Source organism: Pseudomonas sp. TAA207, assembly GCF_001529285.1.
Lineage (GTDB): Bacteria > Pseudomonadota > Gammaproteobacteria > Pseudomonadales > Pseudomonadaceae > Aquipseudomonas > Aquipseudomonas weihenstephanensis.
In genome coordinates this window covers 286,385-342,382 of record NZ_LLWJ01000071.1, presented here as the reverse complement: position 1 = coordinate 342,382, position 55,998 = coordinate 286,385, and the positions used below count along the sequence as shown (strand labels likewise).

Below are 55,998 nucleotides of genomic sequence, written 5' to 3'. Positions count from 1 at the left end.
AGATACTTTCTATGACAATTGTTCCCTCTGTTCACTGATTAATTCCCTACTCTAATAAAGCGCAAACATCAGCGCTTTTCTTGTATTAAGGGATTAATCATGAGTATTGGTTTGTATAGAAGTCGTATTAGAAAAATTGTTTTTAATTATATGTTGGGTGCCCTGGTTGTTCTGTTTGGCGCTGCTGGACCGGCTTTTGGGGCCGCGCTGTGCGGTGGTGGTCCGGTTTTTTTGGGGGGGATGACATGTGACATGCTGCCTATAGGGGGTGGGTCGGCTTTATGTCTATTTGTCGGGTATGACAAAAACTCCAATGGTCGAGTCGAAGGCGGGAGTTCGGATACTTGCATTTTTATTGATGCGGGTAATAAGCAGCATCCTAACTACAGTTGTCAAAAAGCCTGTAATTACACCCATGACTGCTCTAAGCCTCAGTGTTTTTCTTCAGACAATGTAGGACAAGTAGTTAAAAAGATTTGGACGGAGAGTAGCGCTCTAAACTAAATTGCCCCGAAAGACTGCCTTGAACTCGTTCAAGGCAGTCTTTGTGTATCAATAAACGTCCCGACGATAACGCCCTTGTTCAATCAGGTGCTCCAGTGCCTCGGCACCCAGTATGTCGATCAACGCCTGATCCACACCCGCTGCCATGCCTTGCAAGCTGCCGCAGATATAAATAGCTGCGCCCTGCGCCAACCAGCGCCGCACTTCATCCGCCGATTCGCGCAGGCGGTCTTGCACATACACTTTGTGCGCTTGATCACGCGAAAAGGCCAAGTCCAGACGCGCCAGATCCCCGTTGGCCAGCCACCCTTGCAACTCTTCGCGGCAATAGAAATCATAGGCAGCGTTACGCTCGCCGAAGAACAGCCAGTTGTCCTGTATCCCTTCGCTAATCCGTGCCTTTAACAGACTGCGCAACCCGGCCAGTCCGGTGCCATTGCCCAGCAAAATCAGGGGGCACGATTGCGCGGGCAAGTGGAAGCCACTGTTGCGCCGCAGTCGCAAATTGATGCTTGAACCCACGGGTGCATGTTCGGTCAGCCAGCCCGAGCCAATGCCCAGGCTGCCATCGGCATGCCGCTCTTGGCGCACGATCAATTGCAGCACTGCGTCTTCAGGAATCGACGCAATGGAGTATTCGCGCATGTTCAAGGGGATGAGCGCATCGACCAATGCCTGGGCGTGCATGCCCACCAAATGCCCACGGTTCTCGGGCAGTTGGCGACTGGCGAGTGCTTGTGCCAGGGTTTCACGCAGCCCGTCGAGTTGCACCATGCTGTGTGGCTCAAGGCCCAAGCCGTCGAGAAAGTGCTCTACCGCCCAGGCGCATTGGCGCGGCAGGACTTCGACCAAATCACCCGCCTGCCACGTGTGGCTGTTGTCGGGTGTGCTAAGCCCCAGCAGGTACGCGCTGGAACCGAGGCTGCCGGGGTTGAGCCGATCTCGCTGTTCCAGCGTCCAGTTGCTGTAACGCGGGGCCTGCCATGGCGTGCTGGGCGCGCCACCGGTGAGCTGGCTCAGTTGCTGCTGCCATTGTTGCAGTGCCGAGGTATCGCCGTTGTCGACGTGCACCGGGTTGAACAAAGACTGTGCGCCACGCTCGCTTAGCCACTGTTCTATACGGGTGGCAAAACCGCAGAAGTCGGGGTATTGGCGATCTCCCAAGGCCAGCACACCATAAGTGAGGCCATTCAAGGCCAAAGGTTGGCCCACAACCTTGCGTTCAAACCCGCGGGCGCTGTCCGGCGCTTCCCCGTCGCCAAAAGTGCTGACAACAAACAGCGCGTTGCTGGCGTTTTGCACGTCATCTACAGTCAGCGCGGACAGCGGCTGCACCCGTACAGGCAAGCCGGATGCCTGCAATTGCCCGGCGGTTTGCCAGGCCAGTTGCTCGGCAAAGCCGCTCTGGCTGGCGAAGCCGATCAACCATGAAGGCGCATCGCTGCGCAGCTCTGCAAAACCCTGACGCGCCTGTTTGACGTGACGCTTTTTGCGACGACGGTCCAGGTACAGTAACCAGCCGGTAATAAAGAACAGCGGCATGGTCAGGCTGGCGACGGTGACCAGAATGCGGCCGGTCAGGCCCCAGTAACTGCCCACGTGCAGGGCGTAAATGCTGGTCAGCAACTGCGCTTTGTAGCTTTTGTCATCGTAGCGCTCATGTTTTTTGATCACGCCGGTCGCGGGGTCGAGCACGATCTGGTTGAAGGCCCGCTCATGGGGTGAGTCTGTGCGCAGGTAGAAAACCGTCGCGGGCTGGCCTGCCGCTGGCGGCATGCGCACGTTGTACAGGCTCAGCTCGGGGCCTGCGGCTTTTTGGATGCTGGCCCAGATCGCAGCGTAATCGGCGATGGGCGCGGGGCCCGCCGGGCCGGGTTGGCCGCGACCGCCTTTGCGTTGCTCACCGTGGGGCGCATCTGAAAACAGCCGTTGCAGGCCTTTGTTGTACCACTCGTAGGACCATGACAGGCCGGTGAGTGCCGCCAGCAGGTAAAAGATCAGGCACCAGGTGCCCGCCACTGCGTGCAAATCCCAGTTGAAACTGCGGCCTTTTTTCGCCCAGTCCAGTGTGAGCCACGCACGCCAGTTCAGCGCCTGACGCGGCCAGCGCAGGTACAAGCCCGAGAGGCAGAAGAAAATCAGCATCAAGGTGCACGCGCCGGTGATCTGGCGACCGGTTTGGCCGATGGCCAGAAAACGGTGCAATTGCAGCATCAGGCCGAAGAAATCCTGGCCTGTGGCATCGCCTTGATAGGCGCCGGTGTAGGGGTCGACATAGCGCAGTTGGCCACGCCGCTCGCCCGGTGGCGGGGTGAAAAACACGCGGGCGGCACTGTCGCTGTCAACGCCCACCCACAGCATCGACACTTGCTTGCCTTCGCGGGCTTCGACTCTGCGTACCAGTTCGGCGGGCGGCAATACGCCGCTGTCGAGCTTTTGGACCTTGAGTACCGAGGGGTTGAGCAGGTTCAGCAGCTCGTCCTGAAACGACACGGTCGCACCGGTGATGCCCATCAGGGCCAGCACTAGGCCGGCGGTTATCCCGAAAAACCAGTGCAACTGAAACAGTGTTTTCTTGAACACAACGGCCGCCTTGCTTGCTCAATTGAATGCGTGTTTTACGCCACAGGCCTGACGTCATCAACGTCAAGCCCTGAGGCTTTCACACAAAAGCCCCGGCCATTGGATGGGCGGGGCTTTGTGTGGCTAACGTGTGTTTCTTAGAAGTGGAAGCTGGTGGTCAACAAGGCGGTACGGCCTGCGGCCTGGCTGGCGAAGTGCGCAGCGTAGGCTTTGTCGTAGTACGTCTTGTCGGTCAGGTTTTGCACGTTCAGTTGCAGGTCGACGTTTTTGGTCAGCTTGTAACTGGCCATTGCGTCGTAGCGGGTGTAAGAGGGGACGTACACCGTGTTTGCGGTGTCGCCGTAGACCTCGTCTACATAGAACGCGCCGCCACCGACGGTCAGCTTGGGTGTTACGTCATACGTGGTCCACAGGCTGAAGCTGTTTTTCGGCGTGTTAGGCATTTCGTTGCCTTTGTCCGACAGCGCGCCGGTATTGATGCTGCCATTACGGTTGGCTTTCTTGCCCGGATCAACCAGCTCGCTTTTCAGGTAGCTGTAGCCTGCAAACACTTGCCATTTGTCAGTGATCTTACCGCTGGCCGACAGTTCCAGACCGTCTACGCGGGACTCGCCAGCGTTTTCGTAGGTGAACGAGTCAGTCAGCACGCGGGTGTTTTTCTTCTCGGTGCGGAACACTGCTGCGGTCAACGACAGACGATCCTGGAACACATCCCACTTGGTGCCCAGTTCGTAGTTAACCGTCTCTTCGGGTTTCAGGTCACTGGTGATGGTGCTACCCGGTGCAACCAGTGCGTTACCTTCTGCACCTTCACCCACAATGCCGCCGGGGGGTGTTGCCGAGGTGGCGTAGGACAGGTAAACGCTGCCGTTATCCAGTGGCTTCCAGACCAGCCCGGTTTGCCAGTTGAAGAAGTGGCTGTCGTTCTCGGCTTTGCTGCGCCCTGTGGCTGAGTTGGTGTTGGCGGTAGTGCTGAAGGCGTCGTAACGCAGACCTGCGTTCAGCAGCCATTTTGGATCAAGCTCAATGGTGTCGAAGACGTAAGCCGCTTTGGTCACGCCAACGGTGTTAGTGCCGTAGTAGTTGCGCGAATCGGAACCACCCCACACATCGTTCGGATTTGGGTTATCAAGCGAAGTACATACCCCACCGCTGGTGCCCACCATGCCCGGTGTGCAGCCGTTCGGTTTCGGGTTGCCTTGAAGCTGGCCATTTGGGCCGTAAATGCTGTAGCTGCTGGCGCGGGTTTCTTCACGCGTGAACTCAACACCTGTGGAATAAGTGTTCTTGAAGCCCATCACCTGGAAGTTACCAAACAGGTCTGTCTGGTTGGTGGTGGTTTCAGTCGTCGATACGCGGGAGTTCGCGCGGCGCCATACCGTGCCGTATTGGTTGACGTTGTGCTGGCTGTCATCCGGCTGGGTCAAAATGTAGTCCTGACCGGTGTTGCCGTGGCGAAAGGTGTTCTTCAGGGTCATCGCATCGCTCAAGTCATGCTCGAACGAAACGGTGCTGATATCGACACGGGTCTTGCGGAAGTCACGGTCTTTGAGGCCGTAGAAGTTGTTGCTGTTGCCGCCATCGTCGGGTTTGTCATGTCCGTGAGCCGCTGTTTTCGAGCTGTTGCTGTAGCCGTATGGAATCCCCGAGTCCGGCAAGTCGTTGCTTTCCAGATGGTAGTAGCTGAGGTTCAGGCGGTTTTCAGTGCCCAGGCCGAAGGTCAGCGACGGTGCTACGCCCCAACGGTCGTAGTTGATCGAATCGCGACCGGCTACGTTTTGCTCGTGGCTCATCAGGTTCAAACGAAACGCTGCGGTGTCCAGGAACTGGCGGTTTACATCAAGGGTGTAACGGCGGGTCTGGTCGGAACCGTAAGTGAAGCCGCCATTGAGGAAGTCGCCCATTTTTGGGGTCTTGCTCACCATGTTTACGCTGCCGCCAGCCGATCCACGGCCTCCCATTGAGGAGTTCGGGCCTTTGCTGACTTCGATCGACTCAACGTCAAAGATCTCGCGGGTCTGACCACCGGCATCACGTACGCCGTCCAGGTACATGTCGCCCTGGGCATCAAACCCGCGAATGAATGGACGGTCGCCTTGCGGGTTGCCGCCTTCGCCTGCGCCGAATGTCACACCCGGAACGGTGCGCAAGGCGTCTTGCAGCGATGTGGCGGCCGTGTCTTGCAGCACTTGCGCCGGGATCACGGTGATGGAACGCGGGGTGTCCACCAGCGGGGCGGTGTATTTCTGCGAGCTGCCTTTTTCGGTCTGATACGACTGTGCTTGCTGCTCACCCGTCACCGTGGTCGCGCCCAGGGAAATACTGTTGCTCTGTGTTTTGCTTTCGGTGCTTTCAGCCGCCTGTGCCATGTGTGCAGCAGAGGTTGCGGTGATTGCTACACCGATGGCCGAAGCCAGTAAGCGCGGTGAGCTGACAGGTATTTTTATTGGTTGGCGCGACATGTGAAGATCCCTTCCCCCAGAATTTGAGCCGCGAAATATAGTGCAAACAATTCCTTGTATCAATTGAGAGCAATTACTATTAGCGCGAAATTTACATTCTTTACAGTTTTGCTTTACGGTTTTTTCACACTCGTTCGTCTCTAGGTCCGATCAGGGTTTTACACGATCAATAAGAATCAATACCATTGCCATCCCTTTGCTATCAGGTACTGCGCCATGCTGCTGCATATTCCCGGCTTGTTCTCCCGTGAAGAAGTACTGCGCATACGCGAGGCGCTGGCGCAGGCCGATTGGGCTGACGGCAAAATCACCGCCGGGTTTCAGTCGGCCAAAGCCAAACACAACCTGCAATTGCCCGAAGGCCATCCGCTGGCCAAAGAAATCGGCGCCGCCATGATTGATCGGCTGTGGCAGAACCCGCAGTTCATGTCCGCTGCGTTGCCGCACAAAGTGTTTCCGCCGTTGCTCAATTGCTACACGGCGGGCGGCAGTTTCGACTTTCATATCGACAATGCCGTGCGCCAGCCCAAGGGCAACCCGGAACGGGTGCGCACCGACCTGTCGGCGACGCTGTTCTTCAGTGACCCCGATGATTACGACGGCGGCGAACTGGTGATTCAGGACACTTACGGCGTGCGTCAGGTGAAGCTCCCGGCGGGCGATATGGTGCTGTACCCCGGCACGAGCCTGCACAAGGTCAACGCGGTCACGCGCGGGACGCGCTTTGCGTCGTTCTTCTGGACCCAGAGCCTGGTGCGCGAAGACAGTCAGCGCACCCTGCTGTATGAAATGGACGGCGCGATTCAGCAACTGACCCGTGACGTGCCCGACCACCCCTCACTGATCCAGCTCACCGGCACTTACCACAACCTGCTGCGCCGCTGGGTTGAGGTGTAAGTCATGCCTTTCCAATTGCGCCGCGAAGAAGTGCTCGATGGCGAGCAGTTGCGCGCCATGCTCACTGAAAACCCGGCTCGCGCGGCGCAGGCGATTCTGATCGCCGCCAAACAAGGCATCGTCGATGGCCAAGCCTTGTTGGGCCAGATCTTGCTCGACGGGCAAGGGATTGAGCGCGACGCGGTGCTGGCCAAACGCTGGTTTCAAATTGCCGCCAACGGCGGTCACCTGATGGCGCGCAACATGCTGGGTCGTTGCTGGGAACTGGGTTGGGGCGGGCCGGTTGATTGGGCGTTGGCCAGCCTTGAATACCGCCAGGCGGCCGAAGCCGGGCTGGACTGGGCGATGTACAACTACGCCAATTTGCTGGCCACCGGGCGCGGGGTGATCGAGAACCAGCCCGCCGCGCTGGCGCTCTACCGGCAGGCGGCAGAGCGGGGGCATGCCAAGTCGATGAACCTGGTGGGGCGGTATCTGGAGGGCGGACAGTTTTGTGCCCAGGATCTGGATGCGGCGCGGCACTGGTACAAATGCTCGGCCCAAGGTGGGGGTTTTCGCGGGCAGTTCAGTCATGCGTCGGTGCTGGCCGAGGCTGGCCAGATAGACGAAGCGCTGGTGTGGTTCGAGCGAGCGTTGGCGGGCGGTAATAGCAAGTTTCTTGCCGTGGCGCATCAGACCCTGGCCAGCGCGCCCGATCCCAGAATCCGTGCGTTGGCGCAGCCTTAGGCGTTTTGAGCGTGAACGCACCCTGTGCCATTGAGCACAGAGCGCAGGTATAAAAAAACCCATGACGTGTCATGGGTTTTTCAAGCGTTGAGGCTTACAGGTAGTACGACTTCAGCGGCGGGAAGCCATTGAATTCAACAGCGCTGTAGCTGGTGGTGTAAGCACCGGTCGACAACCAGTACAGCCGGTCACCAATGGCCAGGTTCAACGGCAGGCCGTATTTGTAGTTCTCGTACATGATGTCGGCGCTGTCGCACGTTGGCCCGGCGATCACGACTTCTTCCATTTCGCCTTTCTTCTCAGTCCAGATCGGAAACTTGATGGCTTCGTCCATGGTTTCGATCAGGCCCGAAAATTTACCGACATCGGTGTACACCCAACGCTCGACGGCGGTGCGCGATTTGCGTGCCACCAGCACCACTTCGCTGACCAGAATGCCCGCGTTGGCGATCAGCGAACGACCCGGCTCCAGAATGATTTCTGGCAGGTCGTCGCCGAAGTCTTCTTTGAGGAAGCGAATGATTTCTTCGGCGTAGGTTTCCAGGCTGTTGGTGCGGGTGATGTAGTTGGCCGGGAAGCCACCGCCCATGTTGATCAGCTTGAGCACGATGCCGTCTTCTTCTTTCAGGCGCTCGAAGATCACTTTGACCTTGGCAATGGCAGCGTCCCACACGCTGATGTCGCGCTGTTGCGACCCCACGTGGAACGAAATGCCGTAGGGCACCAGGCCCAGGTCACGGGCCAGAATCAGCAAGTCCATGGCCATGTCGGTCTGGCAGCCAAACTTGCGTGACAAAGGCCAGTCAGCCGTGGTCGAGCCTTCGGTCAGGATGCGCACATACACCTTTGAACCGGGGGCGGCTTTGGCAATGTTGCGCAAGTCGGCTTCGGAGTCGGTGGAGAACAGGCGCACGCCTTTGTCGTAGAAGTAACGAATGTCTTTAGATTTTTTGATCGTGTTGCCGTAGCTGATGCGCTCGGGGCCGACGCCTTGGGCTATGACTTTGTCCAGCTCGTAGATCGACGCGATGTCGAAGTTCGAACCCTTGTCGCGCAGCAAATCAATGATTTCGACGGCCGGGTTGGCCTTGACGGCGTAGTACACCTTGGCGAAATCAAAGCCGGCCCGCAGATCGTCATAGGCTTTGCTGATCATCGCGGTGTCGATCACCACGAACGGGGTTTCCTGGGTGTCAGCGAACGCCTTCATTTTTTGGAAGGTTTCGCGCGCGTAATAGTCTTCGACCTGAATCGACATGCTGTGGGACTCCTAGTGGCAAACGTCATCAATCAATGGGTGCAACTGAACATCCTCCGTATCCCCACTTTGGTTCGCCTACTTCCCAAGGCATGTCCGCCGAAAGCAAAAAAGGTAAATGAACCTTGCTGTCTCGTCGTCAGTACTTGAGCCGGATGGATCGTTTCCAGCATGGATGTTCGGCGCGAACTGTAGGGGGTGATTGCGCATTGAGCAACAACAAATGTCGCGTTTATGTACGCGTTCGTCGCGGGTTCAATGACAGCTATTTAACTAACCGACATTGATGACGTAGGGATGTTCCATCAACAGGCATTTGAGGCGGGATATCAGCTGTAGGCGCGAGCGTGCTCGCCCCTACAGTGATCAGGCTATGGCGCTTAAGCCAGTGCGGTTTCGGCGGGTGACACGATGCTGGTTTTAGCCCCGCGTGAACGGCCCGAACTCAGGTACGCCGCAATGGATTCCTGGGTCACTTCACCCTGGAACACACAGTCGGCGTCCATCACCGGCAACCACGAGCGGTTGAATTCGTACATGCGCGACAGCAGGATGCGCAGGTGTTCTTCGGAGGCCGCCGTCGCGGTGAACTGGCGCAGGTATTGGCCGCAGGTGCCGGTCTGGCGATGCAGGTCGCGACGACGCACATAACCCAGTGCTTTGTTGTCGGCACAGGTGACCACGACGTACCGACGGTCGAGTTCGTCCATCAGCTCCAGTGCTTCGCCCACGGGCGTCTCAGGGCTGACCGATGGCGCGTTGTCGGCCGCGTCTTCGGCCTTGACCAGCAGCAGGCGTTTAAGCGTGCTGTCCTGACCCACGAAGTTGCTGACAAATTCGTCGGCCGGGTGGGCCAGCAAGGTGTCCGGGTGGTCCATCTGCAACAGTTTGCCGCCGCGGAAGATGGCAATTTTGTCGCCCAGCTTGATCGCTTCGTCGATGTCGTGGCTGACCATGATCACGGTCTTGTTCAGCGCCCGTTGCATCTCGAAGAACTCGTTCTGGATCATCTCGCGGTTGATCGGGTCAACCGCACCGAACGGTTCGTCCATCAGCAGCAGCGGGGCATCCGCCGCCAAGGCGCGGATCACGCCGATACGCTGCTGCTGGCCGCCCGACAATTCACGCGGGTAGCGATGCAGGTATTGCTTGGGTTCGAGCTTGATCATGCTCATCAGCTCGCGTGCCCGTTCGTGGCACTTTTGCTTGTCCCAGCCCAGCAGGCGCGGGACCACGGTGATGTTCTCTTCGATGGTCATGTTGGGAAACAGACCGATCTGCTGGATCACGTAGCCGATGTTGCGGCGCAAGGTCACCGGGTCGAGGTCGGTGGTGTCTTCGCCGTTGATCAAAATCTTGCCCGAGGTGGGCTTGATCAGGCGGTTGATCATTTTCAGTGTGGTGCTCTTGCCGCAACCCGAAGGCCCGAGGAACACGCAGATTTCGCCTTCGTTGACGGTCAGGTTTACCGAGTCCACGGCTTTGACGTCTTTGCCGTTGCTTTGGAAGGTTTTGCTGAGGTTTTGAAGTTCGATCATTTGAGCAGTCCTTTTGGAGTCAGCGAGCGTTGCAGCCATTGCAAAAGCAGGTCGGCGATGATGGCCAGTACACTGACCAATACCGCGCCGACAATGAGCATCGACATGTCGCTACGGCTGATTGCAGCAAGAATAAGTACACCCAGGCCACCGGCACCGATGGTGGCAGCGATGGTCATGACACCAATGTTCATGACCACGGCGGTGCGTACACCGGCCAGAATCACGGGCACCGCGATCGGCAGTTCAACCATGCGCAGGCGCTGGCCGAAGGTCATGCCGATGCCACGGGCGGCTTCACGAATACCCGGTTCCACACCCGTCAGGGCGAGGAAGGTGTTGCGCATGATGGGCAACAGCGAATACAGGAACACGGCGGTGATGGCCGGCATCGGCCCAAGGCCCTGGCCAAACTTGGAGTAGAACGGCAGCAGCAGGCCAAACAGGGCAATGGAGGGGATGGTCAGCAGCACGGTGGCGCTGGCTTGCAGTGGTCCGGCCAGTGTCGGGAAGCGCGTCATCAGCACCCCCAATGGCACACCGACAACAATGGCCAAGGTCACGGCGATGCCGACCAAGGTGATGTGCTGCCAGGTCAGATGCAGTACGAGCGACCAATCCATGTGGGAAAAGGCGTTTAAAAATTCCATGTCTTCTCCTCAGTTCAGTGGATGTTGGCGCAGAAACGCTGCGGCGACTTTGGACGGGCTTTCGTGATCGACGTCGACCTTGGCGTTGAGCTGGCGCATGGTTTCGTCGTCAAACAGATCCGCCAGCGGCTTGAGCAGCCCTTCCAGGTCCGGGTGCGCGTCGAGGTAGGCTTTGCTCACCACCGGCGCTGCGGTGTAGTCGGGGAAGTAATGCAGGTCGTCGTCCAGCAACTTGAGGTTGAAGGCGCTCAACCGGCCGTCGGTGGTGTAGACCAGACCGGCAAACACCTGGCCGTTTTTCAGCGCGGTGTAGACCAGGCCCGCGTCCATCTGACGGATGTTGCGGCGGGTCAGGTCCATGTCGTACAGCTTGACCATGCCCAGCAAACCGTCAGAGCGGTTGGCGAACTCGGTGTCCAGCGCCACCAGTGCCTCTTTGTTTTGCGGCTCACGCAGGGCCTTGTTCAGGTCGCTGACGGTGTTGATCTGCGGGAAGGCTTCGGCCACTTTTTGCGGCAGGGCCAAGGCGTAGGTGTTGCTGAACTTGGAAGGGTGCAGCCAGATCAGGCCTTTTTTGGCGTCGAGTTCTTTAACGCGGTCGTAGGATTGCTGGCTGTCGAGTTTGTCGGTGATGTGGTTGTAGGCCACCAGCGACACGCCGGTGTATTCCCACACCATGTCCAGTTGCCCGGACTCATGCGCCGAGCGCGCCAGGCTGCTGCCCAGACCGCCCGTCACTTGGGCGTTGTAGCCTTTGCTGTTGAGGTATTGCGAGGTGATTTCAGCGAGCAGGGTTTGCTCGGTGAACACTCGCGCCCCGATGCGAATCAACGGTTTTTCTGCGGCTTGGACCATTCCTGCGAACAGCAGGATGCAGCCTAAAAACAAGCTTATTTTTTTCATGGTTTTTCCTTAGCTCAGCCAGACCTTAAGCAGGTCGCAGGCCGCGTTCCAACCAAAGGCGGCTGATGAGTATCACCAGGCCGTCGAGCAGCAGTGCCAGCAGCGCAGTGCAGGCGGCGCCGAGGATCAGTTGCGGTTGGTTGTTCAAGGCAATGCCAGGGAAAATCAGGCTGCCCAGGCTGTTGGCGCCGATCAGGAACGCCAAGGGCGCGGTGCCGACGTTGATCGCCAGCGCGACCCGGATGCCACCCATGATGATGGGCACGGCATTGGGCAGTTCGACCCGCCATAGCACTTGGCGCGGGGTCATGCCGATGCCGACGGCGGCTTCTTTGAGTGAACCCTGTACGTTTTTCAGGCCTTCATAGGTGTTGCGCACAATGGGCAGCAACGAGGCGAGAAACAGGGCGAAGATGGCGGGACCGCTACCGATCCCTAAAAAGCCCAGCGCAATGGCCAAAACGGCCAGCGGTGGCACGGTGTTACCAATGTTGAAGACTTGCATGAAGCGTTCCGCACGTCCGGCCATTGAAGGTCGGCTGAGGAAAATGCCAGCGGGTATCCCTACGAGGAGGGCGGCGAGCATTGAAGCGAGTACGAGGTACAGATGGGCTTGCAGGTAGAACAACAAATCATCTTGATAGTGTTCGATAGTGCTGATGCCGATCCAATGGACCAACAGGGCCAGGAGGGCGACAACTGCCACGCATCCTATAAGCCCTTTTCCATAGCGATTAGCCACAGGCGGACTCCTTTTTATTTCAGTCGGCGGACACATTCTCGTGTGGCAAGGCCATTCCTGGCTGCCGACAATGGGTTCGCGAAGAGCAACAGGCGGGGGCAGAGTAAACGCCGGCATCGCCTGTCATTAGCGCAGCCTCGTCAGGCTAACTTGCTGATATTTCAGCCCCTGACGCGATGTCGTATCAGGAGAGTGGACGCCTCCACCGTTTAAAAGGTTCACATTATTTACGGCATATTGCCACCCTTGTGATCACATCCAGGGTACCAACGGTGGCTGTTGATGCCTGATTTGAGCTATAATCCGCGCCCTTTTTTGAATCAATCGTCAGGCGATTTCCCATGACCAACCAGGCCGCCGAAGTCGCGAAACGCCGCACTTTCGCCATCATTTCCCACCCCGATGCGGGTAAGACCACCATCACCGAGAAACTCTTGCTGATGGGCAAGGCCATTGCTGTGGCCGGTACGGTGAAATCGCGAAAGTCCGACCGCCATGCCACCTCCGACTGGATGGAAATGGAGAAGCAACGGGGTATTTCGATTACCACGTCGGTCATGCAGTTCCCGTATCGCGACCACATGATCAACCTGCTCGATACCCCGGGCCACGAAGACTTCTCGGAAGACACCTACCGCACGTTGACCGCTGTCGACTCGGCGCTGATGGTGCTCGATGGCGGTAAAGGGGTTGAGCCGCGCACCATCGCCCTGATGGACGTATGCCGCCTGCGTGACACGCCGATTGTCAGTTTCATCAACAAACTGGACCGCGACATTCGCGACCCTATCGAGCTGTTGGATGAGATCGAAGCCGTACTGAAAATCAAAGCTGCGCCGATCACCTGGCCGATTGGCTGCTACCGCGATTTCAAAGGCGTGTACCACCTGGCAGACGACTACATCATCGTTTACACCGCCGGTCACGGCCACGAGCGCACCGAAGTCAAAATCATCGAGAAACTCGATTCTGACGAAGCCCGCGCCCACTTGGGTGATGAGTACCAGCGCTTTGTCGATCAGCTGGAACTGGTTCAAGGCGCGTGCCATGAGTTCAACCAGCAAGAATTCCTCGATGGCCAACTGACACCGGTGTTCTTCGGTACGGCGTTGGGCAACTTCGGTGTCGATCACGTACTCGACGCTGTGGTCAATTGGGCCCCTGAGCCGCTGCCGCGTGTGGCCAACGAACGCACAGTGGAGCCGACCGAAGAGAAATTCAGCGGCTTCGTGTTCAAGATCCAGGCAAACATGGACCCTAAACACCGTGACCGCATCGCCTTTATGCGTATTTGCTCGGGCAAGTACGAAAAGGGCATGAAAATGCGCCACGTACGGACCGGCAAAGACATCCGCATTGGCGATGCGCTGACGTTCTTCTCTTCTGAGCGTGAACAGCTCGAAGAAGCCTACGCGGGCGACATCATCGGCCTGCATAACCACGGCACCATTCAGATCGGCGACACCTTCACCGAAGGCGAAGTGCTGGGCTTTACCGGCATCCCGCACTTTGCGCCGGAACTGTTCCGTCGTGTGCGTCTGCGCGACCCGCTCAAATCCAAGCAACTGCGTCAGGGCTTGCAGCAACTGGCCGAAGAGGGCGCCACGCAGGTGTTCTTCCCGGAGCGCAGCAACGACATCATCTTGGGTGCCGTCGGTGTGCTGCAATTCGACGTGGTGGCCAGCCGTCTGAAAGGCGAATACAAAGTGGAATGCTCCTACGAGCCGATCACCGTGTACTCGGCGCGCTGGATCGAGTGCAGCGATAAGAAGAAGCTGGAAGAGTTCCAGATCAAAGCGGTCGAAAACCTCGCGATTGATGGTGGTGGTCACCTGACGTACCTGGCGCCGACCCGCGTCAACCTGGCGCTGATGGAAGAGCGCTGGCCTGATGTGAAGTTCCGCGCAACGCGTGAGCACCACTAAGGCCTGCGAGCCTGTTTGAAAAAAGCGAAGCCTTTGGGTTTTGCTGATCTATCAAGGGACATGTCACTGCAATCGGTAGGCGCAAGTTTGCGCCTACCGATTGCAGTCGCCTTGAGCCGATCAGCATGATCCGGGGGGCTTCGCTTTTTTTATGGACGCTCGCTTGGCGAAGGCGAGGAAGACGGACTAGCGTTACAGGACGTTTCTCACCCTAGGATGGAATTCCCCATGAAGCTTTATCAACGCGCTGTGTTGTTGCTCAAAGTGCTGGTGTTTATAACGATCAGCAGTTCGCCAGCCTGGGCGAGCAATCCACTGACCCATCCGGCTGCTGGCGTTTCAGCGAACGGTGTTGCAGGCCCTACATTGCACGCCATCTTTAAATCGGAGTCTGAACCTGGAGACCAGGGTCAGGGCGGCAGCTCCGGGGATGATGATCAGGTTGATGGTGATGACGACTCGGCCGACAGCGCCACGAATGACGGAGACGGCAAGACCGATCGTCAGGACGACGACAGTGTCGATCACGGCAAAGCCAGCGAAGGTCAGTACTGAGCCGAATAACCAACGGTTGGCGCAGACAACTCACACGAGGCACTCGGCGGCCATGCCGTCGAAACCAGGAACCCGAACGCCGCAGGCTGCGTGCTTGATCGCAACCTGCGGCAGCGCCTACGAAAGACGCTTAGCTCTGTAGGAATTGTTCGGCGTGATGGCACGCCACTTGGCGGTTATCCAGCAGCCGTAACGGCGGTTCATGGGTGCTGCAAAAGTCGGTCGCATACGGGCAGCGCTTGTGGAAGGCGCAACCCGAGGGCGGGTTCAAAGGGTTGGGCAGTTCACCCACAATTTTGATTTTCGGCTTCAGCGGGTCCGGGTGGATGGTCGGGGTCGCGGACAGCAGCGCCTGGGTGTAAGGGTGCAGGGGGCGGGTGTAGATTTCTTCTTTTGGCCCCATCTCCACCGGACGACCGAGGTACATCACCAAAACCGTGTCCGCTACGTGCCGCACCACCGCCAGGTTGTGCGAGATGAACACGTAAGCGGTATTGAACTCCTGCTGCAAGTCCATAAACAGGTTGAGCACTTGGGCCTGAATCGACACGTCGAGGGCGGAAGTCGGCTCGTCGGCCACCAGCACTTTGGGTTGCAGCATCATGGCGCGCGCCAGGGCGATACGCTGGCGCTGGCCACCCGAAAACATGTGCGGGTAGCGCTGGTAGTGCTCAGGGCGCAACCCCACTTGCTTCATCATGGCCTGCACTTTTTCCCGGCGCTCGCTGGCGCTGAGTCGGGTATTGATCAGCAGCGGCTCGGCCAGTTGATCACCGACTTTCTGGCGTGGGTTCAACGAGGCGTAAGGGCTTTGAAACACCATCTGCACGTCTTTGCGCAGTTGCTTGCGCTCGGCCTTGTTGGCGCCTGCCACCTCTTGACCGGCGATTTTCAGCGAGCCGGAGGACGGCTCTTCAATCAGCGTCAGCGCGCGGGCGAGGGTGGACTTGCCGCACCCCGACTCGCCGACCACGGCCAGGGTTTTACCGGCTTCAAGTTCAAACGACACGCCATTGAGGGCACGCACCAGGGCGTGGCCTTTGAACATGCCACGGGACACTTCGTAATGGCGGGTTAGGTCACGGGCAGTAAGAACGACAGTCATTACGCCACCTCCTGATTCAAGGGGAAGAAGCAGCGCACCTGGCTGTGAGCTTTAGTCTCCAGCGCAGGGCGTTGTTGGCGGCATGTGTCTTGTACATACGGGCAGCGCGGCGACAGCAGGCAGCCTTGCGGGCGGTCGTAACGCCCCGGCACGATGCCGGGCAACGTCGCCAGGCGCGCCGCACCCATGCTGTGTTCCGGGATGGCTGCCAGCAAGGCTTCGCTGTACGGGTGCGCGGGCACATCAAACAGCCCCGGCACCTGACCGACTTCCACCGCTTGCCCGGCGTACATCACGCACACGCGCTGGGCGGTTTCGGCCACCACGGCCAAGTCGTGAGTGATCAGCACCAGGCCCATGTTTTGCTCGCGTTGCAGGTTGAGCAGCAAGTCCATGATCTGGGCTTGAATGGTTACATCGAGCGCGGTGGTCGGTTCGTCTGCGATCAGCAGTTTTGGCTCGCCGGCAATGGCCATTGCGATGGCCACGCGTTGGCTCATGCCACCGGACAGTTGGTGCGGGTAGGCGTCCATGCGGCTGGCGGCGCCGGGTATTTCGACTTTTTCCAATAGCTCGATGGCGCGCTTGCGTGCGGCTTTGCCGGACATTTTCAGGTGTAGGCGCAGCACTTCTTCAATTTGAAAACCCACGGTGTAACTGGGGTTGAGCGCGGTCATCGGGTCTTGAAAGACCATCGCCATGTCTTTGCCGACGATTTTGCGGCGTTGACGGGCGCTGAGGCTCAGCATGTTTTGGCCGTCGAAGTTCAGCGCGTCGGCGGTGACGATGCCGGGGTGCTCGATCAGCCCCATCAGCGCCATCATGGTCACGGATTTGCCCGATCCCGACTCGCCAACGATGGCCAATACTTCGCCTTTATCCACCGACACACTCAAGCCGTCGACCACCGGCACCGCGTGGGCGTCGCCAAAACGGACGTTGAGATTCTTGATTTCTAACAGTGACATGGGAATCTCCTCAGGCGGCGTTCTTGAGTTTCGGATCCAGCGCATCGCGCAGGCCGTCGCCCATCAGGTTGATTGCCAGCACGCTGAGCAAAATGGTCAAACCGGGCAGGCTGACGACCCACCACGCACGTTCGATGTAGTCGCGGGCCGAGGCCAGCATCGTGCCCCACTCCGGCGTCGGCGGTTGTACGCCAAGGCCCAGGAAGCCCAGGGCTGCGGCGTCGAGGATCGCCGAGGAGAAACTCAACGTGGCCTGAACGATCAGCGGCGCCATGCAGTTGGGCAGCACGGTGATGAACATCAGGCGTGGCAAGCTGGCACCGGCCAGACGCGCAGCGGTCACGTAGTCGCGGTTCAGTTCGCCCATCACCGCCGCCCGGGTCAGGCGCACATAAGAGGGCAGAGAGACCACGGCAATCGCGATCACGGTGTTGATCAGGCCAGGGCCGAGGATGGCGACAATCGCCACCGCCAGCAGCAAGGAGGGCAGGGCCAGCATGATGTCCATCAAGCGCATGATGCCGGGGCCGAGAAAACGCGGGAAAAACCCGGCAAACAGGCCCAGGATCACGCCCGGAATCAGCGAGATCACCACCGATGACAAGCCGATCAGCAAGGACAGGCGCGAGCCTTCGATCAGTCGGGACAGCAGGTCACGCCCCAGTTCATCAGTGCCGAGCAAAAACTGCATCTGCCCGCCTTCAAGCCACGCCGGTGGCGTCAGCAGAAAGTCGCGGTATTGCTCGCTGGGGTTGTGCGGGGCAACCCAGGGCGCAAACAGCGCGCAGAACACGATGATGCTCATGAAAATCAGCCCGGCCACGGCGCCCTTGTTGCGTGAAAACGCGTGCCAGAATTCTTTGTAAGGCGAGGGATAAAGCAGGCTTTGATCCACCGCAGTTGCGGGTGTAGGTGTGGTAGTCATGGTCAGGATCTCAGCGCTGGTGGCGGATGCGTGGGTTGGCAAAGCCGTAGAGGATGTCCACCACGAAGTTGACCAGAATCACCAGGCAGGCGATTAACAGGATGCCGTTTTGCACCACGGGATAGTCGCGGGCGCCAATGGCTTCGATCAGCCATTTACCGATGCCGGGCCACGAGAAGATGGTTTCGGTCAGTACGGCGCCGGCCAGCAGGGTGCCGACTTGCAGGCCGACCACGGTCAGAACCGGGATCAGGGCATTGCGCAGGCCGTGCACAAACACCACGCGTGCGGGCGACAGGCCTTTGGCGCGGGCGGTGCGAATGTAATCTTCGCGCAGCACTTCGAGCATCGAAGAGCGGGTCATGCGCGCAATCACTGCCAGCGGGATGGTGCCGAGCACAATCGCAGGCAGGATCATGTGGTGCAGCGCGTCCCAGAAGGCTTCGGGTTCGTCGCTGAGCAGGGTGTCGATGAGCATGAAGCCGGTTTTGGGCTCGATGTCATACAGCAGGTCGATGCGCCCCGACACGGGGGTCCAGCCCAGGCTCACCGAGAAGAACATGATGAGAATCAAACCCCACCAGAAAATCGGCATGGAGTAACCCGCCAGGGAGATGCCCATCACCCCGTGGTCAAACAGTGAGCCTCGCTTCAAGGCGGCGATGACCCCGGCCAGCAGTCCGAGAATGCCGGCAAACAACAGGGCCGCCATCGACAGTTCCAGGGTGGCGGGGAACAGCGCAGAAAATTCGGTCCACACGCTTTCACGGGTTCTCAACGATTCGCCCAAATCGCCATGGGCGAGCTTGGTCACGTAGTCGAAATACTGTTCGTAGAGTGGCTTGTTCAGGCCCAAACGCTCCATGGCCTGTGCATGCATCTCTGGATCGACCCGACGTTCACCCATCATGACTTCGACCGGGTCGCCGGGGATCATGCGGATCAGGGCGAAGGTCAGCAAGGTGATGCCGAAGAACGTAGGGATCAACAGCCCTATTCGGCGGGCAATAAAACTAAACATCGTGTGGTGTACCTCATCAGCCGGTTAGGCAGGACCGCCAGGGTTCGGGTGAACGCTGGCGGGTGTTTTATTGTTCTACTTCACCTGGGTGGTGGCGAAGTTGTTATTGGTCAGCGGGCTAAGGATGTAGCCCTCGACGTTGCTGCGTCTGGCGTTAAACAGTTTGGGGTGCGCCACGCTGATCCACGGCTGGTCTTCGTGAAACACGGCTTGAGCGCGCTCGTACAAGGCAGACCGCTCGGCGGGGTCAGTAATTGCCCGTGCCTGAGTGATCAAGTCTTCAAATGTCTTGTTACACCAGCGGGCGTAGTTTTCGCCGTTTTTGGCAGCATCACAACTCAAGTTTGGCGTGAGGAAGTTATCCGGGTCGCCGTTGTCGCCCGCCCAGCCCGCACTCACCAGGTCGTGCTCGCCATTTTTGGCGCGTTTGAGCATCTCGCCCCATTCCATGACCCGGATGTCGAGTTTGATCCCGACCTGTGCCAGGTCCGATTGCAGCATTTGTGCGGCCACCAGCGGATTGGGGTTGGTTACCGCGCCGCCGTTGCGGGTGAAGAAGGTCAGTACCGTGCCTTCGGGCACACCGGCTTCTTTGAGCAAGGCGCGCGCTTTGTCCAGATCCCGTGGCGGGTTTTCAATGCTTTTGTTGAAGCCCAGCAGGGTCGGCGGGTACGGGTTAATGCCCGGTGTCGCCTTGCCCTCGCCGTACAGCGCCCGGATGTACGCGTCCTTGTCGAAGGCGATGTTGATGGCTTGACGCACCCGCACGTCATTCAAGTATTTATGCGTGGTGTTCATGGCGATGTAGCTGGTCATCATGGCTTCGATCTCATCGACCGCCAGCTTGGGGTCGGCCTTGATCGAGGCGATGTCATCGGGTTTTGGATAGACCGCAATCTGGCATTCGTTGGCCTTGAGTTTTTGCAGGCGCACGTTGCTGTCGGTAGTGACGGCGAAAATCAGCACGTCGCTGGGCGGCTTGCCACGGAAGTAGTCCGGGTTGGCCTTGAAGCGCACTTGGGCGTCTTTGTTGTAGCGCACAAACATGAACGGGCCGGTGCCGATGGGTTTGCTGTTCAACTCGTTGGTTTTGCCGGACTTGAGCAACTGGTCGGCGTATTCGGCGGAGTAGATGGAGTTGAAGGGCATGGCGATGTCGCGCAAGAACGGCGACTCGGCGTGATTGAGGGTGATCTTGACGGTCATGTCGTCGATTTTTTCGACGCTTTTGAGCAAGTCTTTGAAGCCCATGCTTTCAAAGTAGGGGAAGCCGACCAGCGACAGTTTGTGCCACGGATGATTGGGGTCCAACTGGCGCTGAAAACTCCACAGCACATCATCAGCGTTCAGGGTGCGGGTCGGTTTGAAAGAGTCAGAGCTGTGAAACTTCACGCCGGGGCGCAGGTAAAAGGTGTATTCAAGCCCGTCGGGGCTGATGTCCCAGCGCTCGGCCAGCGCCGGTTCAACGTCTGTAGTGCCGGGTTTGAAATCGGCCAGGCGATTGAGGATGGTTTCAGCCGAGGCATCGGCTGTCACGGCAGTGGTGTATTGAACAATGTCGAAGCCTTCAGGGCTGGCTTCGGTGCACACCACCAACGACTTGGCGCAAACACTGACAGCGGTGCTGAGCAATGCCACGGCAAGGGCAGTGCGTAGTGGAAGTCGTTTCATGGCAACCCTCTCCAATCGGTTGAATTTGCGTTGCGCCAATGCCTGTGTGCGAGCAACAGGCATTGGCGCGGCAGGGTTAAAGGATGTTGAACGGAATGGTGGTGACCACACGGAACTCGTTGATGTTGCCGTCAGACTGGAATTTGCTGGCGCGGTGCGTGGTGTAGGTGGCGCGAATCGCGGTGGCTTTCAGTGGACCGCTTTGAATTGCATAGGACGTGCCAATGCTGTACTCGGAGTGGTCTTCGCCGTCCATTTTCTTCACGTCATAGGCGGTGCCTTTGTATTTGGTGCCGTCAATGTCAAAGCCACGCGCATGGTAGGCGTTGAATTTCAGGCCCGGCACGCCGTACTGCGCCATGTTGATGCTGTACGCCAACTGCACCGATTTTTCGTTCGGGCCGTTGAAGTCAGACAACAGGGAGTTGGCCAGGTAAATACCGTTGGTTTCGTGCAGGTAGTCGAAGTACTCGTCACCGATCACTTGCTGGTACGACAGGGTGACGGTGTGTGCCTGGTGAGTCAGGCCGAAGGCCAGGCTGAAGGTATCGTTGTTGATATCCCCCATGGCCTTGCTGCCGGTGTCGATGGTTTTGTAGTAGTTGAGGTTGGTGTTGAGCCCCAGGACTGCGTTGTCGCCCAGATCGTGTACCGCGCCAAAGTAGTACTGGTTCCAGAAATCTTCAACGTGGGTGGCATAGAGCGAGGTTTTCAGGCTCTTGAACGGCTGGTAGTTGAGGCCGGCCACGCTGGCGCGGTCAGTGGTGACCTTGGCGCTGTCGCTGTATTCCGAGCGAAACTTCTTCAGGCCTTGCTCGGTGCGCGGCGATACGCGGTCAAAGGAGCCAGCGTCGAACGACAGGTTGTTGAACTCTTCACTGTGCAGCCCCACCCCCTGGAAGCTGGAAGGCAGTGCGCGGTTTCCGATCACATCGATGGTCGGGCTGCTGAAGTTCTGTCGGCCCACCACCAGTGTGGTGTTGGACACGCGTGCCTGAAGGTTCGCCAGGCCCAGCTTGCTCCACTGGCCAACGGCATCGCCATCGCTGTGGGTCAGGGTGCGGTTGTTTTTACCGGCGATGTCACCGACATCACGGTCCAGCGCAATGGCGTTGTAGGCCGCCACTTGGGTTTTGAAACCCACGGTGCCCTGGGTGAAGCCCGAGCTGTAATCAATGATGGTGCCTTGCACCCAGTTGATCCGGCGCGGTGTGGTTTTTTCCACGCCGTGGTCGTTGTAGGTGAAACGGCCGTTGTTGCGCTTCAGTTCGTTGGCGTACCAGTTGCGCGTTGTACCGCCCAGGCTTTGGCCTTCAACGAAGCCGCTGGCTTCGCTTTGGCTGCTGGCACCGGTTTTGACTTCGGTGGGCACAAACGCCTGGCTCATCTCTTCTGCTTGTGCCATCGCCGCAAGGCTGCTGATGGATAAAGCGAGTAACGCGCTGCTTGTGACTCTCATGGTTGAGGCTCCTCTGCTACTTTTTTATTGCCGCTCTTTATATGTTGAGCTGGCTGTTGTGGAACGAGTTTGAGCACTGCAAACGTTTGCTTGCGACCACTTGGCCGCAGTGTTCAGCAGGCCGCCCCATGCGGCCTGATGACACTGACAAACGCGGGGTAGGGGTTAGTCGTCGATACTCACGCCGGAGAAGGCGTTACGGCCAAACGGGCTCACGGTAAAGCCCTGCACTTTGGCACTCAGCGGCTGGTTAACCGTGGAGTGGGCAATGGGTGTGATCGGCACTTGTTGCTTGAGCAGTTGCTGGGCTTGCTTGTAGAGCACCGTGCGCTGATCGCGGTCGGTCACGATCTTGGCGTTCTTGACCAGGGTGTCGTACTCCTTGTTGCACCACATGGAGTAGTTGTTGCCGCCAATCGCGTCGCAGTTGTAGAGCGTGCCGAGCCAGTTGTCCGGGTCACCGTTGTCACCGGTCCAGCCAATCAGGCTGATGTCATGTTCGCCATTTTTGGTGCGCTTGATGTACTCGCCCCATTCGTAGCTGACGATCTTGACCTTAAGCCCGATCTTGCCCCAGTCCGACTGCAGCATTTCGGCCATCAGCTTGGCGTTGGGGTTGTACGGACGCTGTACGGGCATGGCCCACAGGGTAATTTCTGTGCCTTCCTTGACCCCGGCAGCCTTGAGCATCTCTTTGGCTTTTTCGGGGTTGTAGGGCGCGTCTTTGATGCTGTCGTCATACGACCACTGGGTGGGCGGCATGGCATTGACTGCTTTCTGCCCCGCGCCCTGATACACGGCGGTCAGGATGCTGTCTTTGTTGACGGCCATGTCCAGTGCTTGACGCACCTGGAGCTGGTCGAAGGGTTTATGCCGCACGTTGTAGGCGATGTAACCAAGGTTGAAACCGGGCTTTTCGATGACCTGAAGTTTGGGGTCTTGCTTGAGGCTGGCAACGTCGGCCGGACGTGGGTTGAGCGAGACCTGGCACTCGTTTTTACGCAGTTTTTGCATGCGTGCCGAGGCGTCGGTGTTGATCGAGAAAATCAGGTTGTCGAGTTTGACCTGGCTCGGGTCCCAATAGTCCTTGTTGGCCGCATAGCGGATGTTCGAGTCTTTTTGATAACGCTGAAACACGTACGGCCCGGTGCCCACCGGCTTTTGGTTGATGTCGCTGGGCTTGCCTTCCTTGAGCAGCTGGTCGGCGTATTCGGCCGATAAAATCGAGGCAAAGCTCATGGCGATGTTCTGGATGAACGCGGCGTCGACCGAGTTGAGCGTGATGACAACCGTCATCGGGTCGGTTTTTTCAACGCGCGCGATGTTCTTGTCCAGGCTCATGCTGCTGAAGTAGGGGAACTCGGTGGGGTACGCCTTACGAAACGGGTGGTCACGATTGAGCATGCGGTTGTAGGTAAACAGCACGTCATCGGCGTTGAAATCGCGGGTCGGGGTAAACCATTTAGTGGTGTGAAACTTCACACCGGGACGCAGATGGAAGGTGTAGGTCAGGCCGTCTTCGGAAATGTCCCAGCGGGTGGCCAGTGCCGGCCCTGCTGCGGTGCCGCCTTTTTCAAACTCGGCGAGGCGGTTGTAAATCGGTTCGGCCGCATCGTTATCGGTGGCGGTGGTGTATTGCGCGGTGTCAAAGCCTGCCGGGCTGCCTTCGGAGCAGAACACCAGGCTGTTGGCGGCATGGGCCAAGGGGCTGCCGGCAAGGACGCCAGCGCTGAGCAGAACCGATAAAACCAGAGGATTACGCATAGCGTTCCTAGTCCTTTTTCTTGTTTTTGTGTCCTGAGCGCTGCACGTACGGGCCAACACACTCAAGGCGTCGATACCATCCACTACGGTTTGACTCCCGGCGCTGTTCGCGGGTGGCTCAAAGACGTTAAGAGGTCAAAGAGCCGCCGTAAATGCGTCGGGCCTGACAAGTTCGTAGGAAATATCTCGGCGTCCTATAGCTTTCTCTGTAGTACAGAGTGGCTTAAGGATGAGGGGGATTTCCGCCGTCCTGGCAGATAAGTGAATGCGACTTACAGGTCGCATTCACCGGTCCTTTTTTACTTGCTGATGCCTACGCCGTAGAAGGACGTCAGACCGAGTGGGCTGATCTTGAAGTCCTGTACGTTGCTGCGCATCGGCTGATACACCGTCGAGTGTGCGATAGGTGTCATCGGAACCTGATCTTTGAGCAGGTGTTGCGCCTGTTTGTAGAGCTTGGTGCGTTCGGCCACGTCGGTGGTGGCTTTGGCCGCCTTGATCAGCGCGTCGAACTGGGGGTTACACCACTTGGAGAAGTTGTTGCCGTTGATGGCGTCGCAACCAAACAGGGTGCCGAGCCAGTTGTCCGGGTCACCGTTGTCACCGCTCCAACCGATCAACATCGCGCCGTTTTCACCGCCTTTGGAACGCTTGATGTACTCGCCCCATTCGTAGGTGACGATCTTGGCCTTGATGCCGATCTTGTCCCAGTCCGATTGCAGCATTTCGGCCATCAGCTTGGCGTTGGGGTTGTACGGGCGTTGTACCGGCATGGCCCACAGGGTGATTTCTGTGCCGGGTTTGATGCCTGCTTCTTTGAGCAACTCTTTGGCTTTTTCAGGGTTGTACGGTGCATCTTTGATGGTGTCGTCGTAGGACCATTGCGTTGGCGGCATGCCGTTGACGGCCAGTTGGCCAGCGCCCTGGTACACCGAATCAATGATTTGCTGTTTGTTGACGGCCATGTCCAGTGCCTGGCGCACCTTGAGCTGGGCCATCGGGTTAGGCTCGTTGCTGCCCTTGACCTTGTCCATCACGTTGTAAGCGATGTAACCCACGTTGAAGCCCGGTTTATCAGGCATTTGCAGGGCTTTATCGGCTTTCAGGGCGGCGAGGTCAGCAGGGCGCGGGTAAATCGTGACTTGGCATTCGTTCTTTTTCAGCTTTTGGATGCGCACCGACGGGTCGGTGGTGATGGCGAAAATCAGGTTGTCGATTTTGACGTCTTCGGGCTTCCAGTAATCTTTGTTACCGGTGTAACGGATGTTGGAATCTTTCTGGTAGCTCTTGAAGACAAACGGCCCGGTGCCAATCGGCTTTTGGTTGATGTCAGCCGGTCGGCCTTCCTTGAGCAGTTTGTCGGCGTATTCAGCCGATTCGATAGAAGCGAAGTGCATGGCCATGTTCTGGATGAACGCGGCATCGACGGTGTTCAGGGTGAACTTGACGGTTTTGTCGTCAAGTTTTTCCACCTTGGCGATGTTTTTATCCATGCCCATGTCGGTGAAATACGGGAATTCGGTGGGGTAGGCCTTACGGAACGGCATGTCTTTATCGAGCATGCGGTTGAAGGTGAACAGCACGTCATCTGCGTTGAAATCGCGTGTAGGCGTGAAGTACGGCGTGGTGTGGAACTTGACGCCGTCACGCAGGTGAAAGGTGTAGGTCAAGTTGTCCGGGGAGATATCCCAGCTCGTCGCCAAGCCAGGCTCAACCTGTGTACTGCCACGTTCGAACTGGCTCAGGCGGTTGTAAATGGTTTCGGCCGACGCATCGAAGTCGGTACCGGTGGTGTATTGGCCCGGGTCAAAACCGGCTGGGCTGCCTTCAGAGCAAAACACCAGATTGGTCGCTGCGTGAGCGAAAGGTGCGCTTGCCAGCAGGCTGGCGCCCACTAAAAACGGAATGACCGCGTGTTTGAACATGGTGGCCTCATGATTTTTGTCATTTTTGGTTTGAGGGCGACCTTGTGAGTCGACCCGGCGATACTTATGCACGGCCTATACCCAATGCAAGATGTCTTAGCCGTTGAACGCAATTTTCGTGGAACGATCGTACAGGAATGTCGCATTTATGTAATTTATGACGCATTTGATCGTTTGCGCGCCGATTTTAGAAGCATTTCGTTACAGCTTTTGCCGCTACGCAGTCACCGGTTGCACTGTTTTAGGTCAGGGGTGTTACTTATCTAGACTCTCGCCTTGAAAAGATGTCAGCTGATAACGATTAACTGTGTAAGTCATATCTTTATATTGATTCAGACGTGTCTTAGGCTTTTTCGCCTACGAAAAAGCCCCTGGAGCGCAGCCGCTTCAGGGGCTTTTTCAAGGGGGGGAAGGGCGTTATTGCATTTGCACTTCAATCACCCCGTCAGCGCTCATGCTGACTTCGCTGGTGCCCGCCTCAACGTCTGGGGTGGGTGCCGCCGCCATGTCAGCAGAAGCGGCTTTCATCATAATCGGGCTGCGCATGTAGGGTTGCGGATAACCGTTGCTGTTGAGGTTCAGGCTGACGATTTTGTAACCCTTGCCGCCCAGCGCATCGGTGGCCAGTTGCGCGCGAGTCTTGAACGCATTCACGGCATCTTTGAGCAGGGTGTCTTCACTGGTTTTGCGCGCAGCATTACCGACCGCGAATTGCATGTTGCCCATTTTCAGGGTTTGCATCAGGTCGCCGGTGAGCTTGGACAGGGCTGCGAAGTCTGCACTTTCCAGGCGCAGTTCGGCGCGTTCACGCCAGCCCGTGATCTTCTGGGTTTTGTTGTCGTAGATCGGGTAGCTGTTACGGCTGCCCTGGCGCAACGTCACGTCTTTAACCTGCTTGGCCTGGCCAATCGCCTTGTTCATGGCGGTGGTGATTTCTGCGGCCAGCTTGGCGGCGTCGGTGTTTTGCGCTTCGGTGTACAAGGTCACGATCATCAGATCGCGCGGCACTTCCTGGCTGGCTTCGGCGCGCAACGAGATCTGGTTGTAATGCAGGTCATCGGCGGCCAGCGCGGGCAGACTGGCCAGTGCGCCAATGCTCAGGGTCAGAAGGGCGGCAGTACGAGGGAACATAGACATGAAGGCTCCTTGGGTGAGGTACGCAGGTGTGGTCATGCAGGCCTGCGTCTGAGCAATAAGACTCTGATAAATGGATTTCAGTTCGCCCGATTACATTTTTGATACATATACCCATGTGTCAAGGCGCCAGCGTTGGTGAAGGCATGGACGGCGTTGTCCGCTCAAACCAGGCGCGTGAGTAGCCGTATTCTGTAAAAAAACACTGTGGCTCATTGCCGCACGTTTGCCTGTGTTGCCATCAGCTTGGTTATACTCCCGGCGATCCGCCTGGAGCGCTCATCAGGAGAGCTCATGCTCGCCCCCGTACAGTTAATGTCTGCGACACGTCAGAACCTCTGGCGCCTTACGCTTATCCGCACCTTGGTGCTCGCTGCTCAAGCGGGTTCGGTGGGGATCGCCTACCTGTTTGATTTGTTGCCGCTGCCCTGGTTTCAGCTCTGCGTGACCCTCGGCTGCTCGATGCTGTTGTGTGCTTTTACCGCGATCCGGTTGCGCACCACGTGGCCGGTGACCGAGTTGGAATACGCGTTGCAACTGGCCTGTGATCTGTTTATCCACAGTGCCTTGCTGTATTTTTCGGGCGGCTCCACCAACCCGTTTGTTTCGTATTACCTGGTGCCGCTGACCATTGCTGCGGTCACGCTGCCGTGGCGGTTTTCGGTGGTGCTGTCGGGGATCGCGCTGGCGCTGTACACCTTGCTGCTGGTGCAATCCTATCCCCTGGACACCGTTGCGTTCTTCCGCGAAAAACTACAGATCTACGGCATGTGGCTGAGTTTTGCCTTGTCGGCTGCCGTGATCACGTTCTTCGCCGCCAAAATGGCCGAAGAGCTGCGTCGTCAAGAGGAACTGCGAGCCTTGCGCCGTGAAGAAGGTCTGCGAGACAAGCAACTTTTGGCCGTGGCCACCCAAGCCGCTGGCGCTGCTCACGAGCTGGGTACACCGTTGTCGACCATGAGTGTGCTGATCAAAGAGATGCGCCGCGAACACCCTGATCCAGACTTGCAAGACGACCTGAGCGTGCTGCAAGACCAGGTCCAGCTGTGCAAGCAAACCTTGCAACAATTGGTGCGCGCAGCCGAAGCCAATCGTCGTCTGGCGGTTGAGGTGCAGGACGTCACTCAATGGCTGGATGAAGCACTCAATCGCTGGCATTTGATGCGCCCCGAAGCGACGTATCGCTTTCAGTGCCTGGGCCATGCGCCGATCCCGCGTCTGGCACCGCCGCCCGATTTAACCCAGGCGCTGCTTAACCTGCTCAATAACGCGGCGGATGCCTGCCCGGAAGGGCTTGAAGTGACCGTGGATTGGGATGCTGTGGATTTGACCATCAGTATTCGTGACCACGGTGCAGGTGTACCGTTGGCCATCGCCGAACAAATTGGCAAACCCTTTTTTACCACCAAGGGCAAAGGTTTCGGCCTGGGCCTATTCTTGAGCAAAGCCAGCGTGACACGCGCTGGTGGCTCGGTAAAACTCTACAGTCACGAGGATGGCGGCACGCTCACCGAGCTGCGCCTGCCCCGTGTCGCCCGAGGAAACGAAAATGAGTGAAGAAATTCAGGTCGAAGGCGAAGAACTGCCGCATTTGCTGCTGGTTGACGACGACGCCACGTTCACCCGCGTGATGGCACGCGCCATGAGCCGACGCGGTTTTCGCGTGAGCACCGCAGGCTCTGCCGAAGAGGGGCTGTTACTGGCCCAGCAGGACCTTCCCGACTATGCCGCGCTGGACCTGAAAATGGACGGCGATTCGGGGTTGGTTTTGCTGCCTAAATTGCTGGAACTTGACCCGGAAATGCGCGTGGTGATCCTCACCGGTTATTCGAGCATCGCCACCGCTGTTGAGGCCATCAAGCGCGGCGCCTGCAACTACCTGTGCAAACCCGCCGACGCCGATGACGTGCTCGCGGCACTGCTGAGCCAGCACGCCGATCTGGATGCGCTGGTGCCGGATAACCCCATGTCGGTTGACCGCTTGCAGTGGGAGCACATCCAGCGCGTACTGGGTGAGCACGAAGGCAATATCTCTGCCACTGCCCGCGCATTGGGCATGCACCGCCGGACCTTGCAACGCAAATTGCAAAAGCGCCCCGTGCGCCGCTGAGTCAACCTGCACTCAGGTTGTACGCCTCTGTGAAACCGGTCGCGCAGACCGGTTTACAAACGCGAGCCCATGCTAGAGTGCTGGCTTCGTCTCTCGGAGCTGGTCATGAGCCGTTTAACCCGTTGTGTTGCCTCTTTTGTGTTGGTGGCCAGTCTGCCTTTGGCGGCCGCGCCCGTGAGCACTTCGCCTTTGCATGCGCAGTTTTTGCCTGCCGATGATCTGCAATTGCGCACCGAGAAACCCGATCAGCAACAACTGATGCTGGTCACCTCTTATTCCGTCGTAGTGGGCAGCCAGCGCCAGTCCAATCAACAGCCGATTCCGGTGACGTCGCCATTGTTGGTGCGCTTGAAAGGCAAGCCGATGAGTCAGGGCGCCACAGTGCGTGAAGTGTTGATTTCGTTCGATGGTGAAAGTAAAAGCCTGAAAAAGCCCGCCTTCGACAGTAAGACTAAAACCCTGACGCTGTCGTACCCGGTCGGCCAGTATCGGGTGGTCATGGATTTGCTGCGTAACGACACGCTCTATTGCCAGTTTCTGACGTACGCCAATGGTCATATCTGGGCCGACTTGCACACCGGCAGCGTGCGTGCGCGCTGAGGCTTGGGTAAACTGCGTGCCCCGTGAAGTATCAGCAAGCTGGAGTCGGACATGCGTAAAGATAAGAAGCAGTTGATTGGTGATGAGATTGGCGATGAACAGATCAAGTTGTTCCTCGACTTCGAGCCTGTGGACGCCACTTCACCTTCGCTGCATAAACTGGTCAAAGCGTACCGTGGTTTGCGTATTGATGATTTCGAGCGTTTCCTGACCTTTTTCAAAGAAGCGGGCTACGACCTGGATGGTAAAGACGAACACGGCCAAACCTTCGTCGACATCATCAAGGACCAGCGCAACGCGGCCGACTATATCCAACTGATCGAGACTGCTCGCAACGCGTAGCCGTTGCCTAAGGCGACGTCCGATTGCACAGCAATCGTCAATTTCACCTGCGCGATTTTTCAGCATGGCGTGACTTGATTTGACGGCGGCGTTGCCGCCGGATGCCGCCGCGCTTATTCCCTCTAGTGTTTAAAGACCCATCCCACGCCGCTTGCACCGTTTGCGGCGGGGCGCTTTTGCGTGGGCGAACAATACTCAAATCGACAGTTAGCCTGTTAACCGCTCATCAGGACGATGAGCCCCTCTACTGAAAAGGACTTCTACCATGAAACGAATCCCTGATTTTTTGGCCCGCCTTTTTTTGGGTCTGCTGCTTGGCGGGCTGGGTTCGGCCGCGCTGGCCATTGACGAAATACTGGAGGTCGAAATTCATAATGCGACGTCCGCAGCGATCTCACCGGGCAAAGATTTCTCGTGGCTCGACAACACGCAGGCGACGGGACATGACTTTGTGATTGAGCCGGGATACAGCCAGGAATTGACCTATTACCTGCCGCAGTCGCGGGGCAATGAGTCGTTTAGCTATCAACAAGGGGAGCGCGTGTGCGGGTTCGGCTTCAGTCACCTTGAGCCGGGAAGCGCCAACATAAACCGTCGGGTTTATGCCAAGTCTATGGGGCAGGTTGCGAGCGTGTGTGGGGCCGATTTGATCGCAATCACAGACGACGATGACTTTGTCAGTAATGGCGGCAGCCGGGTGTTGTTCACCATGAAATAGGCGTTGTGCCTGTCATGCGCTTTTGCGGTGCAACAAAAAAGCCCGCGCCCCAAAAAGGGGCGAGGGCTTTGTGGGCTGCTTACATCAAGCGGCCTTATGCGATGCTGTTGCTCGGTTCGACCAGCTCAAGCAGTTGCGAATTACGTGTGCTGATTTCGCGGTACAGCTCGGCGTCTGTCTCCAGGGTTTTTTCCCGTGCCGGGAAAATTTCCTTGAGCTTGGTGGCCCATTCGCCTGTAGCTTGTTGTGCGAAGCAGCGCTCGATCAGGTCAAGCATGATCGAAACCGTCACCGAGGCGCCGGGGGAGGCGCCCAGCAGCGCAGCCAGCGAGCCGTCTTTGGCCGCCACCAGCTCAGTACCAAATTGCAGCACGCCGCCTTTTTTCGGGTCCTTTTTGATGATCTGAACCCGTTGGCCCGCAATCTCAAGGCGCCAGTCTTCGGCTTTGGCCTGTGGATAAAAGCGACGCAGGGATTCGAGGCGCTGCTCCATTGATTGGCGTACTTCACTGACCAGGTACTTGGTCAGGTCCATGTTGTCGCGAGCGACGGCGAGCATGGGGCCGATGTTGCCCAAACGGATCGACATCGGCAGGTCAAGGAACGAGCCGTGCTTGAGGAACTTGGTGGTGAAACCGGCATACGGCCCGAACAGCAGCGACTTTTTGCCATCAACCACACGGGTGTCCAGGTGCGGCACTGACATCGGTGGCGAACCCACGGCTGCCTGGCTGTAAACCTTGGCCTGGTGAAGCTTGACCACCTCCGGATTGTCGCAACGCAGCCACTGGCCACTGACCGGGAAGCCGCCGTAACCTTTGCTTTCTTCGATGCCCGAGGCTTGCAGCAGCGGCAAGGCCGCGCCACCGGCGCCCAAGAACACGAACTTGGCATCAATGTGGCGCGTGTTGCCGCTGTTGATGTCTTTGATGCTCACGGTCCAGCCGCTGCCGTTACGCTTGAGGCCGGTGACTTTCTTGCTGTATTTGATCTGGGTGTCGGGAGCGCTGGCCAGATGCTTGAGCAATTGCTTGGTCAGGGCGCCGAAATTGACGTCGGTGCCGTGCATCACACGGGTCGCCGAGATGACTTCGTCCGCAGGGCGGCCCGGCATCATCAGCGGCATCCATTCGGCCATTTTGGCTTTGTCTTCGGTGTATTCCATGTCGGCAAACGCATGGTGCTTGCTCAGCACCTCATAACGTTTTTTCAGGAAGGACACACCTTTTTCGCCTTGCACGTAGCTCAGGTGAGGAACTGGGCTAATGAAGGACTTGCACGAACCGAAGGTCCCTTGTTGCGCCAAATAGGCCCAAAACTGTTTCGAGACTTCGAACTGGGCATTGATATGCACCGCTTTTTTGATGTCGATCGAACCGTCAGCCGCTTGCGGCGTGTAGTTCAATTCGCACAGTCCGGCATGGCCGGTGCCAGCGTTGTTCCACGGGTTGGAACTCTCCGCAGCGCCTGAGTCCATCTGCTCTACTACTTCCAGCGACATGCCGGGGTCGAGCTCTTTGAGCAGTACGGCGAGGGTGGCACTCATGATGCCCGCTCCAACCAGTACTACATCGACTGCTTCGTTATGCGCCATTAACGCGTCTCCAAAATCTACGGCACCAAATTGACGGCATAGCTGCCAGGTGTTCCGAGGCGTGGATCAGGTAGAGCCTCAGGTCACGCGTGGCCAGGATCGCCATGTCCGATTCATCGCAATTGCTTGCTGCTTCAGCGGACGCCACCAACCGGGCCTTGAAGGTTCATATGAACGCATTTCAGGGCGCCGGAGGCAATTCGACTTAAGGTCAAGAGCGTCCGTTTGTGCAACCAAATCCGTAAGGCGGACAGGTTTCAGTCTTGTGCGGTAAAGCTGACTTCGAACCTGCTGGATGGGGCAGTAACAGACGCTAATGGTGCATGTTCAGACGCAAAACTTTTCATTTGCTCGCCACACTCTTGTGAAGTTGTGAAAACCCGTTTTTTTCACGCTCTTTTGAAGACGTGAACCTCAAAAAAGGGCTGCCGCATGCCTGGCACCAAACCCGTGAACGACCTGCAATACAGGTGCGGCAAAACGGGCGAACGCAGTGGCCGAGCAGCATGGCAGCTCTGCAGATTGTTTAGAGGGGTGTGCACGATCAACAGCAAGCGCGCCGGCTCTACACAATCTGTGTGGGCGGCTCTCTGTGGGCGGTTTGGGGTGCCAATACACGCGTATTAGCGGTGTTGCGAGGCCCGATCAGGAGACGTCCTTATAATCGGGGGGAGATTGTAGCGAAGAAACGCGGGCAATTGATCCTGTTAAATGACTTTTATTGGTGTTTGAGTCAAACACCTAACAGCGGTTGCACCCTTGAGCGCGTTGCAGGCGAGGCCACGCGGGCGTTAGCGGGTAATACCTGGTGCAACCAATTGAGGCGAACTTCTTCAATTTCGACCCAGTTGTCGCCAGCCGGAGGCTTTATGCATTGTTTAAAGGCCTGGCAGCGGCCTGATGCATCCAGACGTGCAAAGCAGCGATGTGGGCGAGTAACGCTCAGTAACAACCCTAGCCAGCTCATGGCAAGTCCCTCTTGAGTGAATGTGTAGAACATTGCCATGCAGACGTGACGCACTGATGTATCGGCCATGACAGACCAGTGACAGCAAGCGGCTGGTTCACAGGTGCGCAGCACCGCTATACTGGCGGCCGGTTTTACCCAGTCCTGGAGAGATGAGCATGTTGCAACGCCTGTTGTTCGGTTTGATCACTGTGACCAGTTTGACCCTGGTCGGCTGCGCCCACAGCCCGCAACAACTTAGCCCGCAACCAAAGCTGACCACGCAGCTCGCACCGGTCGGTCGCGGTCAGCCTGTGGTGGTGCGTGTGGTGGATGGCCGTCCGTCCCCCACCTTGGGCACGCGCGGTGGCATGTACCCTGAGACCAGCGCCATCAGTGTCAGCAGTGCGGACCTGATCCCGAAACTGCAAGCCCAGGCTGAAGCCGCTGTGCGTTTGTTGGGCTACACCCCGACGGCCAATGCGATGAATGCCCCGCAACTGACCGTGACCCTGGCTGAGCTGAAGTATCAGTCGCCAAAGGACTCGATGTACGTGACAGAAGCGACCATTGGCGCAACCTTCCGTTCTGACGTGAAGAATGGCGGCCGCACCTACAGTGGTCGTTATGGCGCGTCCCTGGACCAGCGCTTCGGTATGGCACCGAATCAGGAAACCAATACCAAACTGGTGAGCGATGTACTGAGCGATGCCCTGACCCGCGTGTTTAAAGACCCGTCGGTAGGTCGTCTGCTGGGCGAGTAACCGTTCAACAGCAAAAAGCCCGAACTCGTTGAGTTCGGGCTTTTTTGTGCGCGCAGGGTTCAGGCAGCTTGCGCGTAGAACTCAAGTTGACTGACGCCGGTGAGCATATCCAGTTCGGGCAGGTCGGCATGGGTGTGTCCACTCAGCGCGCAATACACCAGCCAGTGACGATCCTGAACGTTGAACGCTAAACCTTCGATCAGCGCCTGCTGCTCATCGTTGGGCGTAATGCGATAAAGGTGGTCCTGGTTTTCGGCGTGCAGCATGACAAACTCCGTGTCGGTCTAGAGGGGCCACAGAATGACCTCTCTGGATGACGATACGGTGACAGCACACTTTAAGGGTGGAGATTAAAGCGCCAGACCAGCCTTGATGCGGTATTGGTTGCGTACCGGCATTGCATATTGCAGCACCAGATAGGGCCGGTGTTCTACCGGGCAGGCGTCCAGGCGGCGTTGCCATTCCTGTTGGGCCTTGGCCAGTTCATCGGCGGGGAACACGTCGCTCGCCACCGGCACCTGCAATTGCGGGTCAGCCTCGGCCCATTGCGCGTAGGCCAGGTAATGCGCGGGGAACAGTCGGTATCCCGTCAGGATCTGACGATCCATTTCGGCGGCCAGCAGTTTGCTGTCTTCGAAAACATCAGTGATTGGCGCTGCGAAGTTAACGTGTACCCGGCCTTTGTAGCCGGTGATGCCGTTGGCGATGCTGGTGTCATCTTCGCCCGGTGCCTTGCTGTACGTGCCGGTTGTGGCGCGGATGTACAGTTCACGCGCTTTGGCCTGATCACACGGGTCGTATTCATAGCTGATCGACACCGGGGTCATGTTCAGTGATTGAATGACTTCGCCGAAGGGTTCGCTTTTACGGCTCATGTGAAACATCTTGAGGATTGCCGAGTCAGTGCGGTCGTCACCGTCTTTTGCACGGCCTTCGGCTTGAGCAATCCAGATGGACACACCATCGTTGCGGATCGAATGGTTGATGTACGCCGACAGCAATTGGTAAGCCGCGAGTTTTTCGCGGCGACCGGTGATCGAGCGGTGCACGATGAAGCTCTTGTTCAGGCGCATCAGGTCGCTGACAAAGGGTTTTTGCAGCAAGTTATCGCCGATGGCGATGCGCGGCGTCGGCAGGCCCGCGTGGTAGACCGCGTAGTTGACGAATGCCGGGTCCATCACGATGTCGCGGTGGTTGGCCAAAAACAGATAGGCGGTGCCCGACTTCAAGTTTTCAACGCCGGTATAGGTCACGCCGTCGGTTGCGTGTTCAATCGTGCGATCGACGTAGACCTCGACCTTGTCTTGTAATGAGGCGACAGAGTTAACCCCTGCGAACTCTTTTCGCAGTCGATGCGCTATAAGAGGTTTTAACAGCCAGCCGAAAGCGCCAGCCAGGCGCGGGAAGCGAAAGTGGGTAAGGATATCTAGAAACGCCTTGTCGCTGAGCAGCCGGGCCAGCACTGCTGGGACTTCGGCGTCGTCGTAAGGTCGGATGGTATCGAATTGGCCCATCATGCTCTCTTGTTGGAAACGGCTAGGGTAAGTAAACAAGGCAGGCCAAAAATAATAGCCCTGCAAATAGACCGGCGATTATACGCACAAGTTACTTTGGAGACCGCGATGCTTGAAACCGAACAGTACGACTGCCCTTATTGCGGTGAGCGGGTAGATGCGCAGCTTGATCTTTCCGGCGGCGATCAATCCTATATTGAAGACTGCCCTGTATGTTGTCGGCCGATCTGCTTCACGCTTCAGATTCACGGTGATGAGTGGATGCTCGATGTACGCACTGAAAACGAGTAACGGACATGCAGCGCATTTATGAGCCGCAAAGCTTGATGGAAGCCGAGCTGTTGTTGGGCATGCTCGCCAGCGAAGGCGTACCGGCCTGCCTTCAGGGGCGTGACCTGGTGGGTGGGATGGGCGAGTTGCCGGCGTTGGGGCTGTTGGGCTTGGCGGTGGCCGACGATCAAGCGCTTTACGCGCGCGAGCTGATCGATGCGTACAATGCGGCCTCACCCGTAGCGGGCGACGAGCCCGAGAGTTTTCCGGATGTGCTGGTCTGTTAAAAAGACCGTTTTTTCACCGCTATCTATATAGAAGAGTTGTGCTGGCCCATGTGTGGACGTTTTGCCCTGTTTCGTTGGAATCCTGCATTTGCAGCTTTGCCCGGTTTTCCGGCGGATCAGCAAGCGCAGTGGAATATTTCGCCCAATGACTCGGTATTGATCCTGCGGGCGGGGGCGCAGCCGGATCAGCGCACGTTGGCCCGGGCGCGTTGGGGCCTGACCCCGGCCTGGTTGACTGACCTGTCCCGCACGCCTGCGCATGCGCGCGCGGAGACCCTGGCCGAACAACCCATGTTTCGCGATGCCTTTCGTCAGCGTCGCTGTTTGCTGCCGGCCAACGGCTTTTATGAATGGCGCGGCTCCACGCGTAAGCGTCCGTATTGGCTGACACCGGGTGAAGGTGCATCACTGTTTTTTGCAGCGATTTGGGAAGCCTATCCGGTGGAAGGTCACGAGTGGTTGAGCACTGCGGTCATCACTCAGGCGGCCGCCAGTCAGCGGCGGCCGTTGATTCTGGACGAAGAGGGCCAGCGTGCGTGGCTGGACCCCGAAACCCCGCTGCATGTGTTGCAAGCCCTGCTGGCCAGCCCGCAATCGGCGCTGCGTGAGCGGCCGTTGGCCAACCTGGTCAATGATCCCAAACTCAATGCGCCGGAATGTCTGACGCCGGGTTGAGGGGTGTGTCTGCTACGATACGCGCCATCTTTATGGAGAGTCGTGATGGGTAAGTTAGCGGTAGTGTGCGTGGTCGGCGCAGGGCTGTTGCTCGGCGGGTGTCAGGCGGTCAACACGACCAAGGCGGGTGCGGTCGGGGTTGAGCGCAAGCAATACATGTTCAGCATGCTCTCCAGCCAGCAGGTCGATCAGATGTACGCGCAGTCGTACCAGCAAACGGTCAGCGAGGCGAACACCAAAGGCGCATTGGACAAAACCAGCGCCAACGCTAAACGCTTGCAGGCCATCGCTAACCGACTGATTGCCCAGGCACCGGCGTTTCGCCCGGATGCTGCGCAATGGGATTGGGAGGTCAACCTGATCAAGAGTGATGAGCTCAACGCCAACTGCGGCCCTGGCGGCAAAATCATCTTTTATAGCGGGATCATTGATCAGCTCAAGCTGAGCGACGATGAAATCGCCGCGATCATGGGTCATGAGATTGCTCACGCCTTGCGTGAACACGGTCGCGAGTCCATGTCCAAAGCCTATGGCATTGAAATCGCCAAGCAGGGGGCGGGCGCGTTGTTGGGCTTGGGGCAAGACAGCATGCAATTAGCCGATACCGTGGTTAATTACAGCCTGACCTTGCCTAACAGCCGCAGCAACGAAAACGAGGCGGATCTGATCGGTCTTGAGTTGGCGGCTCGTGCGGGCTACAACCCGAACGCTGCGATCACCTTGTGGCAGAAAATGGCTCAGGAGTCGCAGAACGCGCCACCTGAATTCATGAGCACTCACCCGGCGTCCAGCAGCCGGATTGCAGCATTGGAAGCGGCGATTCCCAAGGTGATGCCGCTTTATCAACAGGCGCCGAAAACCCAGTAACGGCAGGCCTCTCACCCCCGCCCTCTGCTTTTGGTAGAGGGCGGGGGTGAGGGCAGATTTCAAACCGGGCGCTTAAACCCAGCCACTGATCACCATGGCCTTGTACACGGCCACGGCAGCCAAGACGACAAACGCACCCGCAGCCAGGCGACGGATCAGGGTCAGCGGTAGTTTGTCGGCCGCAAAATTACCCGCCAATACCACTGGCACGTTGGCAATCAGCATGCCCAGCGTGGTGCCGATAATCACCAGCCACAAATCGGGGTACTGCGCCGCCAGCATGACGGTTGCCACTTGGGTCTTGTCGCCGATTTCAGCAATGAAGAAGGTGATCAGGGTGGTCACGAAAGGGCCGTACTTGCGTGCGGTACTGGCTTCGTCGTCGTCCATCTTGTCCGGCACCAGCGTCCACAAGGCGGTGGCGGTAAAGCTCGCCGCAAGAATCCAGTGCAGCATTGCATCGCTGAAGAAGGTGCTGAACCAGGCGCCAACGGCACCCGCCGCCGCATGGTTGGCCAGGGTCGCGACCACGATGCCGGCAATAATGGGCCAGGGCTTGCGAAAGCGCGCAGCGAGAATGAGTGCGAGCAGTTGCGTCTTGTCGCCGATTTCGGCCAAGGCAACGATTGCAGTAGGAACAAGTAAGGAGTCGAGCATCATCAGGTGGTTTCCAGGGGCGGGTCGACACGGCTATGACACGTACAGCCTTCCCGCCCCGGGTAAGGTGTTCGTGTCATAGGTCTTGTCAAACCCTGGTCCGTCTGTGCGGACACCTGGGTCGCATACGCCATGGTCTGTTGACCAAGTATGTTGACGTATGCCGGATGAGCGTGAAGCTCAGAGGAGACTACTCCCCTAGGACGGAGCGGATTCTGCCTATGCAAATCCGATCCGGCAAGCCTTGTTTTTCAAATCGTGTTATCGACGCTTGGCGCTGTAAATCCGAAATCCCTGGCCTTGGGCCTTGACCGCGCAGGCGCCAAAGTGCTCTTCGATCAGGGGCTGGTAGCGCAGGAAGCTGTTGGCAACAATCCGAAGTTCGCCACCTGATTTCAGATGTTTGACTGCTTTTTTCAGCAAGTTCTCGGTGGCGTGGTAGTCCGTGTGGACGCCGACATGGAACGGTGGGTTGCTCAAAATTGAGTTCAAACCCATCGGCGCCGCATCAATACCGTCGCCGGTAATCACTTCGGCTTCCAGGCCATTGGCGGCCAACGTCAAACGGCTGCTGGCGGTGGCGAATGCATCCACGTCGAGCAGCGTGACAGTGTTGTGCGGATAGCGACGTTTGACGGCGGCCCCGAGCACGCCCGCACCGCAGCCGAAGTCCAGCACATGGCCGCTGGGCAGTTTGTCGAGGTTTTCGAGCAGCAAGGCACTGCCACGGTCCAGACGGCCGTGGCTGAATACGCCCGGCAAGCTGACGACGTTGAGCGGACCTTCGGCCAGCGGCAGTTGGTAATGTTGCGCCAGTTGGGCCAGGACAGGAGCGGCGGGTGCGGTGTCCACGGTGACTTGCCACAGTTGGCAATGCCGCGCGCTGTCGAGTTTGCGCGGTTTGCCGAACGCGGCCAGCTGTTTGGATGCGCCTTCAATGCCCCCTTTCTTTTCACCGACCAAAAACACATCGGCATTGGGCAAGCGGGCGGCCACGGCGTTAAGGACGTAGTCGCTCAGTTCTTTGGACTTGGGCAAAAACACCACGGCGGTGTCAAACGAGCGCTCGGGTAATTCAACCCCGAAGTGCACGCGCCCGGCAAAGCGGGCGTCCAGTGCGGTTTGATCGCCTGCGTGCCAGCACCAACCGTGAGCATTGGGTAACTGGCCCAGCAAATCGTCCGGCGGCAGGCCGACTAACAGCACCTCACCTTGAAAGTATTCGGGCTGGCGAAGCAGTACTTCACTGCGCGGATCCATAATCTGCTCCTCAAAAAGGGGCGCAGTTTATCAACTGACGACCCGCAGCGCTGTACCGTTGAAGAACGCTTGGGCGTTTTCGCTTAATTGCCCCACGATTCGCTGCCGGGCTTCGCGGCTGCCCCAGGCGCTGTGCGGGGTAATGATCAGGCGCGGGATGTCAGCCGCCAGCAACGGGTTGCCGTCGCGTGGCGGTTCAACGCTTAACACGTCGGTGGCAGCGCCGCCTAAATGGCCACTGCGCAAGGCATCGGCCAGGGCCTGTTCGTCGATCATCCCGCCGCGCGCGGTGTTGATGACGAAGGCACCGGGCTTGAGCAATGCCAACTGCGGGGCGCCGATAAAGTGATGCGTGTGCTCATTGAGCGGGCAGTGAAAGGTCACGGCATCGACCTGGGGCAGCAGTTCGTTCAGGGCCAAGCGATCGGGGCGAGCAGGGCGGCCCGGGATCTGCCCGAGCAAAACGCGCATGCCAAACGCTTCGGCCAGTTTTGCCACGGCGCTGCCCAGTTCGCCATGACCGAACAGGCCGAGGGTTTTGCCTTCTAGCTCAACAATCGGGAAGTCCAGCAGGCAGAATTGTTTGGCGGTTTGCCACTCGCCTGCGGACACGGCTTTTTGGTAGTCGATTACGCGCGTGGCCAGTGCCAGCAGCAACATCAAGGTGTGCTGTGCCACTGAGGGGGTGCCGTAACCCTGGCAGTTGGCGACAACCATGCCGTGCGCCCGGGCAGCCTCAAGGTCAACGTTGTTGGTGCCCGTGGCGGCGACCAAAATCAGCTTCAGGTCCGGACACTGGGCGAGGGTGTCGGCGTTCAACAGGACTTTATTGCTGATGACCACGCTGGCACCTTGCAAGCGTTCGACCACGTTGGCTGGCGTCGTGTCGGTGTACAGCTGCAACGCGTTGAAACACTGGCGCAGGGGGCTGAGGTCAAGATCGCCCAGGTCCAGTGAGGGGTGATCGAGGAATACGGCGCGGTGAGTGTTCGTCATCAACTGTACCTTTTGTACTGTGAAATGAAGGCGTAATGTGGCGAGACTATCAGAAGAAACAATTTGTAATGGAGCCGTGCATGTATTGGACAGAATTCTTGACCGTCGCCCTGATTCACCTGTTGGCGGTGGCCAGCCCAGGGCCGGATTTTGCCGTAGTAGTGCGTGAAAGTGTGACCCACGGTCGCCGCGCGGGCATGTTTACGGCGTTCGGAGTGGGCACGGCGATTTTTGTCCATGTGGGGTATTCGCTGCTGGGTATCGGCATCATTGTGTCGCAGTCGATTGTGCTGTTTAACGCCTTGAAATGGCTGGCAGCCGCTTACCTGCTGTACATCGGTATCAAGGCACTGCGGGCCAAACCGGCTGACCCGGCGGCGCTTGCCACGGCCCTGCCGGTGGGCGAGCGCACCGCACGCGGCGCCTTTACCTCGGGCTTTGTGACCAATGGTTTGAACCCCAAGGCCACGTTGTTCTTCTTGTCGTTGTTCACCGTGGTCATCAACCCGCACACGCCGTTGTCGATTCAGGCGGGGTACGGCGTGTATCTGGCAGTTGCCACGGGGCTGTGGTTTTGCATGGTGGCAATGCTGTTTAGCCATCAGCGTGTGCGCACCGGTTTTGCACGTATGGGGCATTGGTTTGACCGCACCATGGGCGCAGTGCTGGTCGCGCTGGGGGTGAAACTGGCCTTTACCGAAATGAACTGACGTGTTTTGAAACCCAATCACGGTTGTGAATGATTGGGTTTTTTTCGCGGGCGACTAGAGTTATCCCCAAGACGACGCTGATCGTTCACTCATAGGGGGTCATTCATGTTGCAGACTCGCGTTATTGCGCCTACTCCAGCGGCGTATACAGCTGCGCTGCTGATCAAGCAATTGTTGTGGTCGGGGCGCCGCTACGAAGCCTCGCGTGAAATCGTTTATCGCGACCAGCGCCGCTACACCTACGACACGCTCAATGAACGTATTGCCCGGCTGGCCAATGTACTGACTCGCGCCGGGGTCAAGGCGGGTGACACGGTGGCGGTCATGGATTGGGACAGCCATCGCTACCTTGAGTGCATGTTTGCTATCCCGATGCTTGGCGCCGTGGTCCACACCATTAACGTACGTTTATCGCCCGAACAAATCCTCTACACGATGAATCACGCGCAAGATCGCCTGGTGCTGGTCAACAGTGATTTCGTCGCGCTGTATCAGTCCATCGCCCCGCAATTATTGACCGTCGACAAAACCCTGCTGTTGACCGACACCCCGCAGCAGGAAGCTCAGTTGCCTGATTGCGTTGGCGAATACGAGCAACTGTTGGCAGCGGCCAGCCCTCACTATGCCTTCGAAGACTTCGACGAGAACTCGGTAGCCACGACCTTTTACACCACCGGCACGACCGGCAATCCCAAGGGGGTGTATTTCACTCATCGCCAGTTAGTGCTGCACACCCTGGGTGTTTCGACGATCCTGGGCAGCGTGCCGGCTGAGCGGCTGTTGGGCAGCAGCGATGTGTACATGCCGATCACCCCGATGTTCCATGTGCATGCGTGGGGCATGCCGTACCTGGCGACAATGTTGGGGCTTAAACAGGTGTATCCGGGGCGTTACGAACCTGAACAGTTGGTGGCATTGTGGCGTCGCGAGCAGGTGACGTTTTCTCATTGCGTGCCCACCATTTTGCAGATGTTGCTTAACGCCCAAGGCGCGCAGGGCACTGACTTCAAGGGGTGGAAAATCATTGTCGGCGGCAGTGCTTTGAGTCGCACCCTGTACCGCGCGGCCAAGGCTCGCGGCATCGAGTTGACCGGGGCTTATGGCATGTCCGAAACCGGGCCGCTGGTGTCTTGCGCACACCTGGACGACGCGGCTTGGGCCGGTTCAACCGAAGAGCGCATTAGCCACCGGATACGTGCCGGGGTGCCCGGGCCATTGGTGCAAGTGGGCATTGTTGACGAGCACGGGCGGTTTCTCCCGCACGATGGCGAAACCCAAGGTGAGTTGGTGCTGCGCGCCCCATGGTTAACCGGCAGCTATTTGCATGAACCCGAGAAAGGCGCGCAATTGTGGGCGCAAGGCTGGCTGCACACCGGCGACGTGGCGACCCTCGACAGTCGGGGCGAAATCGACATCCGTGACCGGATCAAAGACGTCATAAAAAGCGGCGGCGAATGGGTGTCATCGCTTGAGCTGGAAGACCTGATCAGCCGTCACCCGGCCGTGCGTGAAGTGGCTGTGGTCGGGGTGCCGGATGCGCAGTGGGGCGAGCGGCCGGTAGCGATGCTGGTCGTAGCCGCCGACGCTGATTTCGACGCGGCGATGCTCAAAGTTCACCTCCAGCCCTTTGTTGACGCGGGTACGATCCGCCCGTGGGCGATTCCGGCCAGCCTGGCGCTGGTCGATGAAATCCCTAAAACCAGCGTCGGCAAGCTGGATAAAAAACGTATTCGGGGGCAATTGACCTCGTTTGCCTAGCCGCTGCGTGCTGCGTCACCGTTGATCTTGTCAAAATCTGGTTTTCCTTCATCCTTGCGGGCTTATTGCGACGTGCCCACGGAGAAGTATCAATGCCCTCAGTCCACCGGTTCTGGCGCCGAGCCCAACTGCCACTGGCAGTCAGTTTCGCCGCGACGCTCGCCGGGCCTGCCTGGGGCGTGAGTTTTAATGTGGGCGATGTCGAGGTTCAGCTGGATTCCGAGTTGTCGATCGGCGCCAGTTGGTCCACAGCCAAGGCCGATCATTCGCTGATCGGCGCCAACAACGGTGGCACCGGTCACTCGCAGATCTCGGACGATGGCCGTCTTAATTTCAAGCGCGGCCAAACCTTCTCCAAAGTGTTGATGGGTGTTCACGGCCTGGAGTTGAAGTACGGCGACAGCGGTCTTTATGTACGCGGCAAGTATTGGTACGACTTCGAACTGCAGGATGACAGCCGCCCATTCAAAGACATCAGTGACAAGGGTCGCAAGGCATCAGCGCAGTCGGCTGGCGCGCAGTGGCTGGACGCGTTCGTGTACCACAACTATGTCATTGCCGATCAGCCAGGCGCCGTGCGTTTGGGTAAGCAAGTGGTCAACTGGGGTGAAGGCGCGTTTATCGGCGGCGGTATAAATGCTATCAACCCGACGCAGATGGCGGCCTATCGTCGACCGGGCACTGAATACAAAGACGGTCTGGTGCCGGTCAATCTTTTTTACCTCTCGCAGAACCTCACGGACACACTGTCGGTTGAGGCGTTCTATCAGCTGGATTGGGAGCAGTCGGAGGTCGACAACTGCGGTACGTTTTTTTCTCAGTCGGACGTGATCGCCGATGGTTGCAGTGCTAATTACCGGGTGATGAGCAAGCGCTCGGCTTTGGAAGTGGCTGATTTGGCGGCGCTGACGTCGTTGGGTGTCGATGTCAACGGCGAGGGCGTACTGGTGCGGCGCGACGCTGATCGCAATGCACGCAACAGTGGCCAGTTCGGACTGGCCCTGCACTACCTGTTCGACCCGTTGGACACCGAGTTCGGCGCCTTCTTCATGAACTATCACAGCCGCGACCCGATCATCAGCGGGCGTGCAGCGCCTCAGTCGGTTTACAACGCCGCGGCAGCTGCGGGTGGTTTAGCGCCGATGGTCGTGGCGGGCAACGCCCGTTACTACGTTGAGTACCCTGAAGACATCCGCTTGTACGGCGTGAGTTTCGCCACCACTTTGTCCACAGGCACGGCCTGGAAAGGTGAGTTGAGCTATCGCCCCAACGCGCCTGTGCAACTCAATACCGACGATTTGCTGTACGCCAATGTGACGCTGCTGCCAGGCTTGGCGGATGCGTCGCCCTTGAGCGTGACAGCGGGAGGCGATTCGGCGGGCTATCGGCGTAAAGAGATCACCCAGTTTCAGACATCGCTGACTCACATTCTGGACAATGCGATGGGTGCCAATCGGCTGATTCTGATTGGCGAAGTCGGTATCACCCACGTTGGCGGGCTCGAAAGCCGCTCAGACGCGCGCTACGGCCGCGATCCGGTGTTCGGGCAGGCGGGTGACGATGGTTTTACCACCGCCAACGCATGGGGCTATCGCGCACGGGCTGTGTGGGAATACAACAGCGTGTTGCCGGGCATCAATCTCAAACCGAACGTGGCGTGGTCCCACGATGTGAGCGGCTACTCGCCCGGACCGTCTGCCACCTTCGAAGAGGGTCGTAAAGCGGTGAGTGTGGGTGTTGATGCGCAATACCAGAACACCTACACCAGCAGCCTCTCGTACACCAATTTCTTTGGCGGGCGCTACAACACGTTGAGCGACCGCGACTTCATGGCATTGAGTGTCGGGGTGAAGTTTTGAACCGTTTTAATCTGCTTTGGATATTTGAATCATGAATGCTGCGACTGCCTTGATCCGCGATACCTTTCCCGTCGGCCCGTTACAGTGCAACTGCACGATCATCGGCGATCCTGTGACTAAAAAGGCCATTGTGGTCGATCCGGGTGGCGATCATGAATTGATCCTGGCGCGGCTTGAGAAACACGGATTGAAGGTAGTCAGCATTATTCACACGCACGCACATCTGGATCATTTTCTGGCGTCTGGCCAGCTTAAGGAAAAGACCGGCGCGACGTTGCACCTGCACAAGGACGACCAGTTTTTGTGGGACAACCTAAAGATGCAGTGCGAGCTGTTTGGTGTTCCCTACACGCCGGTACCCGCGCCGGATCGCTGGCTTTCAGACGATGAAGAATTGGCTTGCGGCTGTGGTGTCGCACTGCACACACCGGGACATACGCCCGGCTCCATGAGTTTTTGGTTTGCCGATGCGAAATTGCTGATTGCGGGCGATACGTTATTTCGGCGTGGGGTAGGGCGAACCGATTTGTGGGGTGGCGATCAGGCAACTATCGTACGTTCCATCAAGCAACGTCTGTACACGTTGGACGAAGACGCCACAGTGATTACAGGCCATGGCCCCGACACTCGCCTGGGCGATGAAATGCGCAACAACCCGTTTGTACGCGCTTGAGAAATAGATGGAATTTTTACCGTTGGTCGTGTTCAAACGCCAACAGAGGTCCATTGCCAACGGCCTTTGCCTCCAGAAAGTATTGAGTAGGAGCTTCACCATGTTTATTTCGCGTCGTTTGATTGTGGCCGCAAGCGCTGTTGCGTTGCTGGCTGGCTGCGCCTCGCCTAACCCGTATGACAATCAAGGTCAGGCGTCTTCTGGTATGAGCAAAACTGCCAAATACGGTGGTCTGGGGGCCTTGGCCGGTGCTGTCGCGGGTGCGGCCATCGACCACAACAACCGTGGCAAGGGTGCTCTGATCGGTGCTGCGGTGGCGGGCCTGGGTGCAGCCGGTTATGGCTACTACGCTGACAAGCAAGAAGCCGCATTGCGCGCAAGCATGGCCAATACCGGGGTTGAGGTGCAGCGCCAAGGTGACAACATCACCTTGGTGATGCCGGGCAATATCACTTTTGCGACCAGTTCTGCGAACATCTCGCCAAGCTTTTATCAGCCGCTCAATAGCCTGGCCAACTCGCTCAAGCAGCTCAACAACCAGCAACAGATTCAGATTGTGGGTTACACCGACAGCACAGGTAACTACAACTTCAACATGCAGTTGTCTCAGCAGCGTGCGCAAAGTGTAGCGACCTACCTGACGTCTCAGGGTGTTAGCGGTCAGTACCTGTCAGTCACGGGTAAAGGCCCGGCGGACCCGATTGCCAGCAACGCCACAGTGGATGGCCGCGCACAAAACCGTCGCGTACAGATCACCCTGGCGCCGATTCCGGGCATGAACTACCAGCAGCAGGGTCAAGTCCAGCAGTACCCATAAGGTTAGTGCCTTGTGGTCGCAGCCTCAGGCAGCGGCTACAAAAAGCGTTCAACAAAAAGCCCCGCGATCTTTATGAGGTCGCGGGGCTTTTTGTTGAACGCTTTGCCGGATGAATTACTTCTTCAGGCCGTAATGCTCGTCGAGCATGCCGGGGGCGTTCGGGGTTTTTGGTGCGTAATCCAACGGCGGCTCTGAGCTGTGCGGCGGGGTAAGACGCTCGCGGTGCGGTTGAGGCGCTTCGGAGTGCAGTGCGGCCAGCAGGCGTTGGCGAGTCTGCTCGTCCAGGGCCAAGCGGTTGGCGCCCTCGGCGAGGTGGTCTTGCACCTCCTGATAGCTCTGCGTGAGTTTTTTCACCAGATTGGCGGTGCTGTTGAAGTGGGTAACCACTTCACTTTGATAACTGTCAAAACGTTCCTGGATGTCATCTAGCTGGCGCTGCGTGCGGTTAGGCGCGGCATTGGGCAGCAAACGAGCGACCAGAAAACCTATGGCGACACCTGCAACCAAGGCGAGAGTCGGCAACAACCAAATCAAGAGCGAGTGTTCCACGAGTCCTTCCTCTATAAACGGCTTTGCTTTACGTTAACGGCTCGGACCTGCGCTGTATACCGCGATGCACTCGCAAATATGTCAGACAGAATCTATCAGCTAGACGAGTCGACCCAATTTGAGGTCACGGAGTTCCTTCTTGCTTACCCGCGAAACCCCCCTTGTGATTGATGGCCCGGTTGGCCAATTGGAAGCTTTATACCTTGATTGTGATGAGCCACGCGGCGTTGCGTTGCTGTGCCACCCTAATCCGGTACAGGGCGGGACGATGTTGAATAAAGTCGTTTCAACCCTTCAGCGCACGGCGCGCGATGCTGGCCTGGTGACCTTACGGTTTAATTACCGGGGTACAGGCGCCAGTGCCGGTAGTCATGACATGGGCACCGGCGAAGTGGATGACGCGCTCGCAGCCGCCCAGTGGCTACGCGCCAAACACCCAGACTTGCCGATGACCTTGTTGGGGTTCTCGTTCGGCGGCTTTGTGGCAGCCAGTCTGGGCGGGCGACTTGAAGCCCGGGGCGAAACACTTAAGCACGTAGTTATGATTGCCCCGGCGGTGATGCGTTTGCGTGACGAAGATGCCTTGCCTCACAACGGCTCGTTGACCGTTATCCAGCCCGAAACCGACGAAGTGATCGACCCGCAGCAGGTGTATGACTGGTCCCAACAGCTCTCGCGCCCCCATGAGCTGCTGAAAGTGGCAGAATGCGGGCACTTTTTTCACGGCAAGCTGACGGATCTTAAGGATTTGGTGCTGCCACGCCTTTCGAATTGATTGCAGTCTGATAAGCGATTACCTATGACCACTCGTACTCGAATCCTCACCGGTATCACCACCACCGGTACGCCGCACCTGGGCAACTATGCCGGTGCCATTCGCCCGGCCATCGTGGCCAGCCGTGACAGCAATGCCGACTCGTTTTACTTTTTGGCTGACTATCACGCCCTGATCAAATGCGACGACCCGCAGCGTATTCAACGCTCGCGTCAGGAAATCGCGGCAACCTGGCTGGCCTCCGGTCTGGATGTCGAGCGCGTGACGTTTTATCGCCAGTCCGATATCCCGGAAATCCCTGAGCTGGCCTGGCTGTTGACCTGTGTGGCGGCCAAAGGCTTGCTCAACCGTGCGCACGCCTACAAGGCATCGGTAGACAAAAATCTCGAAAACGGCGAAGACCCGGATGCGGGCATCACCATGGGCCTGTACAGCTACCCGGTACTGATGGCTGCCGACATCCTGATGTTCAATGCCAACAAGGTGCCGGTCGGTCGTGATCAGATCCAGCACGTCGAAATGGCCCGCGACATTGGTCAGCGCTTCAATCATCTGTTTGGCAATGGCAAAGAGTTTTTCGCCATGCCTGAAGCCCTGATCGAAGAAAGCGTCGCGACCTTGCCGGGTCTCGATGGTCGCAAAATGTCCAAAAGCTACGACAACACCATTCCGTTGTTTACCAGCGCGAAGGACATGAAGAGCGCGATTTCGCGCATCGTCACTGACTCCAAAGCGCCGGGCGAAGCCAAAGATCCTGATAACTCGCACCTCTTCACCTTGTATCAGGCGTTCTCCACCCCTGAGCAGTCGGCCGAGTTCCGCAGCGAGTTGTTGCAGGGGCTGGGTTGGGGTGAAGCCAAGGAGCGCCTGTTCAAGCTGCTGGACGCCGAATTGGGTGAGCCGCGCGAGCGCTATCACGATCTGATGTCGCGCCCCAGCGACATGGAAGACATTTTGCTGGCGGGCGCGCAGAAGGCTCGCAAAACCGCGACGCCGTTCCTGGCGCAACTGCGTGAGGCGGTTGGCCTGCGTTCATTTGTCAGTGCCGCGCAAAACACAACGGCCGCCAAGAAAAAAGCCGTAAAAGGCCCGCGTTTTGTCAGCTTTCGTGATGAAGACGCCAGCTTCCGTTTCCGTTTGCTGACGGCGGACGGTGAGCAATTGTTGCTCTCGCGCAGCTTTGCCGATGGCAAAACTGCCGGTCAGATCACCAAGCAGCTGCAATCGGGTGAGCCGCTGGATGTGCGTCATGAAGGCTTGGGCTTCAGCGTTTGGCTGGACGGCGAGTGCGTTGCGCACAGTCCTGCTTTTGCCGACTGTGCCACCCGTGACCTCGCTATCGACGCCTTGCGGTTGGCGCTGGTGCCTGTCCAGGACTAAGAAAGTGCGGCGTTTTGCCTCAGGTTTAATTGCCATTCCTCAGGGCCGTCGCTACAGTGACGGCCCGTTTTTGTTACCTTGCTAACGAATTATGACGCCTCTAGAACGATATCAAGCTGATCTGAAACGCCCGGACTTCTTCCATGATGCCGCGCAGGAAAACGCTGTACGCCACTTGCAGCGTCTGTACGACGATCTGGTTGCCGCTTCACAGAGCAAGCCGGGCCTGCTCGGCAAGCTGTTCGGTAAAAAAGAACAGACGCCGGTCAAGGGCCTGTATTTCTGGGGTGGAGTAGGCCGGGGCAAGACTTACCTGGTCGATACGTTCTTCGATGCCCTGCCGTTCAAAGAGAAAGTACGTACGCACTTCCACCGCTTCATGAAGCGTGTGCACGAAGAAATGCGCACGTTGAATGGCGAAAAGAACCCGCTGACGATCATCGCCAAACGCTTTTCAGATGAGGCGCGGGTAATTTGTTTCGACGAGTTCTTTGTGTCGGATATTACCGATGCCATGATCCTGGGCACGTTGATGGAAGAGCTGTTCAAAAACGGCGTCACCCTGGTGGCGACCTCAAACATCGTGCCTGATGGTTTGTACAAAGATGGTTTGCAGCGTGCGCGCTTCTTGCCAGCGATTGCGCTGATCAAGCAGAACACCGATATCGTCAACGTCGACAGTGGCGTGGACTACCGTTTGCGTCATTTGGAGCAGGCCGAACTGTTCCACTTCCCGCTCAACGAAGCTTCTGAGAAGTGCTTGCGCGAAAGCTTCAAGGCGCTGACGCACAACTCGACCCGCGCGGTGGAAAATGATGACCTGGTTATCGAAAACCGCACCATTCGTGCCCTGCGCACCTGTGATGACGTGGCCTGGTTTGACTTCCGTGAGTTGTGCGATGGCCCGCGCAGCCAGAACGATTACATCGAGCTGGGTAAAATCTTCAACGCTGTAATCCTCAGCGGTGTTGAGCAGATGGACGTTAAGACGGACGACATCGCGCGTCGTTTCATCAACATGGTCGATGAGTTCTATGACCGTAACGTCAAGCTGATCATATCGGCCGAGGTTGAGTTGAAAGACCTCTACCTGGGCGGGCGTTTGAACTTCGAGTTCCAGCGTACGCTGAGCCGTTTGCTGGAAATGCAGTCTCATGAATACCTGACGCGGGCGCATAAGCCTTAGTCGCACGCCGCATCAAAAAAAGGCCTGCATTGCAGGCCTTTTTGGTTTTTCGCCAACGGATATTTTTATGCCGCTTGCTGAAACTGCTGCCGATATTGATTGGGCGACAGTTCGGTGTGCTGGCGAAATAGCCGCGCAAAGAAACTGGCGTCGTCGTAACCCACATCGTAGCTGATGGTCTTGATGCTCTTGCGGGTCGCGGAGAGCAGCCCTTTGGCGGTCTCTATGCGCAGGCGTTGCAAGTAGTGCAAGGGTTTATCACCGGTGGCCATTTGGAAGCGGCGCATAAAATTGCGAATACTCATGCCGTGTTCGCGGGCGACGTCTTCAAAGCGAAACTTGTCAGCGAAGTGCTCTTCGAGCCAGTGCTGGATTTGCAGGATGATGACGTCTTGATGCAGCTTTTGCCCGCCAAAACCAATACGGCCCGGCGCGTAGTTGCGCTGCACTTCGTACAGAATGTCGCGCGCTACCGCCTGGGCTATGTTGGCGCCGCAGAAACGTTCGATCAGGTAAATGTATAGGTCGCACGCCGAGGTCGGGCCACCTGCGCAGTACAGGTTGTCGGCGTCGGTCAGGTGCTTGTCTTGATTGAGTTGTACGTGTGGGAAGCGTTCGGCGAAGGTGCTGAAAAAACGCCAATAGGTGGTCGCCTCTTTGCCATCCAGCAGCCCGGCTTCGGCCAGCCAAAACACCCCGGTGGCCTCGGCACACAAGACGGCGCCGCGGGCGTGTTGCGCGCGCAGCCAGGGAAGAATTTGCGGGTAGCGCTGGCAGAGTGTGTCGAAATCGTCCCAGAAGGCGGGCAGAACGATGATGTCGGAGTCTTCGAGGGCGCCATCGACCGGCAGCATCACATTGCTGAAGCTTGAGACGGGAAGGCCGTCAGGGCTGACGAGGCGCGTTTCGAACGTTGCATTGAGGCCCTGGCCCAGTTGTTTACCGTGACGCAGGCTGGCGAGGTGGAAAAAATCCTTGGCTTGCATCAGGGTCGAGGCGAAGACCCGATCGATGGCCAATATGCTGACGCGCCGCAAGGGCGTGGAGAGATGACTAGACATGATTTGATTATTCTTATAGGTGAAATTGGTCAACTTACGGCTGGATCGTCTTATTTTCTGGTGGGCGTGTCTAGTAGGAGTTGGCGCAGGCTGCGATCTTTTGATTTTCGATGGAAAAAGATCGCAGCCTGCGCCAGCGACGTGGAGTGTTGTTACGGCGCAGGGTTAGGCTGGGCTTTGTGAATCGCTTCGATGCCGGCGAGCACTTCCTCAGACAGCGTCACGTTGATGCTGGCAATGTTGCTTGCAAGTTGCTCCATCGTGGTGGCGCCAATGATGTTGCTGGTGACAAAGGGTTGTTGTGTGACGTAGGCCAGCGCCATTTGTGCCGGGTCCAGGCCGTGTTCGCGTGCCAGTGCGACGTAACGCTCGCTGGCAGCCACCGCTTGTGGGTTGGAATAGCGCGAGAAGCGGCTGTAAAGGCTTAGGCGGCCTTTAGGCGGCCGTGCCCCGCCGCTGTACTTGCCTGAGAGCATGCCGAACGCCAGGGGCGAGTAGGCGAGGAGGCCGCATTGTTCGCGAAGGGCGATTTCTGCCAGGCCCACTTCAAACGTACGGTTGAGCAGGTTGTAGGGGTTCTGGATTGAAACTGCGCGGGGCCAGCCTCGGCTTTCGGCCAGTTGCAGGAACTTCATCGTCGCCCACGGGGTTTCGTTGGACAGGCCGATGTGGCGGATCTTGCCGGCTTTGACTTGTTCGTCGAGTGCTTCGAGGGTCTCTTCGAGCGGCGTGAACGTCTCGTCAGCGTGGTGCGTGTAGCCCAACTGGCCGAAGAAGTTGGTGCTGCGTTCAGGCCAGTGCAGCTGGTAGAGGTCGATCCAGTCGGTTTGCAGGCGTTTGAGGCTGGCGTCCAGCGCTTGCACGATGTGGTGGCGGTTGTGCTTGAGCTGACCGTCGCGGATGTAGTCAATGCCATTGCCCGGGCCTGCAATCTTGCTGGCGAGTACCCAGTCAGCTCGATCACCGCGGGTCTTGAACCAGTTGCCGATATAGCGCTCGGTGCTGGCGTAGGTTTCAGCTTTGGGAGGGACCGGGTACATTTCAGCGGTGTCGATGAAATTGATGCCGGCGTTTTTGGCGTGTTCTATCTGAGCGAAGGCTTCATCCTGCGTGTTCTGCTCGCCCCAGGTCATGGTTCCAAGGCCAATTGCGCTCACGTTCAGATCGGTTCGGCCTAGCTGGCGGTAGTCCATACGGTGCTCCTTCGGGGAAAGAATCATAAAAGCAGGTTGTAATTTTTTTCGCAATCTGGATAATTGCCGACCTCTTTCTGCAGTGGAAGTGATGCGCCGCCTGCCGAAGAATCTTGCCGTTGAACGGACGCGCTGACCCGAGCCCCCGATAGCGTCTGTACCCGGCTGCCTTTGACTTGTCAAAGTACGCACTATTCAGTAAGATCCGCCGTCTAATTTACAGGGCGGCCCCTGAGGCTATAAAGAATGAAAACTTTTACTGCTAAACCAGAAACAGTAAAGCACGACTGGTTTGTCGTCGACGCTGCTGGCCAGACCCTGGGTCGTCTGGCTACCGAGATCGCGAGCCGTCTGCGTGGTAAGCACAAGCCGGAATACACTCCGCACGTTGACACCGGTGACTACATCGTTGTTATCAATGCTGAGCAGATCCGTGTCACTGGTGCAAAAACCTCTGACAAAATGTACTACTCTCACTCCGGTTTCCCGGGCGGGATTAAGTCGATCAACTTCGAAAAGCTGATCGCCAAAGCTCCTGAGCGCGTGATCGAGACCGCGGTTAAAGGCATGCTGCCTAAAAACCCACTGGGTCGCGACATGTACCGTAAGCTGAAAGTCTATGCGGGCGCTGTTCACCCTCATACTGCTCAGCAGCCCCAAGAACTGAAGTTTTAACGGAATAGTTCATTATGTCGGCGACTCAAAACTACGGCACTGGCCGTCGTAAAACCGCAACCGCTCGCGTTTTCCTGCGTCCGGGTACCGGTAACATCTCGATCAACAACCGCACTCTGGAGAATTTCTTCGGTCGCGAAACTGCCCGCATGGTAGTTCGTCAGCCGCTGGAATTGACTGAGACTGTCGAGAAATTCGACATCTACGTCACCGTGATCGGTGGTGGTGTAAGTGGTCAAGCTGGCGCAATCCGCCACGGTATCACTCGCGCACTGATGCAGTACGACGAAACTCTGCGTGGCGCTCTGCGCAAAGCAGGCTTCGTAACTCGCGATGCTCGTGAAGTTGAACGTAAGAAAGTCGGTCTGCGTAAAGCGCGTAAGCGTCCGCAGTACTCGAAGCGTTAATTCGCAGCTTCGTTCAAAAGCGCCCAGTCTCCTTCGGAGCTGGGCGTTTTTTATGGGTGATGATTTGTTGGTGTGACAACTTGCCACATCCAGCAAATGCCTATACTACAAGGCTTGTAGCCGCCCGAGAGCGGTAATTACCTTGTCAGAGTAGGGGCTTTTCATTACCATTCTGCAAAATTTTTATAAGTTCAGATTTTTACTTAGTAGATGCCTGATTTAACAGGCCACAAAGCTGATGGGAGAGGACTGAATGAGCAATGACGGCGTAAATGTCGGCCGGCGTCGCTTCCTCGTAGCAGCCACATCCGTGGTGGGTGCTGCAGGAGCGGTGGGGGCGGCAGTCCCGTTTGTGGGGTCGTGGTTCCCCAGTGCCAAGGCGAAAGCCGCTGGCGCACCGGTCAAGATCAATATTGCAAAGGTTGAGCCAGGTCAGCAGATGATTGCTGAGTGGCGTGGTCAACCGGTTTTCATTGTCCGACGCACCGAGGAGATTCTGTCGAATCTCAAGAAGGTTGAGGGGCAGCTCGCTGACCCGAATTCCGCACAGTCTGATCAGCCCGAGAATGCCAAGAACGAATACCGCTCTATCAAACCAGAAATTCTGGTGTTGGTAGGCCTGTGTACTCACTTGGGTTGTTCGCCGACGTTCCGCCCCGAGGTTGCACCTGTTGATCTTGGCAAGGATTGGGTCGGTGGCTATTTCTGCCCATGTCATGGTTCGCACTATGATTTGGCCGGTCGCGTTTACAAGTCTCAACCCGCCCCGCTGAACCTGCCGGTGCCGCCTTATCAGTATCTCGATGACAGCACTATTCTCGTTGGCGTCGCTGAAGGGGAAGCGTAATGAGTAAGTTCATGGATTGGGTGGATGCCCGCTTCCCTGCCACAAAAATGTGGGAAGACCATCTCAGCAAGTACTACGCCCCGAAGAACTTCAACTTCTTCTACTTTTTCGGCTCCCTCGCGTTACTGGTTCTGGTCAACCAGATCGTAACCGGTGTGTGGCTGACCATGAGTTACACGCCGTCGGCGGAAGAGGCTTTTGCTTCTGTCGAATACATCATGCGTGACGTCGAATACGGCTCCATCTTGCGCTATCTGCACTCAACCGGTGCATCGGCGTTCTTTGTCGTGGTGTATTTGCACATGTTCCGTGGCTTGCTTTACGGCTCGTACCAGAAGCCGCGTGAGCTGGTCTGGCTGTTCGGCATGATGATTTACCTGGCGCTGATGGCAGAGGCCTTCATGGGTTACTTGCTGCCTTGGGGGCAAATGTCCTACTGGGGCGCGCAGGTAATCATTTCGCTGTTTGGCGCGATTCCAGTGATCGGTAACGACCTGACTCAGTGGATTCGTGGTGATTACCTGATCTCTGGCATTACCCTGAACCGCTTCTTTGCCCTGCACGTTGTGGCCTTGCCAATCGTGATTCTGGGTCTGGTGGTGTTGCACATTCTTGCCTTGCACGAAGTCGGGTCCAACAACCCGGATGGCGTGGACATCAAGAAGCACAAAGACGAAAACGGTATCCCGCTGGATGGCATTCCCTTCCATCCGTACTACACCGTTAAAGATATTGTCGGCGTAGTGGTGTTCCTGTTTGTCTTCTGCTCGATTGTGTTCTTCTTCCCGGAAATGGGTGGTTACTTCCTGGAAAAACCGAACTTTGAACAGGCTAACGCCTTCAAAACGCCGGAACACATTGCGCCTGTGTGGTACTTCACGCCGTTCTACGCGATCTTGCGTGCGATCCCTGACAAGCTGATGGGCGTTATTGCCATGGGCGCAGCGATTGCCGTGCTGTTCGTGTTGCCGTGGCTGGACCGTAGCCCTGTCAAATCCATGCGTTACAAAGGCTGGATGAGCAAAATTTGGCTGTGGGTGTTCTGCATCTGCTTCGTGATTCTGGGTGTGTTGGGTGTATTGGCACCGACCCCGGGCCGCACGTTGTTGTCGCAGGTGTGTACGTTCCTGTACTTCGCCTACTTCATTCTGATGCCGTTCTACACCAGGCTTGAGAAGACCAAACCGGTTCCGGAAAGGGTGACTGGCTGATGAAAAAGCTATTTGCTGTATTGATGCTTGCTGTGATGCCTGCACTGTCTTTCGCTGCGGAGCAGGGTGTTCAGCTCGACAAAGTCGATATCGATGTGTCTGACAAAGCTGCCATGCAGGACGGCGCGCGTACGTTCGCCAACTACTGCATGGGCTGTCACAGTGCCAAGTTCCAGCGTTACGAGCGTGTTGCAGACGACTTGGGCATCCCCCACGACGTCATGCTCGATAACCTGGTGCTGACGGGCGCCAAGATTGGCGATCACATGAACATCGGCATGACGCCTGAAGATGCCAAGGCCTGGTTCGGGGCTGCACCGCCTGACCTGACATTGGTAGCTCGCGTTCGTGGTACCGATTGGTTGTACAGCTACCTGCGTTCTTTCTATGAAGACCCGTCGCGCCCTTGGGGTGTGAACAACAAGGTCTTCCCGAACGTGGGCATGCCTAACGTCCTTGCGCCGCTGCAAGGTCGTCAGGTCATTGGCTGCAAGCAAGTTCAGATCGTCGAAGACGGCAAGAAGCAGTATGATCCGCTCACCGGCACGCCTTTGACACATGAAGCGTGCGACCAGCTGACAG

Annotated in this window: 54 protein-coding genes and 1 riboswitch (1 of these 55 running past the window's edge); of the genes, 28 read left to right on the top strand and 26 right to left on the bottom strand. The window is 57.6% G+C overall.

What is annotated here, in order from left to right; genetic code table 11:
- Positions 1-99: 99 nt before the first annotated feature.
- Positions 100-504, top strand: coding sequence for a hypothetical protein (locus tag AP059_RS22365; RefSeq protein ID WP_131811537.1), 405 nt, complete (start codon positions 100-102; stop codon positions 502-504).
- 48 nt (positions 505-552) lie between these two features.
- Here AP059_RS22365 and AP059_RS19720 read toward each other — a convergent pair whose 3' ends face one another.
- Both AP059_RS19720 and AP059_RS19715 read right to left on the bottom strand, forming a co-directional pair.
- Positions 553-3,087, bottom strand: coding sequence for a PepSY domain-containing protein (locus AP059_RS19720; RefSeq protein WP_059765171.1), 2,535 nt, complete (start codon positions 3,085-3,087; stop codon positions 553-555).
- Positions 3,088-3,224: 137 nt separating this feature from the next.
- The gene (locus AP059_RS19715; RefSeq protein ID WP_059765169.1) at positions 3,225-5,549 is read right to left on the bottom strand and encodes a TonB-dependent receptor; all 2,325 of its coding nucleotides are present in this window, start codon (positions 5,547-5,549) and stop codon (positions 3,225-3,227) included.
- 216 nt (positions 5,550-5,765) lie between these two features.
- On the opposite strand from AP059_RS19715, the gene AP059_RS19710 reads away from it, so the two are divergent.
- Entirely contained in the window at positions 5,766-6,446 is a 681-nt protein-coding gene (locus AP059_RS19710) for a Fe2+-dependent dioxygenase (protein ID WP_059765166.1), read from the top strand.
- Between the two features lie 3 nt (positions 6,447-6,449).
- Complete coding sequence (locus AP059_RS19705) at positions 6,450-7,172, top strand: tetratricopeptide repeat protein (protein ID WP_059765164.1); 723 nt, start codon at positions 6,450-6,452, stop codon at positions 7,170-7,172.
- A 94-nt stretch (positions 7,173-7,266) separates the two neighbouring features.
- Here the strand turns inward: AP059_RS19705 and AP059_RS19700 are convergent, their stop codons facing one another.
- From AP059_RS19700 to AP059_RS19680, 5 genes are all read right to left on the bottom strand, one after another.
- Positions 7,267-8,430 (bottom strand): type III PLP-dependent enzyme, encoded by a 1,164-nt coding sequence (locus tag AP059_RS19700; protein WP_059765163.1) that lies wholly within the window; start codon positions 8,428-8,430, stop codon positions 7,267-7,269.
- Between the two features lie 380 nt (positions 8,431-8,810).
- Complete coding sequence (locus tag AP059_RS19695) at positions 8,811-9,968, bottom strand: osmoprotectant ABC transporter ATP-binding protein OsmV (protein WP_059765161.1); 1,158 nt, start codon at positions 9,966-9,968, stop codon at positions 8,811-8,813.
- Positions 9,965-10,618: an ABC transporter permease gene (locus AP059_RS19690; RefSeq protein WP_048362506.1), complete on the bottom strand. Its 654-nt coding sequence runs from the start codon at positions 10,616-10,618 to the stop codon at positions 9,965-9,967. Before AP059_RS19690 ends, AP059_RS19695 begins: the two co-directional genes overlap by 4 nt.
- Before the next feature lie 9 nt (positions 10,619-10,627).
- A complete protein-coding gene (locus tag AP059_RS19685; RefSeq protein ID WP_059765159.1) occupies positions 10,628-11,521 on the bottom strand; it encodes a glycine betaine ABC transporter substrate-binding protein in 894 nt (297 codons plus the stop codon).
- 25 nt (positions 11,522-11,546) lie between these two features.
- Positions 11,547-12,299 carry an ABC transporter permease gene (locus AP059_RS19680; protein WP_173426994.1) on the bottom strand — a complete coding sequence of 251 codons (753 nt, stop codon included), beginning with the start codon at positions 12,297-12,299 and terminating at the stop codon, positions 11,547-11,549.
- 305 nt (positions 12,300-12,604) lie between these two features.
- On the opposite strand from AP059_RS19680, the gene AP059_RS19675 reads away from it, so the two are divergent.
- Together AP059_RS19675 and AP059_RS19670 are read left to right on the top strand one after the other, a co-directional pair.
- Complete coding sequence (locus AP059_RS19675; RefSeq protein ID WP_048362509.1) at positions 12,605-14,188, top strand: peptide chain release factor 3; 1,584 nt, start codon at positions 12,605-12,607, stop codon at positions 14,186-14,188.
- Positions 14,189-14,416: 228 nt separating this feature from the next.
- Positions 14,417-14,743 carry a hypothetical protein gene (locus AP059_RS19670; protein ID WP_048362510.1) on the top strand — a complete coding sequence of 109 codons (327 nt, stop codon included), beginning with the start codon at positions 14,417-14,419 and terminating at the stop codon, positions 14,741-14,743.
- A gap of 130 nt (positions 14,744-14,873) precedes the next feature.
- Here the strand turns inward: AP059_RS19670 and AP059_RS19665 are convergent, their stop codons facing one another.
- The 9 genes from AP059_RS19665 to AP059_RS19625 form a co-directional block, all read right to left on the bottom strand.
- Positions 14,874-15,848, bottom strand: coding sequence for a peptide ABC transporter ATP-binding protein (locus tag AP059_RS19665; protein WP_059765157.1), 975 nt, complete (start codon positions 15,846-15,848; stop codon positions 14,874-14,876).
- A complete protein-coding gene (locus tag AP059_RS19660; RefSeq protein ID WP_059765155.1) occupies positions 15,848-16,816 on the bottom strand; it encodes an ABC transporter ATP-binding protein in 969 nt (322 codons plus the stop codon). The genes AP059_RS19665 and AP059_RS19660 overlap by 1 nt, the downstream gene beginning before the upstream one ends.
- Positions 16,817-16,826: 10 nt before the next feature.
- On the bottom strand, positions 16,827-17,741 hold the full coding sequence (locus AP059_RS19655) for an ABC transporter permease subunit (protein WP_048362513.1): 915 nt from the start codon (positions 17,739-17,741) through the stop codon (positions 16,827-16,829).
- Between the two features lie 10 nt (positions 17,742-17,751).
- A complete protein-coding gene (locus tag AP059_RS19650; protein WP_048362514.1) occupies positions 17,752-18,762 on the bottom strand; it encodes an ABC transporter permease subunit in 1,011 nt (336 codons plus the stop codon).
- 75 nt (positions 18,763-18,837) lie between these two features.
- On the bottom strand, positions 18,838-20,433 hold the full coding sequence (locus tag AP059_RS19645) for an ABC transporter substrate-binding protein (protein ID WP_059765153.1): 1,596 nt from the start codon (positions 20,431-20,433) through the stop codon (positions 18,838-18,840).
- 76 nt (positions 20,434-20,509) lie between these two features.
- Positions 20,510-21,892, bottom strand: a complete 1,383-nt coding sequence (locus AP059_RS19640) for an OprD family porin (protein WP_048362516.1) — start codon at positions 21,890-21,892, stop codon at positions 20,510-20,512.
- A 165-nt stretch (positions 21,893-22,057) separates the two neighbouring features.
- Positions 22,058-23,656, bottom strand: a complete 1,599-nt coding sequence (locus AP059_RS19635; RefSeq protein WP_059765151.1) for an ABC transporter substrate-binding protein — start codon at positions 23,654-23,656, stop codon at positions 22,058-22,060.
- 299 nt (positions 23,657-23,955) lie between these two features.
- Positions 23,956-25,581: an ABC transporter substrate-binding protein gene (locus tag AP059_RS19630; RefSeq protein ID WP_048362518.1), complete on the bottom strand. Its 1,626-nt coding sequence runs from the start codon at positions 25,579-25,581 to the stop codon at positions 23,956-23,958.
- A 417-nt stretch (positions 25,582-25,998) separates the two neighbouring features.
- Positions 25,999-26,718: an SIMPL domain-containing protein gene (locus AP059_RS19625; protein ID WP_059765149.1), complete on the bottom strand. Its 720-nt coding sequence runs from the start codon at positions 26,716-26,718 to the stop codon at positions 25,999-26,001.
- A 291-nt stretch (positions 26,719-27,009) separates the two neighbouring features.
- On the opposite strand from AP059_RS19625, the gene AP059_RS19620 reads away from it, so the two are divergent.
- From AP059_RS19620 to AP059_RS19600, 5 genes are all read left to right on the top strand, one after another.
- Entirely contained in the window at positions 27,010-28,272 is a 1,263-nt protein-coding gene (locus AP059_RS19620; RefSeq protein WP_059765147.1) for an ATP-binding protein, read from the top strand.
- Positions 28,265-28,825 carry a response regulator transcription factor gene (locus tag AP059_RS19615; protein ID WP_059765145.1) on the top strand — a complete coding sequence of 187 codons (561 nt, stop codon included), beginning with the start codon at positions 28,265-28,267 and terminating at the stop codon, positions 28,823-28,825. The genes AP059_RS19620 and AP059_RS19615 overlap by 8 nt, the downstream gene beginning before the upstream one ends.
- A 105-nt stretch (positions 28,826-28,930) precedes the next feature.
- Positions 28,931-29,425, top strand: a complete 495-nt coding sequence (locus tag AP059_RS19610; protein ID WP_059765143.1) for a hypothetical protein — start codon at positions 28,931-28,933, stop codon at positions 29,423-29,425.
- A 51-nt stretch (positions 29,426-29,476) separates the two neighbouring features.
- On the top strand, positions 29,477-29,767 hold the full coding sequence (locus AP059_RS19605; protein WP_048362523.1) for a PA4642 family protein: 291 nt from the start codon (positions 29,477-29,479) through the stop codon (positions 29,765-29,767).
- 265 nt (positions 29,768-30,032) lie between these two features.
- Positions 30,033-30,485, top strand: coding sequence for a hypothetical protein (locus AP059_RS19600; protein ID WP_059765140.1), 453 nt, complete (start codon positions 30,033-30,035; stop codon positions 30,483-30,485).
- Between the two features lie 94 nt (positions 30,486-30,579).
- On the opposite strand, the gene mqo is transcribed toward AP059_RS19600, so the two are convergent.
- Positions 30,580-32,079, bottom strand: a complete 1,500-nt coding sequence (gene mqo / locus AP059_RS19595) for a malate dehydrogenase (quinone) (RefSeq protein ID WP_059765138.1) — start codon at positions 32,077-32,079, stop codon at positions 30,580-30,582.
- A 733-nt stretch (positions 32,080-32,812) separates the two neighbouring features.
- A complete protein-coding gene (locus AP059_RS22830; RefSeq protein ID WP_082706837.1) occupies positions 32,813-33,046 on the bottom strand; it encodes a hypothetical protein in 234 nt (77 codons plus the stop codon).
- 158 nt (positions 33,047-33,204) lie between these two features.
- Here AP059_RS22830 and AP059_RS19590 point away from each other — a divergent pair, with 158 nt between their 5' ends.
- Positions 33,205-33,789 (top strand): YajG family lipoprotein, encoded by a 585-nt coding sequence (locus AP059_RS19590; protein ID WP_059765135.1) that lies wholly within the window; start codon positions 33,205-33,207, stop codon positions 33,787-33,789.
- A gap of 59 nt (positions 33,790-33,848) precedes the next feature.
- Here the strand turns inward: AP059_RS19590 and AP059_RS19585 are convergent, their stop codons facing one another.
- Positions 33,849-34,055 carry a hypothetical protein gene (locus tag AP059_RS19585; RefSeq protein ID WP_059765133.1) on the bottom strand — a complete coding sequence of 69 codons (207 nt, stop codon included), beginning with the start codon at positions 34,053-34,055 and terminating at the stop codon, positions 33,849-33,851.
- 84 nt (positions 34,056-34,139) lie between these two features.
- Positions 34,140-35,303, bottom strand: coding sequence for a 1-acyl-sn-glycerol-3-phosphate acyltransferase (locus tag AP059_RS19580; RefSeq protein ID WP_177332410.1), 1,164 nt, complete (start codon positions 35,301-35,303; stop codon positions 34,140-34,142).
- 108 nt (positions 35,304-35,411) lie between these two features.
- On the opposite strand from AP059_RS19580, the gene AP059_RS19575 reads away from it, so the two are divergent.
- From AP059_RS19575 to AP059_RS19560, 4 genes are read left to right on the top strand one after another with little or no spacing between them, the layout of a single operon-like run.
- A complete protein-coding gene (locus AP059_RS19575; RefSeq protein WP_059765129.1) occupies positions 35,412-35,594 on the top strand; it encodes a CPXCG motif-containing cysteine-rich protein in 183 nt (60 codons plus the stop codon).
- Positions 35,595-35,599: 5 nt separating this feature from the next.
- The gene (locus AP059_RS19570) at positions 35,600-35,860 is read left to right on the top strand and encodes a putative signal transducing protein (protein ID WP_059765127.1); all 261 of its coding nucleotides are present in this window, start codon (positions 35,600-35,602) and stop codon (positions 35,858-35,860) included.
- Positions 35,861-35,908: 48 nt separating this feature from the next.
- The gene (locus AP059_RS19565; RefSeq protein ID WP_059765123.1) at positions 35,909-36,535 is read left to right on the top strand and encodes an SOS response-associated peptidase; all 627 of its coding nucleotides are present in this window, start codon (positions 35,909-35,911) and stop codon (positions 36,533-36,535) included.
- A gap of 45 nt (positions 36,536-36,580) precedes the next feature.
- Positions 36,581-37,402, top strand: a complete 822-nt coding sequence (locus AP059_RS19560) for a M48 family metallopeptidase (protein WP_059765121.1) — start codon at positions 36,581-36,583, stop codon at positions 37,400-37,402.
- A 72-nt stretch (positions 37,403-37,474) separates the two neighbouring features.
- Here AP059_RS19560 and AP059_RS19555 read toward each other — a convergent pair whose 3' ends face one another.
- The 3 genes from AP059_RS19555 to AP059_RS19545 all read right to left on the bottom strand — a co-directional run bounded on the left by AP059_RS19555 (position 37,475) and on the right by AP059_RS19545 (position 40,315).
- Positions 37,475-38,059: a TMEM165/GDT1 family protein gene (locus AP059_RS19555; protein WP_048363013.1), complete on the bottom strand. Its 585-nt coding sequence runs from the start codon at positions 38,057-38,059 to the stop codon at positions 37,475-37,477.
- Between the two features lie 90 nt (positions 38,060-38,149).
- Positions 38,150-38,271, bottom strand: a riboswitch (yybP-ykoY riboswitch).
- 49 nt (positions 38,272-38,320) lie between these two features.
- Positions 38,321-39,319 carry a class I SAM-dependent methyltransferase gene (locus tag AP059_RS19550; RefSeq protein ID WP_059765119.1) on the bottom strand — a complete coding sequence of 333 codons (999 nt, stop codon included), beginning with the start codon at positions 39,317-39,319 and terminating at the stop codon, positions 38,321-38,323.
- A 30-nt stretch (positions 39,320-39,349) separates the two neighbouring features.
- Entirely contained in the window at positions 39,350-40,315 is a 966-nt protein-coding gene (locus AP059_RS19545; protein ID WP_059765118.1) for a 2-hydroxyacid dehydrogenase, read from the bottom strand.
- Positions 40,316-40,395: 80 nt separating this feature from the next.
- Here AP059_RS19545 and AP059_RS19540 point away from each other — a divergent pair, with 80 nt between their 5' ends.
- The 5 genes from AP059_RS19540 (at position 40,396) to AP059_RS19520 (ending at position 46,132) form a co-directional block, all read left to right on the top strand.
- Positions 40,396-41,025 carry a LysE family translocator gene (locus AP059_RS19540; RefSeq protein ID WP_048362535.1) on the top strand — a complete coding sequence of 210 codons (630 nt, stop codon included), beginning with the start codon at positions 40,396-40,398 and terminating at the stop codon, positions 41,023-41,025.
- A gap of 105 nt (positions 41,026-41,130) precedes the next feature.
- A complete protein-coding gene (locus AP059_RS19535) occupies positions 41,131-42,783 on the top strand; it encodes a fatty acid--CoA ligase (RefSeq protein WP_059765116.1) in 1,653 nt (550 codons plus the stop codon).
- Positions 42,784-42,875: 92 nt separating this feature from the next.
- Positions 42,876-44,642: a DUF1302 domain-containing protein gene (locus AP059_RS19530; RefSeq protein ID WP_059765115.1), complete on the top strand. Its 1,767-nt coding sequence runs from the start codon at positions 42,876-42,878 to the stop codon at positions 44,640-44,642.
- A gap of 31 nt (positions 44,643-44,673) precedes the next feature.
- Positions 44,674-45,315 carry an MBL fold metallo-hydrolase gene (locus tag AP059_RS19525; RefSeq protein ID WP_059765113.1) on the top strand — a complete coding sequence of 214 codons (642 nt, stop codon included), beginning with the start codon at positions 44,674-44,676 and terminating at the stop codon, positions 45,313-45,315.
- Positions 45,316-45,415: 100 nt separating this feature from the next.
- Positions 45,416-46,132 (top strand): OmpA family protein, encoded by a 717-nt coding sequence (locus AP059_RS19520; RefSeq protein ID WP_059765111.1) that lies wholly within the window; start codon positions 45,416-45,418, stop codon positions 46,130-46,132.
- Positions 46,133-46,246: 114 nt separating this feature from the next.
- On the opposite strand, the gene AP059_RS19515 is transcribed toward AP059_RS19520, so the two are convergent.
- Positions 46,247-46,681, bottom strand: a complete 435-nt coding sequence (locus tag AP059_RS19515) for a YhcB family protein (RefSeq protein WP_048362539.1) — start codon at positions 46,679-46,681, stop codon at positions 46,247-46,249.
- Between the two features lie 139 nt (positions 46,682-46,820).
- On the opposite strand from AP059_RS19515, the gene AP059_RS19510 reads away from it, so the two are divergent.
- The 3 genes from AP059_RS19510 to zapE all read left to right on the top strand — a co-directional run bounded on the left by AP059_RS19510 (position 46,821) and on the right by zapE (position 50,022).
- Positions 46,821-47,456 (top strand): alpha/beta hydrolase, encoded by a 636-nt coding sequence (locus AP059_RS19510; RefSeq protein ID WP_059765109.1) that lies wholly within the window; start codon positions 46,821-46,823, stop codon positions 47,454-47,456.
- A 24-nt stretch (positions 47,457-47,480) separates the two neighbouring features.
- Complete coding sequence (locus AP059_RS19505) at positions 47,481-48,836, top strand: tryptophan--tRNA ligase (RefSeq protein WP_059765107.1); 1,356 nt, start codon at positions 47,481-47,483, stop codon at positions 48,834-48,836.
- A 91-nt stretch (positions 48,837-48,927) separates the two neighbouring features.
- On the top strand, positions 48,928-50,022 hold the full coding sequence (gene zapE / locus AP059_RS19500) for a cell division protein ZapE (RefSeq protein ID WP_059765105.1): 1,095 nt from the start codon (positions 48,928-48,930) through the stop codon (positions 50,020-50,022).
- Between the two features lie 65 nt (positions 50,023-50,087).
- Here the strand turns inward: zapE and AP059_RS19495 are convergent, their stop codons facing one another.
- Positions 50,088-51,008, bottom strand: coding sequence for a GlxA family transcriptional regulator (locus AP059_RS19495; protein WP_177332418.1), 921 nt, complete (start codon positions 51,006-51,008; stop codon positions 50,088-50,090).
- A 227-nt stretch (positions 51,009-51,235) separates the two neighbouring features.
- Positions 51,236-52,276 (bottom strand): NADP(H)-dependent aldo-keto reductase, encoded by a 1,041-nt coding sequence (locus AP059_RS19490; protein WP_059765100.1) that lies wholly within the window; start codon positions 52,274-52,276, stop codon positions 51,236-51,238.
- 246 nt (positions 52,277-52,522) lie between these two features.
- Between AP059_RS19490 and rplM the strand changes: the two genes are divergently transcribed.
- The 5 genes from rplM to AP059_RS19465 all read left to right on the top strand — a co-directional run.
- Positions 52,523-52,951 carry a 50S ribosomal protein L13 gene (gene rplM / locus AP059_RS19485; protein ID WP_048362545.1) on the top strand — a complete coding sequence of 143 codons (429 nt, stop codon included), beginning with the start codon at positions 52,523-52,525 and terminating at the stop codon, positions 52,949-52,951.
- A 14-nt stretch (positions 52,952-52,965) separates the two neighbouring features.
- Positions 52,966-53,358, top strand: coding sequence for a 30S ribosomal protein S9 (gene rpsI, locus AP059_RS19480; protein ID WP_003216038.1), 393 nt, complete (start codon positions 52,966-52,968; stop codon positions 53,356-53,358).
- 253 nt (positions 53,359-53,611) lie between these two features.
- Positions 53,612-54,205, top strand: coding sequence for a ubiquinol-cytochrome c reductase iron-sulfur subunit (petA, locus tag AP059_RS19475; protein ID WP_048362546.1), 594 nt, complete (start codon positions 53,612-53,614; stop codon positions 54,203-54,205).
- Positions 54,205-55,416: a cytochrome b gene (locus AP059_RS19470; protein ID WP_048362547.1), complete on the top strand. Its 1,212-nt coding sequence runs from the start codon at positions 54,205-54,207 to the stop codon at positions 55,414-55,416. The genes petA and AP059_RS19470 overlap by 1 nt, the downstream gene beginning before the upstream one ends.
- Positions 55,416-55,998: the 5' portion of a cytochrome c1 gene (locus tag AP059_RS19465; RefSeq protein WP_048362548.1), read on the top strand. It continues 197 nt past the right edge of the window; only the first 583 of its 780 coding nucleotides appear in the window; the start codon lies at positions 55,416-55,418; its stop codon lies off the right edge, out of view. The genes AP059_RS19470 and AP059_RS19465 overlap by 1 nt, the downstream gene beginning before the upstream one ends.

What these genes read in the sequence shown, in the direction of transcription:
- AP059_RS22365 (WP_131811537.1), top strand. Translation starts at nt 100, where the DNA reads ATGAGTATTGGTTTGTATAGAAGTCGTATTAGAAAAATTGTTTTTAAT.
- AP059_RS19715 (WP_059765169.1), bottom strand. Translation starts at nt 5,549, where the DNA reads ATGTCGCGCCAACCAATAAAAATACCTGTCAGCTCACCGCGCTTACTG.
- AP059_RS19710 (WP_059765166.1), top strand. Translation starts at nt 5,766, where the DNA reads ATGCTGCTGCATATTCCCGGCTTGTTCTCCCGTGAAGAAGTACTGCGC.
- AP059_RS19705 (WP_059765164.1), top strand. Translation starts at nt 6,450, where the DNA reads ATGCCTTTCCAATTGCGCCGCGAAGAAGTGCTCGATGGCGAGCAGTTG.
- AP059_RS19700 (WP_059765163.1), bottom strand. Translation starts at nt 8,430, where the DNA reads ATGTCGATTCAGGTCGAAGACTATTACGCGCGCGAAACCTTCCAAAAA.
- AP059_RS19695 (WP_059765161.1), bottom strand. Translation starts at nt 9,968, where the DNA reads ATGATCGAACTTCAAAACCTCAGCAAAACCTTCCAAAGCAACGGCAAA.
- AP059_RS19690 (WP_048362506.1), bottom strand. Translation starts at nt 10,618, where the DNA reads ATGGAATTTTTAAACGCCTTTTCCCACATGGATTGGTCGCTCGTACTG.
- AP059_RS19685 (WP_059765159.1), bottom strand. Translation starts at nt 11,521, where the DNA reads ATGAAAAAAATAAGCTTGTTTTTAGGCTGCATCCTGCTGTTCGCAGGA.
- AP059_RS19680 (WP_173426994.1), bottom strand. Translation starts at nt 12,299, where the DNA reads ATGTGTCCGCCGACTGAAATAAAAAGGAGTCCGCCTGTGGCTAATCGC.
- AP059_RS19675 (WP_048362509.1), top strand. Translation starts at nt 12,605, where the DNA reads ATGACCAACCAGGCCGCCGAAGTCGCGAAACGCCGCACTTTCGCCATC.
- AP059_RS19670 (WP_048362510.1), top strand. Translation starts at nt 14,417, where the DNA reads ATGAAGCTTTATCAACGCGCTGTGTTGTTGCTCAAAGTGCTGGTGTTT.
- AP059_RS19665 (WP_059765157.1), bottom strand. Translation starts at nt 15,848, where the DNA reads ATGACTGTCGTTCTTACTGCCCGTGACCTAACCCGCCATTACGAAGTG.
- AP059_RS19660 (WP_059765155.1), bottom strand. Translation starts at nt 16,816, where the DNA reads ATGTCACTGTTAGAAATCAAGAATCTCAACGTCCGTTTTGGCGACGCC.
- AP059_RS19655 (WP_048362513.1), bottom strand. Translation starts at nt 17,741, where the DNA reads ATGACTACCACACCTACACCCGCAACTGCGGTGGATCAAAGCCTGCTT.
- AP059_RS19650 (WP_048362514.1), bottom strand. Translation starts at nt 18,762, where the DNA reads ATGTTTAGTTTTATTGCCCGCCGAATAGGGCTGTTGATCCCTACGTTC.
- AP059_RS19645 (WP_059765153.1), bottom strand. Translation starts at nt 20,433, where the DNA reads ATGAAACGACTTCCACTACGCACTGCCCTTGCCGTGGCATTGCTCAGC.
- AP059_RS19640 (WP_048362516.1), bottom strand. Translation starts at nt 21,892, where the DNA reads ATGAGAGTCACAAGCAGCGCGTTACTCGCTTTATCCATCAGCAGCCTT.
- AP059_RS19635 (WP_059765151.1), bottom strand. Translation starts at nt 23,656, where the DNA reads ATGCGTAATCCTCTGGTTTTATCGGTTCTGCTCAGCGCTGGCGTCCTT.
- AP059_RS19630 (WP_048362518.1), bottom strand. Translation starts at nt 25,581, where the DNA reads ATGTTCAAACACGCGGTCATTCCGTTTTTAGTGGGCGCCAGCCTGCTG.
- AP059_RS19625 (WP_059765149.1), bottom strand. Translation starts at nt 26,718, where the DNA reads ATGTCTATGTTCCCTCGTACTGCCGCCCTTCTGACCCTGAGCATTGGC.
- AP059_RS19620 (WP_059765147.1), top strand. Translation starts at nt 27,010, where the DNA reads ATGCTCGCCCCCGTACAGTTAATGTCTGCGACACGTCAGAACCTCTGG.
- AP059_RS19615 (WP_059765145.1), top strand. Translation starts at nt 28,265, where the DNA reads ATGAGTGAAGAAATTCAGGTCGAAGGCGAAGAACTGCCGCATTTGCTG.
- AP059_RS19610 (WP_059765143.1), top strand. Translation starts at nt 28,931, where the DNA reads ATGAGCCGTTTAACCCGTTGTGTTGCCTCTTTTGTGTTGGTGGCCAGT.
- AP059_RS19605 (WP_048362523.1), top strand. Translation starts at nt 29,477, where the DNA reads ATGCGTAAAGATAAGAAGCAGTTGATTGGTGATGAGATTGGCGATGAA.
- AP059_RS19600 (WP_059765140.1), top strand. Translation starts at nt 30,033, where the DNA reads ATGAAACGAATCCCTGATTTTTTGGCCCGCCTTTTTTTGGGTCTGCTG.
- mqo (WP_059765138.1), bottom strand. Translation starts at nt 32,079, where the DNA reads ATGGCGCATAACGAAGCAGTCGATGTAGTACTGGTTGGAGCGGGCATC.
- AP059_RS22830 (WP_082706837.1), bottom strand. Translation starts at nt 33,046, where the DNA reads ATGAGCTGGCTAGGGTTGTTACTGAGCGTTACTCGCCCACATCGCTGC.
- AP059_RS19590 (WP_059765135.1), top strand. Translation starts at nt 33,205, where the DNA reads ATGTTGCAACGCCTGTTGTTCGGTTTGATCACTGTGACCAGTTTGACC.
- AP059_RS19585 (WP_059765133.1), bottom strand. Translation starts at nt 34,055, where the DNA reads ATGCTGCACGCCGAAAACCAGGACCACCTTTATCGCATTACGCCCAAC.
- AP059_RS19580 (WP_177332410.1), bottom strand. Translation starts at nt 35,303, where the DNA reads ATGGGCCAATTCGATACCATCCGACCTTACGACGACGCCGAAGTCCCA.
- AP059_RS19575 (WP_059765129.1), top strand. Translation starts at nt 35,412, where the DNA reads ATGCTTGAAACCGAACAGTACGACTGCCCTTATTGCGGTGAGCGGGTA.
- AP059_RS19570 (WP_059765127.1), top strand. Translation starts at nt 35,600, where the DNA reads ATGCAGCGCATTTATGAGCCGCAAAGCTTGATGGAAGCCGAGCTGTTG.
- AP059_RS19565 (WP_059765123.1), top strand. Translation starts at nt 35,909, where the DNA reads ATGTGTGGACGTTTTGCCCTGTTTCGTTGGAATCCTGCATTTGCAGCT.
- AP059_RS19560 (WP_059765121.1), top strand. Translation starts at nt 36,581, where the DNA reads ATGGGTAAGTTAGCGGTAGTGTGCGTGGTCGGCGCAGGGCTGTTGCTC.
- AP059_RS19555 (WP_048363013.1), bottom strand. Translation starts at nt 38,059, where the DNA reads ATGCTCGACTCCTTACTTGTTCCTACTGCAATCGTTGCCTTGGCCGAA.
- AP059_RS19550 (WP_059765119.1), bottom strand. Translation starts at nt 39,319, where the DNA reads ATGGATCCGCGCAGTGAAGTACTGCTTCGCCAGCCCGAATACTTTCAA.
- AP059_RS19545 (WP_059765118.1), bottom strand. Translation starts at nt 40,315, where the DNA reads ATGACGAACACTCACCGCGCCGTATTCCTCGATCACCCCTCACTGGAC.
- AP059_RS19540 (WP_048362535.1), top strand. Translation starts at nt 40,396, where the DNA reads ATGTATTGGACAGAATTCTTGACCGTCGCCCTGATTCACCTGTTGGCG.
- AP059_RS19535 (WP_059765116.1), top strand. Translation starts at nt 41,131, where the DNA reads ATGTTGCAGACTCGCGTTATTGCGCCTACTCCAGCGGCGTATACAGCT.
- AP059_RS19530 (WP_059765115.1), top strand. Translation starts at nt 42,876, where the DNA reads ATGCCCTCAGTCCACCGGTTCTGGCGCCGAGCCCAACTGCCACTGGCA.
- AP059_RS19525 (WP_059765113.1), top strand. Translation starts at nt 44,674, where the DNA reads ATGAATGCTGCGACTGCCTTGATCCGCGATACCTTTCCCGTCGGCCCG.
- AP059_RS19520 (WP_059765111.1), top strand. Translation starts at nt 45,416, where the DNA reads ATGTTTATTTCGCGTCGTTTGATTGTGGCCGCAAGCGCTGTTGCGTTG.
- AP059_RS19505 (WP_059765107.1), top strand. Translation starts at nt 47,481, where the DNA reads ATGACCACTCGTACTCGAATCCTCACCGGTATCACCACCACCGGTACG.
- zapE (WP_059765105.1), top strand. Translation starts at nt 48,928, where the DNA reads ATGACGCCTCTAGAACGATATCAAGCTGATCTGAAACGCCCGGACTTC.
- AP059_RS19495 (WP_177332418.1), bottom strand. Translation starts at nt 51,008, where the DNA reads ATGCAAGCCAAGGATTTTTTCCACCTCGCCAGCCTGCGTCACGGTAAA.
- AP059_RS19490 (WP_059765100.1), bottom strand. Translation starts at nt 52,276, where the DNA reads ATGGACTACCGCCAGCTAGGCCGAACCGATCTGAACGTGAGCGCAATT.
- rplM (WP_048362545.1), top strand. Translation starts at nt 52,523, where the DNA reads ATGAAAACTTTTACTGCTAAACCAGAAACAGTAAAGCACGACTGGTTT.
- rpsI (WP_003216038.1), top strand. Translation starts at nt 52,966, where the DNA reads ATGTCGGCGACTCAAAACTACGGCACTGGCCGTCGTAAAACCGCAACC.
- petA (WP_048362546.1), top strand. Translation starts at nt 53,612, where the DNA reads ATGAGCAATGACGGCGTAAATGTCGGCCGGCGTCGCTTCCTCGTAGCA.
- AP059_RS19470 (WP_048362547.1), top strand. Translation starts at nt 54,205, where the DNA reads ATGAGTAAGTTCATGGATTGGGTGGATGCCCGCTTCCCTGCCACAAAA.